General features: G+C 72.0%; 43 protein-coding genes, 2 tRNA genes and 1 pseudogene (1 of these 46 running past the window's edge). 16 read left to right on the forward strand and 30 right to left on the reverse strand.

Going from position 1 to position 49,503, the window contains the following annotated elements; all coding sequences use genetic code 11:
• Positions 1–334, forward strand: the 3' portion of a protein-coding gene (locus tag AB0H75_RS16695; RefSeq protein WP_367796845.1) for a helix-turn-helix transcriptional regulator. The gene continues 629 nt to the left of window position 1, outside the view; only the last 334 of its 963 coding nucleotides appear in the window; the start codon falls outside the window, past its left edge; the stop codon is at positions 332–334.
• 209 nt (positions 335–543) lie between these two features.
• Here AB0H75_RS16695 and AB0H75_RS16700 read toward each other — a convergent pair whose 3' ends face one another.
• Entirely contained in the window at positions 544–1,041 is a 498-nt protein-coding gene (locus AB0H75_RS16700) for a hypothetical protein (protein ID WP_367796847.1), read from the reverse strand.
• Positions 1,042–1,167: 126 nt separating this feature from the next.
• A tRNA-Thr gene (locus AB0H75_RS16705) sits at positions 1,168–1,241 on the reverse strand.
• A 213-nt stretch (positions 1,242–1,454) separates the two neighbouring features.
• On the opposite strand from AB0H75_RS16705, the gene AB0H75_RS16710 reads away from it, so the two are divergent.
• Positions 1,455–2,339: an alpha/beta fold hydrolase gene (locus AB0H75_RS16710; RefSeq protein ID WP_367796849.1), complete on the forward strand. Its 885-nt coding sequence runs from the start codon at positions 1,455–1,457 to the stop codon at positions 2,337–2,339.
• A gap of 71 nt (positions 2,340–2,410) precedes the next feature.
• Here AB0H75_RS16710 and fxsT read toward each other — a convergent pair whose 3' ends face one another.
• The 13 genes from fxsT to topA all read right to left on the reverse strand — a co-directional run bounded on the left by fxsT (position 2,411) and on the right by topA (position 22,148).
• Positions 2,411–6,301, reverse strand: coding sequence for an FxSxx-COOH system tetratricopeptide repeat protein (gene fxsT / locus AB0H75_RS16715; protein WP_367796851.1), 3,891 nt, complete (start codon positions 6,299–6,301; stop codon positions 2,411–2,413).
• Positions 6,282–7,511 (reverse strand): TIR-like protein FxsC, encoded by a 1,230-nt coding sequence (locus AB0H75_RS16720; protein ID WP_367796853.1) that lies wholly within the window; start codon positions 7,509–7,511, stop codon positions 6,282–6,284. The genes fxsT and AB0H75_RS16720 overlap by 20 nt, the downstream gene beginning before the upstream one ends.
• A gap of 160 nt (positions 7,512–7,671) precedes the next feature.
• Entirely contained in the window at positions 7,672–9,894 is a 2,223-nt protein-coding gene (locus AB0H75_RS16725; protein ID WP_367796855.1) for an FxsB family cyclophane-forming radical SAM/SPASM peptide maturase, read from the reverse strand.
• Between the two features lie 25 nt (positions 9,895–9,919).
• The gene (locus tag AB0H75_RS16730; RefSeq protein WP_367796857.1) at positions 9,920–10,096 is read right to left on the reverse strand and encodes a hypothetical protein; all 177 of its coding nucleotides are present in this window, start codon (positions 10,094–10,096) and stop codon (positions 9,920–9,922) included.
• A gap of 375 nt (positions 10,097–10,471) precedes the next feature.
• Positions 10,472–11,308 (reverse strand): stage 0 sporulation family protein, encoded by an 837-nt coding sequence (locus tag AB0H75_RS16735; RefSeq protein WP_367797145.1) that lies wholly within the window; start codon positions 11,306–11,308, stop codon positions 10,472–10,474.
• An 82-nt stretch (positions 11,309–11,390) separates the two neighbouring features.
• Entirely contained in the window at positions 11,391–12,497 is a 1,107-nt protein-coding gene (locus AB0H75_RS16740; RefSeq protein ID WP_367796859.1) for a permease-like cell division protein FtsX, read from the reverse strand.
• Positions 12,494–13,021, reverse strand: coding sequence for a SigE family RNA polymerase sigma factor (locus AB0H75_RS16745; RefSeq protein WP_367796861.1), 528 nt, complete (start codon positions 13,019–13,021; stop codon positions 12,494–12,496). Before AB0H75_RS16745 ends, AB0H75_RS16740 begins: the two co-directional genes overlap by 4 nt.
• 75 nt (positions 13,022–13,096) lie before the next feature.
• On the reverse strand, positions 13,097–13,984 hold the full coding sequence (locus AB0H75_RS16750; protein ID WP_367796863.1) for a permease-like cell division protein FtsX: 888 nt from the start codon (positions 13,982–13,984) through the stop codon (positions 13,097–13,099).
• A 29-nt stretch (positions 13,985–14,013) separates the two neighbouring features.
• Entirely contained in the window at positions 14,014–15,186 is a 1,173-nt protein-coding gene (locus tag AB0H75_RS16755) for a DNA polymerase III subunit delta' (RefSeq protein WP_367796865.1), read from the reverse strand.
• 92 nt (positions 15,187–15,278) lie between these two features.
• On the reverse strand, positions 15,279–17,315 hold the full coding sequence (gene tmk / locus AB0H75_RS16760) for a dTMP kinase (protein WP_367796867.1): 2,037 nt from the start codon (positions 17,313–17,315) through the stop codon (positions 15,279–15,281).
• Between the two features lie 154 nt (positions 17,316–17,469).
• Entirely contained in the window at positions 17,470–18,030 is a 561-nt protein-coding gene (locus AB0H75_RS16765) for a helix-turn-helix transcriptional regulator (RefSeq protein WP_367796869.1), read from the reverse strand.
• A gap of 84 nt (positions 18,031–18,114) precedes the next feature.
• On the reverse strand, positions 18,115–19,356 hold the full coding sequence (locus tag AB0H75_RS16770) for a metallophosphoesterase (RefSeq protein WP_367796871.1): 1,242 nt from the start codon (positions 19,354–19,356) through the stop codon (positions 18,115–18,117).
• 14 nt (positions 19,357–19,370) lie between these two features.
• Complete coding sequence (gene topA, locus AB0H75_RS16775; RefSeq protein WP_367796873.1) at positions 19,371–22,148, reverse strand: type I DNA topoisomerase; 2,778 nt, start codon at positions 22,146–22,148, stop codon at positions 19,371–19,373.
• A 189-nt stretch (positions 22,149–22,337) separates the two neighbouring features.
• On the opposite strand from topA, the gene AB0H75_RS16780 reads away from it, so the two are divergent.
• A complete protein-coding gene (locus AB0H75_RS16780; protein ID WP_020540893.1) occupies positions 22,338–22,523 on the forward strand; it encodes a DUF5703 family protein in 186 nt (61 codons plus the stop codon).
• Positions 22,524–22,677: 154 nt separating this feature from the next.
• Here the strand turns inward: AB0H75_RS16780 and AB0H75_RS16785 are convergent, their stop codons facing one another.
• Both AB0H75_RS16785 and AB0H75_RS16790 read right to left on the reverse strand, forming a co-directional pair.
• Positions 22,678–24,960, reverse strand: a complete 2,283-nt coding sequence (locus AB0H75_RS16785) for a chaplin family protein (RefSeq protein ID WP_367796875.1) — start codon at positions 24,958–24,960, stop codon at positions 22,678–22,680.
• A 264-nt stretch (positions 24,961–25,224) separates the two neighbouring features.
• Positions 25,225–25,860, reverse strand: a complete 636-nt coding sequence (locus AB0H75_RS16790; RefSeq protein ID WP_367796877.1) for a hypothetical protein — start codon at positions 25,858–25,860, stop codon at positions 25,225–25,227.
• Between the two features lie 448 nt (positions 25,861–26,308).
• On the opposite strand from AB0H75_RS16790, the gene AB0H75_RS16795 reads away from it, so the two are divergent.
• Positions 26,309–26,394, forward strand: a tRNA-Leu gene (locus AB0H75_RS16795).
• Positions 26,395–27,281: 887 nt separating this feature from the next.
• Here the strand turns inward: AB0H75_RS16795 and AB0H75_RS16800 are convergent.
• Positions 27,282–28,001 (reverse strand): helix-turn-helix domain-containing protein, encoded by a 720-nt coding sequence (locus AB0H75_RS16800; RefSeq protein ID WP_367796879.1) that lies wholly within the window; start codon positions 27,999–28,001, stop codon positions 27,282–27,284.
• A 174-nt stretch (positions 28,002–28,175) separates the two neighbouring features.
• Between AB0H75_RS16800 and AB0H75_RS16805 the strand changes: the two genes are divergently transcribed.
• A complete protein-coding gene (locus AB0H75_RS16805; RefSeq protein ID WP_367796881.1) occupies positions 28,176–28,451 on the forward strand; it encodes a hypothetical protein in 276 nt (91 codons plus the stop codon).
• A gap of 159 nt (positions 28,452–28,610) precedes the next feature.
• On the opposite strand, the gene AB0H75_RS16810 is transcribed toward AB0H75_RS16805, so the two are convergent.
• Complete coding sequence (locus AB0H75_RS16810) at positions 28,611–28,790, reverse strand: hypothetical protein (RefSeq protein WP_367796883.1); 180 nt, start codon at positions 28,788–28,790, stop codon at positions 28,611–28,613.
• A gap of 324 nt (positions 28,791–29,114) precedes the next feature.
• Here AB0H75_RS16810 and AB0H75_RS16815 point away from each other — a divergent pair, with 324 nt between their 5' ends.
• Entirely contained in the window at positions 29,115–29,570 is a 456-nt protein-coding gene (locus AB0H75_RS16815; RefSeq protein WP_367796885.1) for a hypothetical protein, read from the forward strand.
• Positions 29,571–29,578: 8 nt separating this feature from the next.
• On the opposite strand, the gene AB0H75_RS16820 is transcribed toward AB0H75_RS16815, so the two are convergent.
• Complete coding sequence (locus tag AB0H75_RS16820) at positions 29,579–29,917, reverse strand: dihydrofolate reductase family protein (RefSeq protein ID WP_367796887.1); 339 nt, start codon at positions 29,915–29,917, stop codon at positions 29,579–29,581.
• A 35-nt stretch (positions 29,918–29,952) separates the two neighbouring features.
• Entirely contained in the window at positions 29,953–31,086 is a 1,134-nt protein-coding gene (locus AB0H75_RS16825; RefSeq protein WP_367796889.1) for an MOSC domain-containing protein, read from the reverse strand.
• A gap of 54 nt (positions 31,087–31,140) precedes the next feature.
• Here AB0H75_RS16825 and AB0H75_RS16830 point away from each other — a divergent pair, with 54 nt between their 5' ends.
• The gene (locus AB0H75_RS16830; RefSeq protein WP_367796891.1) at positions 31,141–31,614 is read left to right on the forward strand and encodes a hypothetical protein; all 474 of its coding nucleotides are present in this window, start codon (positions 31,141–31,143) and stop codon (positions 31,612–31,614) included.
• 53 nt (positions 31,615–31,667) lie between these two features.
• On the opposite strand, the gene AB0H75_RS16835 is transcribed toward AB0H75_RS16830, so the two are convergent.
• From AB0H75_RS16835 to AB0H75_RS16845, 3 genes are all read right to left on the reverse strand, one after another.
• Entirely contained in the window at positions 31,668–32,345 is a 678-nt protein-coding gene (locus AB0H75_RS16835; protein WP_367796893.1) for a Crp/Fnr family transcriptional regulator, read from the reverse strand.
• A 95-nt stretch (positions 32,346–32,440) separates the two neighbouring features.
• A complete protein-coding gene (locus AB0H75_RS16840) occupies positions 32,441–33,127 on the reverse strand; it encodes a chemotaxis protein CheB (protein ID WP_367796895.1) in 687 nt (228 codons plus the stop codon).
• A 47-nt stretch (positions 33,128–33,174) separates the two neighbouring features.
• Positions 33,175–33,594, reverse strand: coding sequence for a DoxX family protein (locus AB0H75_RS16845; RefSeq protein ID WP_367796896.1), 420 nt, complete (start codon positions 33,592–33,594; stop codon positions 33,175–33,177).
• A 361-nt stretch (positions 33,595–33,955) separates the two neighbouring features.
• On the opposite strand from AB0H75_RS16845, the gene AB0H75_RS16850 reads away from it, so the two are divergent.
• Together AB0H75_RS16850 and AB0H75_RS16855 are read left to right on the forward strand one after the other, a co-directional pair.
• Complete coding sequence (locus AB0H75_RS16850) at positions 33,956–34,402, forward strand: SgcJ/EcaC family oxidoreductase (protein ID WP_367796898.1); 447 nt, start codon at positions 33,956–33,958, stop codon at positions 34,400–34,402.
• 72 nt (positions 34,403–34,474) lie between these two features.
• Complete coding sequence (locus tag AB0H75_RS16855; RefSeq protein ID WP_367796900.1) at positions 34,475–34,897, forward strand: nuclear transport factor 2 family protein; 423 nt, start codon at positions 34,475–34,477, stop codon at positions 34,895–34,897.
• 12 nt (positions 34,898–34,909) lie between these two features.
• On the opposite strand, the gene AB0H75_RS16860 is transcribed toward AB0H75_RS16855, so the two are convergent.
• The gene (locus AB0H75_RS16860) at positions 34,910–36,874 is read right to left on the reverse strand and encodes a sensor histidine kinase (protein ID WP_367796902.1); all 1,965 of its coding nucleotides are present in this window, start codon (positions 36,872–36,874) and stop codon (positions 34,910–34,912) included.
• A complete protein-coding gene (locus AB0H75_RS16865) occupies positions 36,871–38,121 on the reverse strand; it encodes a sensor histidine kinase (protein WP_367796904.1) in 1,251 nt (416 codons plus the stop codon). The genes AB0H75_RS16860 and AB0H75_RS16865 overlap by 4 nt, the downstream gene beginning before the upstream one ends.
• Before the next feature lie 353 nt (positions 38,122–38,474).
• Between AB0H75_RS16865 and AB0H75_RS16870 the strand changes: the two genes are divergently transcribed.
• Genes AB0H75_RS16870 through AB0H75_RS16880 form a run of 3 tightly spaced genes read left to right on the forward strand, consistent with a single transcriptional unit; the run spans position 38,475 to position 40,929 of the window.
• Positions 38,475–39,071 (forward strand): hypothetical protein, encoded by a 597-nt coding sequence (locus AB0H75_RS16870; protein ID WP_367796906.1) that lies wholly within the window; start codon positions 38,475–38,477, stop codon positions 39,069–39,071.
• Between the two features lie 23 nt (positions 39,072–39,094).
• Complete coding sequence (locus tag AB0H75_RS16875; protein WP_367796908.1) at positions 39,095–40,270, forward strand: sensor histidine kinase; 1,176 nt, start codon at positions 39,095–39,097, stop codon at positions 40,268–40,270.
• Complete coding sequence (locus tag AB0H75_RS16880) at positions 40,267–40,929, forward strand: response regulator (RefSeq protein WP_367796910.1); 663 nt, start codon at positions 40,267–40,269, stop codon at positions 40,927–40,929. Before AB0H75_RS16875 ends, AB0H75_RS16880 begins: the two co-directional genes overlap by 4 nt.
• 3 nt (positions 40,930–40,932) lie before the next feature.
• Here AB0H75_RS16880 and AB0H75_RS16885 read toward each other — a convergent pair whose 3' ends face one another.
• A complete protein-coding gene (locus AB0H75_RS16885; protein ID WP_367796912.1) occupies positions 40,933–42,276 on the reverse strand; it encodes an FAD-binding oxidoreductase in 1,344 nt (447 codons plus the stop codon).
• A 141-nt stretch (positions 42,277–42,417) separates the two neighbouring features.
• Between AB0H75_RS16885 and AB0H75_RS16890 the strand changes: the two are divergent.
• From AB0H75_RS16890 to eno, 3 genes and pseudogenes are all read left to right on the forward strand, one after another.
• A pseudogene (locus tag AB0H75_RS16890) lies at positions 42,418–42,654 on the forward strand (winged helix-turn-helix domain-containing protein); the annotation flags it as partial.
• A 154-nt stretch (positions 42,655–42,808) separates the two neighbouring features.
• The gene (locus tag AB0H75_RS16895; RefSeq protein WP_367797151.1) at positions 42,809–43,027 is read left to right on the forward strand and encodes a hypothetical protein; all 219 of its coding nucleotides are present in this window, start codon (positions 42,809–42,811) and stop codon (positions 43,025–43,027) included.
• 69 nt (positions 43,028–43,096) lie between these two features.
• On the forward strand, positions 43,097–44,371 hold the full coding sequence (eno, locus tag AB0H75_RS16900) for a phosphopyruvate hydratase (RefSeq protein ID WP_367796914.1): 1,275 nt from the start codon (positions 43,097–43,099) through the stop codon (positions 44,369–44,371).
• Positions 44,372–44,381: 10 nt separating this feature from the next.
• Here eno and AB0H75_RS16905 read toward each other — a convergent pair whose 3' ends face one another.
• The gene (locus AB0H75_RS16905) at positions 44,382–44,843 is read right to left on the reverse strand and encodes a VOC family protein (protein WP_367796916.1); all 462 of its coding nucleotides are present in this window, start codon (positions 44,841–44,843) and stop codon (positions 44,382–44,384) included.
• A 100-nt stretch (positions 44,844–44,943) separates the two neighbouring features.
• Between AB0H75_RS16905 and AB0H75_RS16910 the strand changes: the two genes are divergently transcribed.
• Positions 44,944–45,762: a patatin-like phospholipase family protein gene (locus AB0H75_RS16910; RefSeq protein ID WP_367796918.1), complete on the forward strand. Its 819-nt coding sequence runs from the start codon at positions 44,944–44,946 to the stop codon at positions 45,760–45,762.
• A 4-nt stretch (positions 45,763–45,766) separates the two neighbouring features.
• Here the strand turns inward: AB0H75_RS16910 and AB0H75_RS16915 are convergent, their stop codons facing one another.
• Both AB0H75_RS16915 and AB0H75_RS16920 read right to left on the reverse strand, forming a co-directional pair.
• Positions 45,767–46,810 (reverse strand): endo-1,4-beta-xylanase, encoded by a 1,044-nt coding sequence (locus AB0H75_RS16915; RefSeq protein ID WP_367796919.1) that lies wholly within the window; start codon positions 46,808–46,810, stop codon positions 45,767–45,769.
• Positions 46,811–46,941: 131 nt separating this feature from the next.
• On the reverse strand, positions 46,942–49,215 hold the full coding sequence (locus tag AB0H75_RS16920) for a polysaccharide lyase 8 family protein (RefSeq protein WP_367796921.1): 2,274 nt from the start codon (positions 49,213–49,215) through the stop codon (positions 46,942–46,944).
• Positions 49,216–49,503: the final 288 nt, after the last annotated feature.

A 49,503-nucleotide genomic window follows, 5' to 3' on the forward strand; every position in this document is an offset into this window, starting at 1 on the left:
GACGACCTGGCGCTTCCGCCCGCGCGAGCACCCCGACCCGGCCACCTACGTGCAGCACTCCGTCGCCGAGGCGCCGTACCGCCACCTCGCCAGGGTCCGCCTCCACGCCACGCCCGACCGCGTCCGCGCGCTGGTGCCGCCCCAGGTCGGCCGGGTCGAGGACGACCCCGACCCCGGCTGGTGCGTCCTGGTCGTCGGCGGGGTGGACCTGGCCTGGCTCGCGCTCCACGTGGTCCGTCTGGGCTTCGAGGCGGTGATCCTGGACCCCCCGGAGCTCCGCGCCACCGCTCTCCAGCTCGCCCGCGACCTCACCTCACTGGCGAACAACAGCTGAGCCCTCTCGGCCGAATGCCCGGTCAATGCCCTGGTCACGCCTCCCCTCGGCGAACAGAAAGGAGACCGTCGTACGCGGCTACCGAGCAACCTGGAGCCGCGGCGCGACCTCCAGCTCTACCCGCCCGGTTCCCCTGGACCGGCTGGGGCGAACAGGGCGGCGGCAGCGCCCGACAGGACGACCTCCGGCCTCCGTTCAAAGACGAATCATCAGAGTCGCCTCTCCGTCCTCGCCAACGCCGCCGCACGAGCCCGAACCCCACCCACCAACAACACGACCGCACCACCGAAACCGGCCACCAGGAGCGACTGCCACGCCAGCCACGGGAGCCCTCCCTCCCACCCCCCGCAGTTGAGCAACAGCAGGTACGAGAACGCCGTGAACGCCCAGTGCAGCGCGACCGCCGCCACGCTCAGGGCCGCGAGCAGCCCCACGACCGTCCCGAGCCACCGCCTCGACCAGGCGGCGACCAGCCCGGACAGCAGAACACTCACCATGGGCACCCCGTTCAGGACCAGATACTGCCAGTACGTGGACAGGTACTGCCGCCTGAGCTCCAGCCACCCCTCTTCCAGGACGGCCCACAGCTTCGCCAGGCCCGCCGGAAGAGGGGCGTAACCCGCACACCCCACCGCCCCGTCACCCTCGATGAGCCCCGGCAACCACAAAGCCAGGAAACTCAGCAAACTGACCACGAACGCGGCCATCCACCATCGAAGATGGCGCCACCGGGACATGACGTTCCTCCCACAAAGGAATGATCAGAGGCGCATATTGTCCCGAAACGAGTCGAGCCCGCCTCTCCGATCCGGAGAAACGGGCTCTGATCTGGGAGCCGCCTTGGGGATTCGAACCCCAGACCCCTTCATTACGAGTGAAGTGCTCTGGCCGACTGAGCTAAGGCGGCAGGTGCCGTGCAGCGTGAAAGAGTCTACAGGAGGCGGCCGGGTCCTCGCTCCACTCCTGCACCCCTGTGCCCGTTCAGGCGGCTATTCACCGACACGCCCGGCAGGAGTACCGTGAGAGAACCCGCCTGAGGTGGCCGGAGGTCCTCATCGTCGCGGTGGGGCCCGCTTCAAGGCCGTACGGTGAGCTTCTCGCACATCCATACGGAGGTCTCGTGACCCGTATCGTGGTCGCGCCGGACGGCAGAAGGATCGCGGTCGAGGATCGGGGCAAGCCTGACGGCACCTCCGTTTTCCTGCTGCACGGCACCCCCGGCAGCCGGATCGGGCCCTCCCCGCGGGCTCAGGTGCTGTATCGGCTGGGGGTCAGGCTCATCACGTTCGACCGGCCCGGCTACGGGTTGTCCGATCGGCTGCCGGGCAGGACGGTCGCGGACGTGGCCGTCGATGTGGCGGCGATCGCGGACGATCTGGGCGTGTCGCGGTTCGCGGTGGCCGGGCGCTCGGGTGGCGCTCCCCACGCGCTCGCGTGCGCGGCGTTGCTGCCGTCGCGGGTCACGCGGGTCGCGGCGCTGGTCAGCCTGGCGCCGCACAGCGCCGAAGGGCTGGACTGGTTCGCCGGCATGACCGCCTCGAACGTGCTGGAGCACCTGGCGGCGCGGGCCGGCGCGCACCTCAGCGCCTCGCGGTTGGCCACGCTGGCCGAGGAGATCCGGGCCGACCCGCTCGGCAAGGTGTTGTCCCTGGCGGAGGAGGGCGGCGCGTCGGACACCCGGACCATCTCCGACCACGGCCTGCGCTGGCTCATGGTGCGCAACCTCGCCGAGGCCCTGCGCCGCTCCGCCGACGGATGGGTGGACGACGTCCTCGCCTTCAACTCGGACTGGGGCTTCGACCCGGCCGTCATCAGCATGCCCACGCTCGTCTGGCACGGCGAGAACGACGTCTTCACCCCGGTCGACCACTCGCGCTGGCTGGGAAGACGCATCCCGCACGCCATTCTTCGCATCCAGCACGACGTGGCGCATCTGGATGCCATGAACATCTTTCCGAAGATCCTGCCCTGGCTCATGCGCGGGCTGCCGGACCGGGCGCACTGACGGCGGGGCGGCCCGGCACCCGCCGCCCGAAACCCACGCCCCCCGGCCCGCCGCCCGCCGCCCGCCGCCCGTCAGGCTGTCTGGGGCTCGACGTCGCGGCTGACCCGCTCCCACGCGCGCAGTGCCTTCGTACAGGGATGATCGTCGCCCAGCTTGGCGCTCACCGACATGAGCGTCTCCTCACGCGCCGCCTCCGCCTCCGATTCGTGACCCAACGCGCGCACGGTGATGGTCAGGTTCGCCTGGCAGGCGAGCGTGTCCGGATGGTGCGATCCCAGCGTCGCGGCCAGTCTGGGCAGCGCCTCCCTCTCGATCCGTTCAGCGCCGGCCAGGTCGCCCACGTCGGCGTGACAGTTGGCCAGGTTGATGGAGCACGAGAGCGTGAACGGATGGTCGCGGCCCAGCGCGTCGCACATGCCGATGAAGGCCCGCTCGCTCAGGTTCAGGGCTTCGTTCACGTCCCCGAGGGCGCGCAGGTAGATCGAGAGGTTGTTCGCCGCGGCCGACGCGTACGGATGCTTGCGGTCGAGCAGTTCCTCGTACCAGGCCAGCACGTCGAAGGTCATGTCCTTGGCGCCGATGAGGTCGTTCATCGCCCACTTGCAGCAGGCGAACTCCAGGCCCACCGCCTTGCCCTCCGGGTCCGACGGATACAGCCGCTCGTACCGCTCGAAGACGTTCCTGGCGAGCAGGAGGGCCTCCTCGTGCTTACCGGCCCGGCGTAAGGACACCGCCAGGCTCTTCATGGCGCGCAGCGCCTCCGGATAGTCCTCGAACTTCAGATCGACGTAGTGCTGGAGCGCCTGCCGCAGCAGGTCGATGGAGAATGCCAGGTCGCCCGCCTCGCGCATGCTGCGGCCGAGGTTCTGCGCGGAGAGCAGGGTCGAGGGATGGAGCGGGCCGAGCACGTGGATCATCCGCCGGTAGATGTCGTCGTCGAAGTCCTTGGCGTTGCGCCAGTCGCCGACGAGCCGGTAGGAGACGGCCAGGTTGTTCGCGGCGCGAAGGGTGCGGGGATGGTCGTCCCCGTACATCTCCTTCCAGCTCTCGTACACCCTCTTCTCGTGCGTCAGGCCCTCGTCGTACCTGCCCAGGGCGCGCAGGTCGGCGGCGAGTCCGCCCGCGGTCATCAGCGTGTGCGGGTGGTTCTCGCCGAGGAGCCCGCGTTGTTGCACCAGAACCCACTGGTCCAGCTCGTACGCCTCCTGGAGCTGGCCGAGCGAGCGCCGGACGTTGGCGATGTTCGTCAGCAGGTGCAGCCGCTGCCGCTCCATCTGGCCGAACTCGCGCTCCCAGAAGTCGGCCAGCCGCCGGCCCAGCTCCAGGGCGCTGTGGTACTCGCCGCGTTTGTACCAGTAACGCACCCGTTCGGTGAGGAGTTGCCGCACCTCCTCCTCGCCGCAGGTCTCCGCGCCCGACGGCAGCAGGTGCGGCCAGATGAGGTCGTACCGTTCCCAGTGCTCCGGATCGTCCACCTCGCCCTGCCGTGGCCGCGCGCCGACCAGGATGCGGTGCACCTCGTGCGAGACGGTGTCGCGCTCCTCCGGGGTCATGTGCGCCCGGATCACCTTCTGGACGAGCCGGTGCACCTGAAGGGTGTTGCTGCCCTGGTCGATCCTGGCCAGCGCGAACCGGCTGATCTCCCTGATCACCCTGCCGAGGACGAGTTTCTCCCCCCGCAGCGACTCGTCGAACGGCAGCAGCACCTCCATGGTCTCGTCGCTGTAGAGCAGCGACAGCGAGATGGGCTCGGGCGAGAAGAAGGCGCACAGCTGCAACAGGCGCTCGGCGGCCGGGGAGCGCTGCTTGAGCTGGTTCAGCGAGGCGTTCCAGGTGGCGGCGACGGTGCTGGGATAGCCGTCGGGCTGGTTGGCCGACAGCACCTGGGACGCCTGGCGGTGCAGCTCTTCCACGTAACTGGCCACCGACTGCCCGGTCTCGCTCAGCCACGCGGCCGCCTGCTCGATCGCGAGCGGGAGGTTGCCGAGCTCGTCGGCGACCTGCAGCGCGTCCATCGGGTTGAGCCGCGGCACGCGGCGCAGCAGGTGCTCCTGGCTCTCCTCGCGGCTGAACACGACGACTTCCATCTGGGTGGCGACGCTGGACCAGTTCGCGTTGCGGGAGGTGACGATGATGTGGCCGGGGCCGCTGGGCAGGTAGCTGCGCAGCGCCTCGGGCTTGTCGGCGTTGTCGAAGATCAACAGCCACCGGTTGTACGGGTCCCCGCGGCGCAGCGCCTCCAGCGCCGCCTCGGCCGCCTCCACCACGCTGTCGCCGATGGGCAGGTGCAGCCGTCTCGCCAGCTCGGCCAGCGCCGGATTGATCAGGTCCGCTCTGGCCGAGACCCACCAGATGAGGTTGTAGTCCGCCTGGAAGCGGTAGGCGTACTCCAGGGCGAGCTGCGTCTTGCCGACACCGCCCAGCCCGTACAGCGCCTGGGGCAGCACGGCCTGGCTGCTGCTGACGAGCTGGTCGCGCAGGTTCTCCAGCTCCTTGTTCCTGCCGGTGAACGAGGCGTTGCGCGGCGGGACGTTCCACACCTTCGGCGTGCCCCCGGGGAACCGGACGCCCTCCAGCACCATCGCGTCCATGACGTGCCCGGGCTTGCCGACCGACCGGAGTATGGCCTCCATCGCCTGCACGGGGCCGCCGAGCCGCATCAGGTCCACGGTCGGGAAATCGATGAACGGCGGCACGAGCTTCAGGTCACCGGACACGCGCAGCACCGTCAGGCCGGGAATGGCGCTCAGGTCCTCGGTCCATTGCTCGGGGTGGAAGTCCTGCAGGTACGCGGCCGACAACACGATCGCGATGTGCGGGGCCTCCACGGCACGCAGGCCGCCCTCGCCCAGCGCCGCGACCGGTTGCGGGTTGACGTGGAAGTTCGCGAGCCGGAGGATCGTCGTGATCCAGTCGGCCCACATGCGGTCCTCCGGCGCGTAGCTGAGCAGGATCTCCTGGCGCAGGACCATTTCCTTGCGGGTGAACGACTCCAGCCAGCGCAGCCGCACGGTCTCCTCCATCGTGGGCAGCGAGGTCACCGCGCCCTCGGTGATGGCACCGGTCAGCCGCTCGTACGCGGCCAGGATGGACCCCGGATGGCCCGGCGGGTCACCGAAGGTCGCCAGCGTCTCCTCGAACGCGTAGAACCGCTTGTACGGCACCTCCAGCGACGCCCAGTAATGGTCGCGCTCGTCCGGCGGCAGGCCCTTCGGTATGCCGTCGAAACGTGCGCGGGCGTAGCTCCGGCCGGCGTCCGCCTTCTTCTTCTCGCCGTCGTCCACCCGCATGGGCACCGGCAGGATCCTGATCTCGCGGGTGCTGTGGCGATCGCAGATCGACCGGGCGACCTTGGCCGCGCCGTCGATACCCTGGTCGCTCATGGTGAAGCAGTCGACGAGGACGTCCGGCATCTGGATGGTGCAGATGTCGGCGATGTCGCTCAGCCCGGTCCTGCTGTCGATCAGGCAGTAGTCGTAGGCGCTCTTGATGTTGTCCCGCAGGGCGTCCAGGAAGCGCCCGCCGTCGAAGCGGTCGTAGAAGTTGTCCCAGTCGAACGTGGAGATCAACGCCGCGTAGTCGCGGTTCTGCTGGCCCGCCGAGACGAAGTCGAGCCCGCCGTTCCTCGGGAAGGTCCACTCCAGGGGCACCGCGCGCGGCTCGACCCTGGCGTATTTCAGATGCCGGTCGGCCGGCGGCTCGCGGTCCGTCCGCACCGCCGCCCACCGGTACTCGTTGACGATGTCGATGATGCCGGTGGCCTCGGTCATCACGCTGTCGTCCAGGAAGGGGCGGAAGAAACGGTGCAACCCCGGTGATTCGAGGTCCCAGTCCATGGCGAGCACGCGCCGGCCGTTGCTCGCCAGGATCCAGGCGACGTTCGCCAGCGCCATCGTGCGGCCGGTGCCGCCCTTGTACGAGTAGAAGGTGATGATCTGGCCTTTACCCTGGTCGTTCACCATCACCTGGCTCCATCATTCGAGGTCGTTTGATGACAGGGCCCGGCGGCGAGAGCACCGGGGCCGTTTGCAGGTAGCGTTCGGCCGCCACGGCGACCAGCTTCGGCATGTGGTCGCGCAGGTCGTCGAGCGAGTCGACGTTGCGCACGCTCGTGGCGGTCTGCTCCAAGGAGCGCCGCAGGTCGGAGGCCGCTTCACTGGTCTGGACGTCCAGGTGGTTCCACGGCACCACGACCGGGAACCAGCGCGTGCCCGTGCGGAGGGCCCTGTGCAGCTCGTCCCGGGTGTCGTCGCGGGCCGTGGCCCACGGGTCCGCCACCACCATGTGCAACGATTCGGAGCCCTCCAGGGCGTCGAGGTCGCTCATCTCGGTCGTGAACCCCTGGCCCCGGACCATCTCGTTGACCCGCCAGACGACCGGCCGGTAGTCGTTCTCGCTGCGGTAGGGATCCCATTCCCTGGGCGTCTTCCCGTAGTAGTAGCCCGTGCGCTTCTCGGGAAGGTTGTCGCCGTGCAGGGCGACGACCGCGACCTTTATTCTCTTCGGCACCCGGGAGTCGGCGAAGGAATCGGCGAGCGCGGTGTAGTCAGGGTGATCCGACAGGACCTGCAGCGGCGTCGACTCGGCGATCTGCGCGATGCGCTGGGCGAGGGTGAAGACCACTCTCTTGTAGGTGGACTGATTGGCGAACTTGACCAGGCCCAGCATGCCGGTGCTGCGCTGTCTCGGCCACAGGCCCTCCTGGCGCAGCTGAATGTCCCTGACGCACTCCGGCAGCCGGTCCATCTCGACCGGATACCATTCGACCGGCACGATCACCGGCGGCGGCTCGGACATGTGGGCCGCCAGCCGCATCTGGATCGCCGTCCATTCCTTGCCGCAGTGCTCGCTCTCGAAGTAGCGGCGGCAGAAGAGCGGGACGAACACCCGGCAGCTCGCCAGGGCGCTGGAGACCTGGCGTGGCCAGCGGTCACCCGGCCGCAGCTCGCGGTCGATGAAACCGGCCTCCGCGTAATTGCGCAGGTTGGTTATCTCCACCAGATTGCGACACAGGTCGCCGAAGAATTTGTAGACGCTTTTGTTCGGATCATCGCGATCCCCGTTCAGCCCCCCTGCGGGATTATGCGCATAGCTCAGAAAGAAATACGGCGCCTGCCCGATCCCCCCGGAAGCCGACATTCCGGCATCGACCCCCTCCCCTCCGGATGCCACACTATACATCCGGACATGTCGGAGGAAGCGCCGAGTAAGCGAACCCGTCTGAACCGCCACAGCGGCACCGGTTTCGGCTCGCCGGATAAGTCGTATTGAGCGACGGCGGATCCGGCCGATTACCTCATTCGGCGATCAATAAGCGATCATTCGTCGATCATCAGTCGGCCATCCAAGAAGAGATCGTCTCTCTCATCCGGCCCACGAATCGCTCACCCAGGACCGTGAGCGCTTTCGAATCCAGGAGCGTGTGCGTGGCGTCCCACGTATGGTCGCGCCAGCGCGCGAACTCGGCCCGCGCCTTCTCCCGCGCGGCGGCGCTCCCGGCCGTGGAACGCCTCGTCCGCCAGAATTCCGTCACCGCGATGTGCGCGTACGTGCCCTGCAGCAGACCTTCGAGCGGCCGGGGGTCCCGCCGCCAGGGCGCGTGGTAGAGCCGCGTGTCCGAGCGGTCGTACAGGTCGAAGAGGTCGAACACCGCCCCCAGCTTGACGTGCTGGAACTCGTGCATGATGAGCAGGGCGAGCGTCTCGGGGCCGTCGGGCAGCGCCGCCGCGACCGCGCCGAACGCGTGCCTGGCGGTCGAGCTGACGTCCTGGCCCGCGGGTGCCCGCGCCAGCGGGGTGAGCGTGCTCAGGCCGGCGCGCAGGCCGTCGGCGTACTGGGGATACTCCCGTTCGATGAGCCGCCACGCCTGCTCGAAGGAGACCTGCCACGCCTTGGCGGCGGTGTCGTCCAGTGCCGGGGCCGCCCGCCACTGGTGGCTGTCGCGGTGCGGATCGGCGTCTTCGAGCACGACCGAGAAGTCTCCGGACGAGAGCCTCCGGACCGGCTCCAGGAGGCGCGTCCTGCCGTCCGCCGTGATCCGCCGCGCGCTCACCGTGAGGGTGGCGCTCTCGCCGTCGAGCCGGCGTACCGCGCCCATCGTCGGCAGATACGCCACGCCGTCGGTGACCGCCACCTCCAGCGTCACGTCCCGTCCGGCACGCATCATCGCGGCGACCGCGATGTTCGCCAGGTACCGTGCCGAGCTGGAGCCACCGCTTTGCAGGCAATCCACCGCCCAGGATCTGACATAGGGGTGGGCGAGCACGGTGTCCAGCGCGTCGCGGTGGCCGGCGTCCAGCCGCGTGAAGACGTTCCACGTCTCCGGCGTGGCCCGCGGGCGCAGCGCGGCGATCAGCGCGCGCCGCACGCTGCGCTGGCCGTCGGCCAGCTGCTGGATCTCCCGTGCCCCGCCGTACCCCTGGGCCAGGGAGTCCAGCCCGGCGGAGGACATCGCGTGGGTGGACGATCGCGTCGTGTCCCGGATGTGCGTGATCAGCTTGAAGAGGTCCGCGCAGTAGACGCTGGGGTTATCGAAATCACCGCGTCTGTACCGATGCGTGTAGAGCCCGCCCCCGCAGACCCGCACCACCGGGCAGGCCCGGCAGGTCGGGGAGAGGCCGCCCACGCCCCGCCGCTGGGCCAGCATCTTCGGGTGCTCGGCCACCTCGTCGAGAGCATGGCCGAAGACGGTGCAACCGGTCGCCGGAGCCCCGTCGTAGGTCACTTTGAGCGAGTCGACCATCTCGTACGAGCCGTCGGCGTCGATGACCACCATCGAGCTCGGCTCCAGCCCGATCGCCTCGGACAGGCTCGGCCCGCCCTTGATCGTGCTCGCGATGGACTCGAACAGCCGTATGGACATGGGCCGCCCGCCGGCGTCCCACCGCTCGTGAACCGCGAGCAGCCAGTCGGCGTAGGCCGTGGGCGACGGGCGGGGCGGAGGCGCGTCCCAGGTGGCGTAAGGGAGCAGGAAGTCGATGCGGGGTGGTTCGAGCTCGCGCAGCGCCTCGTAGACCCGCACCGGATCGTTGGCCACGTCGACCGTGCACAGCAGCCCGCCGTAGATCTCCGGCCGGTCGCGCAGCAGCCCCACGGCCCGGATCACCTGCTCGTAGCTGCTCCTGCCCGACGCGAACCGCCGGTGCCGGTCGTTGGCCGCCCGGTAGCCGTCCAGGGAGATCCCCACGGAGATCCTCTTCTCCGCGAAGACCTCGCAGAAGCGCTCGTCGAGCCGCACTCCGTTGGTCTGGACATGCAGGTGCAGGCGGCAGGCGGAGTCGAGCACCCGTCGCAGCTCGTCGGCCACGCCCGCCAGCCGGTCGGCACCGGCGAGCAACGGCTCACCGCCGTGCAGCACCACGTGGACGTCCTTCACCCCGTGGCGCTCGACGTGCTCGGCTATGCGCTCAGCCGTCCGGCCGACGGTCTGGAGGGATATGGCCAAGGGGCGGTCGCGCCAGCTCTGATCCGCGTGCTCATAGACGTAGCAATGGTCACAGGAGAGGTCGCACCGGCTCTGAACCTTGATGACGAACTGCTGGAACGGAGTGATCACCTCACTCAGCCATCCCTGTCCGCGGCTAGATGAAGTTACCGAAAGCCGCAACGGGAACGGGAGGAACTTCAGAGACATCCGGCACAAATCTCCGCAAAACCTCCGCCATCACCCTCCCCTCCTCCTGTTCCATATTCACAAAAGACACTTCGCGAAGATCCCTGACCTGGGAGATCAGCTCCTCGCCTTCAACCGTGAACATATGGCCTTTCCTCCGCAAAGCATGCTCGGGCAACCGCAAGACAGGTGGACGCGTGCACATGAGGGAGGCGAATCTCCGCAGCACGTGCGAGGACCAAGAGATCCATGGCAAGAAGCCGTGCCATGAAGCCCCTCATTATGTCAAGCGGGACCGCTTGCCGCCAGGAACTTTTATGCTACCGTAACGACTTCTGAGTCTCAGCTACATCAGGCATCTCCTGACCCGATGCTGACGTGGGAAAACACCGTTCTTTTCCAACGTTTTCCGCCGTGCGCTTTGCGGCATGGGCCTTTTCGCCCTCATGGCTCGATCGCAGCCGTTTGAGCGCGGAATGGTGGCGGCTGAGGGTTAACTCCCCCCGCGACAGGGGCCGCGCTAGGACGGCTTCCCGTCAGGCTCCCCGTACGCCGAGTCGTACGCCTTCCGCGGCGCGCACACGCTGGCCTTCGAGCAGGAGCACCGGCGGCCCCCGTCGTTGAGCCGGACCACCACCGAGTCGGAGGGCACGTTGTGGCCCACCACGGTGCCGGCGCCCTGCGGGGTCTCCACGCTCGTGCCGACGCGCGGGGCCGAGGCGCGGAACTCCTGGTAGAGCGGGTGCTCGTACTTCAGGCAGCACATCAGGCGGCCACAGGCGCCGGCGATGCGCAGCGGGTTGACCGGCAGGTCCTGGTCCTTGGCCATGCGGACCGAGACCGGCTCGAAGTCCTTCAGGAAGGTGGCGCAGCACAGGTCACGGCCACAGGGGCCGATGCCGCCCTGGAGGCGGGCCTCGTCGCGGGGGCCGATCTGGCGCAGCTCGACCCTGGCCCGCAGGTTGCGGGCCAGGTCGCGGACGAGCGCGCGGAAGTCCACCCGGTGCGGGGCCGAGAAGTAGACCGTGTAGACGTTGTCCTGGTCGAGGTAGTCGATGCCGACCACCTTCATCGGCAGGCCGTGCCGCTTGATCAGGCGCTTGGACACGCTTCTCGCCTCGGCCCTGCGGCGTTTGTTGGTCTCGTCGCGGGTGAGGTGCTCCTCACCCGCGATCCCGGCGCAGACCGGCAGGCCGTCGATGTCCTCGCTGGTGTATTGGGGGGCCCAGACGCACTCCGCCACCTCGGGGCCAGAATCGGTCGGTACGAGCACCTTGTCGCCCACTTTCGGGCTGTGCTCGCCGGGGTCGAGGTAGTAGAGCCTCCCGTAACGGGTGAAGCTCACGGCCATGATCATTCCCATGGGCTCGAGCTCGCCTCCTGACACCTGGGTCCTTGCGGCTTCCCCTGCCACACTACGTGGACCGGCGCGGTGGAGGTCAGGGGGTGGCGGGAAGGTTGTTCCCGCCCTGGCCGCACATCGTGCCGTCCGGCAGGTTCAGGCCGTAGCGGTACATGACGAGCAGGCCGGCGGTGGAGCAGGGGAGGTGGAAGACGCTGCTCACGCCGGGCTGGCCGCGCAGCGCGGCCACCACCCGGGTCCAGTCGGCCTCCGGCTTGAGCACGACCCTGAACGACTCCGGCATGTCCGTGACCTTGGTCGCGTCCAGCAGCCTCTTGTTCGAGGCGAACTGGCGGCGGAAGTTCTCGTACGCCGCCCGCTGGTCCTCGAACGTGAACGACTGGACCCCGGGCATGCCCTTGATCAGCTCCTCGATGGCCTTCTTCTGGGCAATCGTCACCGCCTTGCCCGGTTTGGTGATGGTGACACCGCCCGGCGCGTCCCCTCCCGGCTTGCTCTCGGCGCCGCAGGAAGCCGTGATCGCCTCCTTCCCGCACAGGAACACGTTGAGCCGCGTCTCCGGCTCCCGCGCAGCCGCCGCCTCGCGCTCGGAGGCGGTGTTGTCGACGACCGCCATGACCCCGGGCACCGAGCGGAACGCCTTCTCCACCTTCCTGCGGTCCCGCTCCTCGCGCACGGTCAGCCGGATCGCCACCGGCAGGTCGGTGACCTTGACCAGGTCGAGGATGGCCCGGTTGCCGACGTACTGGGCGCGGAAGCCGTCGTAGGCGAGCCGCCGGTCCACCGTGTACGACGCCTGGACCTCCGGCAGCCCCGCCACCACCCGCTCGGCCTCACGTACCTCCTCGGCAGTGGCCTCGCGCCCCTGGCACCGGGGTTCCGGGATCGCCATGGCACTCGCCGAGCACATGAAGACGGTCATGTCGGCCTTGCCGGGCTCGGCCAGCTCGGGAGCGATCGCCGCGACGTGGTCCTGGCCGGCGGTGCCGCCCAGCCCGGTTCCCAGCCCCACGACCGCCGTCGCGGCCGCGAGCACCGCGACCGCCCCCGCCGCCACCAGCCGGACGTTCATCCGTGCGCGCCCGCGAGCCGGTGCGCGCAGCGGCCGCAGCGTGTCGGGGTCGATCGTGGCGCCCGCCTCCGCCAGGGCCGCCCGCAGCCGTTCCTCCACCGGACTGTTCATGCGTCCTCCCCGAGTGCCCGGGCGAGGGCGGCCAGCCCCCGCGCGATCGTGGACCTCACCGTGCTCACGCCGATCCCCATGGTCGCGGCGATCTCGTCGTCGGCGAGGTCGAAGTAGTAGCGCAGGGTCAGCGCCTCGCGCTGCCTGCGGGGCAGCCCGCGCAGGGCGAGCAGGACCTCACGGCGTTCCTCGCCGACCAGCGCGGCGCTCTCCGCCGACCCGGCGGGCGGCTCGTACGGCACCGCCCGCCGGAACACCGCCGCCCGCCGCCGCAGCACCGACCGGCAGCCGTTGAGCACGGCCGAGCGCACGTACGCCAGCGCCTTGCCGGCGTCGCGCAGCCGTCCCCGGCCGGCATGGGTACGGGCGAACGCCTCCTGGACGACGTCCTCGGCGGTCGCCCGGTCGCCGACCATGATGAAGGCCAGCCGGACGAGGCCCACGTGGTGCTCGGCGAAGATCGACGCCATGTCGACCCGCTGTCGCGCCAGGGCCTCCTGTTGGGTGAGTAGTTCGACTTCCACGTATCAGAGACGCCCGGCGGGCTCTCCTGCTGCTCGCGTCACCCGGCTACAGGCGATCCCCCGGGGAGGCGATGCTCAGGCCCCGGCCGAGCCGCACGCCCCGTCGTCCAGGCCCTCGGCGTCCAGCCCGTACTCCATGCCCAGCGTGAAGGTCACCTGCAGGCATCTCAGGCTGTCGACCGTGCTGACGCCCGGCAGGCGCGTGAACCGGGTCATCAGCGTTCCCGAATCCGCCTCCGGCCGCACCCGCAGCCGGTACGACATCGGCATGTCCGACACCCTGGTGGCGCTGAGCAGCGCCTTGTTGTCGGCGAACGCCTCCTTGAAGGCACGCCAGGCCGTCTTCTGGTCCTCGAAAGCGTACGACAGGACCTCGGGGCTGCCGTCGATCGCCGCCACGATCGCCTTCTTCTCCCGGGCGGTCACCGCCTTCTTGTTCGCCCTGCCCCTACCGGACCTGCACTCGTGGGCCTGCGAGTCCTTGGTGCAGAGGTTGATGTTCATGTCCCACTCGCCGACCAGGATCGACGGATCGCGTCTGAGCTCGCTCACGTCGAAGGCGCGGCCCACCCCTGGCCGCCCCCAGAGGCTCTCGGTCAGGCGCTTCCGGTCCACGCCCGCCTCGACCCGCAACACGAACGCCTCGGGCAGGTCCTTCTCCCTGACCTGCTCCATCAAGGAGCCGACGGTGGCGAACTCGTTCCGGAAGTCCGCGTACATCCGGGCGCGGTCCACGAACCGCACCTCCTCCAGCTCCGGCAGCCCTTCCAGGAACGCCCGCAACGCCTTCTTCTGCCGGCCGGTCGCCGCCCGCTTGTGACAGCCCTCCATGGACGAGGTGCACAGGAAGACGCGGATCTCCCCCTCGTCATCGGCCGGTGCCCCGGCCACCGCCGGCGCGGCCGACGCCGCCACGACCGCGGCCAGGACGGCCGCCAGTCCGCCTCGTAACCATGAACGCACGAAATCCGCCCTCCGTCCCGGCCCTGTGGTCAGCCGCGCAGCGCCAGCATCATCGCCTCGACCGCGATCTGCGGGTTGACGTTCGCCGCGAGCCGTTCCCGGCACTGCATGATCGCATCGATCCGGCGCAGTGTCTCCTCGGGCGAGGATTTCTTCGCGAGCTGGTCCAGGTCGAAGCGGAGGTCGTCGTTGGCCAGCTCAACGCTCGCCCCGAACTGCATGGCCAGCACGTCCCGGTAGAACGACACCAGCTCCAGCAGCGCCGCGTCCAGGGAGTCGCGCTTGATCCTGGTGGCGCGGGACTTCTGCCGGTCCTCCAGCTCCTTCAGCGCTCCCGCGCCGCCGCGCACCAAGCCGCGGTTGAGTCCCTTGCCCGTGGAGCCCTCGCCGTAGATCTTGCGCAGCTCGGCGGTCTCGCTCTCGTTGAGCGCGGCCGTGGCGGCGGCGGCCTCCTCCTCGGCGGTCTTCACCAGGCGCTCGGCGGCGGACACGCACTCGCCCACCCCGGTGAGCGAGCGGGGGATGCCCAGCACGGCCTCGCGGCGCTGCCGGGCGGCGGCGTCCAGGGCCAGCGCCCGCGCCCGGCTGATGTGCCCCTGGGCGGCCCGCGCGGCGAACGTGGCCGTCTCCCACGGCACCCCGTCCCGCGAGGCCAGCATCCGGGCGACGGCCTCCGTGCCGGGGGTCGTCAAGGTCACCTGGCGGCACCGCGACCGAATGGTGATCATCAGGTCGTCGGGGGCGGGGGCGCAGAGCAGCCACACCGTCCGTGGCGGCGGCTCCTCGATGGCCTTGAGCAGGGCGTTCGCGGCGGACTCCGTGGCCCGGTCGGCGTCCTCGAACAGGATGACCCGCCACCGGCCCTGCGTCGGCGCACCGGCCGCGCGCAGGATCAGCTCGCGGGTCTGCTTGACGCTGTAGGACAGCCCCTCGGGGCGGACGGACTCCAGGTCGGGATGGGAGCCGATGAGCACCTGGTGGCAGTGGTCGCAGTGGCCGCAGCCGCCGTCGGGGCACATCAGCGCGGCGGCGAAGGCGCGGGCGGCCTGCTCGCGCCCCGCGCCGGGCGGGCCGGTGAACAGCCAGGCGTGCGTCATGCCCGCGCCGCGCCCGCCCGCGACGACCTCCCCGGCCGCGGCCGCGGCCCGCGACAGCACCGCGACGGCCTGGTCCTGCCCCACGAGGTCATCGAAGACGGTCACGGGTGTAAGGGTAGTCACGCTCCCGCGCACGAGGGACACCAACCGCCGGGACGGCGGGGGCGGGAGCGCGAGGCCGTCCCGCCGGCCACGGCTCAGTCGCGGATGGCCGGCATCGTGCCGGTGATGTCCTCGGACTCCCGGGGCACCGGGTCGGGCAGGAGGTCGTGGACGCGGTCCTGGACCTGGCGGGTGATCTCGTCCATCGGCAGCGTGCCGTCGACCACCAGGTAGCGCTCGGGCGCCGCGGCGGCCAGCGCGCGGAACTCCTGGCGCACCCGCTCGTGGAACTCCAGCGGCTCGGCCTCGATCCGGTCGGCCGCGCCGCCCAGCCGGGTCAGCCCCACCTCGGGCGGCGTGTCGATGAGCACGGTCAGGTGCGGCACCAGCCCGCCGGTGGCCCAGGCGTTGATCTTGGACACGTCCTCGGGGGCGAGCGCCCGCCCCGCGCCCTGGTAGGCCAGGGACGAGTCGACGTAGCGGTCGGTGATCACCAGCGAGCCGCGGTAGAGGGCCGGGCGGATCACCTTCTCCACATGCTCGGCCCGGTCGGCGGCGTACAGCAGCGCCTCGGCCCGCGCCGACAGCCCCTTCTCGGCCGCGTCGAGCAGGATGGCGCGCAGCCGCATGCCGACCTTGGTCGAGCCCGGCTCGCGGGTCTGCACCACGTCGTAGCCCTGGTCGCGCAGCCAGATCGCGAGGGTCCTGGCCTGGGTGGTCTTGCCCGACCCCTCCCCGCCCTCGAACGCCACGAACAGCCCGGGCACGTGCTCGGCCGCCCCGGACGCGAACCGCTCGCCGCGCACCGCCGCGATGAGGTCGGCCGCCAGCGAGACGCCCTTGCGGTCGTCCATGTGCCGCAGCGCGAGCAGGCCGACGGTCATGGCGAGCGCCCCGCCGACCACCAGCACGAGGTTGGTGCCGTCGAAGCGGTAGCCGAACGTGCCCAGCCGCGCCTCGTGCTCGCCGAACAGCGCCGCCAGCGGGCTGGCCACGGCCACCACGAGCAGCAGCGTCACCCGCGCCGTGGACTGCAGGAACGCGAACGTCCGGCCGCGCAGGCCGTCCTCGACCTCCAGCCCGATGAGGGTGTAGCCGATGATCCAGGCGATGCCCGCGCAGCCGCCGAGCAGCACGGTCAGCATGACCACGATGACGAGGTTGTGCACCAGCGCGATCGCCACCAGCACCAGCCCGGCGACCGTGATGGCCAGCCCGAACAGCCGGCGCCGCGACAGCTCGCGCAGCAGCCGCAGCCCGAAGAACATGCCCAGCGCCATGCCGACGAAGACCGCCGCGAACACCACGCCGTACGCGGCGTCGCCGCCGCCCAGCGTGCCCACGTAGATCTTGGCCACGCCCACCACGGCCCCGCCGGCGGCGAACGCCCCCAGCATGCCGATGATCAGCCCGCGCACCAGCCGGTTGCCGCCCACGAACCGCCAGCCCTCGACGACCTGCTTGAGCACCGAGGGCGTGGAGATCGTCCCGTCCCGCTCGGGGAGGCCGCGCAACGTGAGGATCAGGAACGCCGACACCAGGTAGGCGCAGGCGTTGACGACCAGCGCGAGCCCCGGCCCGGACAGGGACGGCACGAGCCCGGCCGCCACGTCGCCCACCACGGACAGCGCCGCGAACAGCATGGCCGCGACCGGCGCGCTGCCGTAGGTGACCAGCAGGTTGAGCCGGTTGGCGGCCTCCAGCTGGTCTTTGGGCACCAGGTTGGGGACGGTGGCGTCCTTGGCCGGCACCCAGAAGAGGTTGACGCACTCGACGAGGACGGTGGCGACGATGACCCACTGGTAGCTGCCGACCAGCGGGATCGACAGCACCACCGCGAAACGGGCCAGGTCGGCCACGAACATCGTCAGCCGCCGGTCGAACCGGTCGGCGAACACGCCCGCGAGCGGCCCGAGCAGCACGGCCGGCAACATCTTGGCGACGAAGACGCCGCCGACGGCCAGCGACTGAACGCGGTAGTCGTCGCCCTGGGTGAGGTTGGCGGCCAGGGCGGTCAGCGCGAGGATGTTGAGCCAGTCACCCAGACTGCACACCGACATGGCCGTCCAGAGCCGTCGGAACGGCGCGTTGGCCAGCACGTGAGCGGGGCGGCGTCGGCCGGGGGCAGTCATCTTTTCAGCGTATCCAGGTGTCGGCGTATCCGGCTGTCGGCCAGAAGCGATCGGACAAGAGACGAGCCGGATATTCCCGGCGGTCCGTGGCCGAGAGTATTACCTCCGTGGCCCGGCGCGCAGGTTACACACCCCGAATAGGCTCCCGAAAACATCAGCAATTGATAACTCCGGCCCCGTGTAGAGCTTCTTCTACCAATGGCGACCACTCCGCGCGGATATCGGGTGGCAGGTCCAGCTCGGGCCACAGCTCGGCCAGCAGGACGCCGTCCACGTGCTCACGCACCTCCTCGGGCGCGCCCTCGCACAACAACAGCGTGTACGCCGCCCGCCGCTCCCCCCGGTCGGCCAGGTCGTACGCCCGCCCGCGCAGCCGGGCCACGCCGAGCGCCGCGGCGACCGGCAGCCGGCTCAACCGGCTGGGGACGTGGAAGGAGCGCCCGTCGCCCGTCGCCCGGGTGACGAACTCCACCTTCGGCTCCAGCGCCAGCCGGAACCCGGCCGCGTCGAGGATGCGCCCCGCGGTCTCCAGCGTGGGCGACTTCCTGCCGTGCTCGTAGGCCGACAGCGTCGTCCTGGACGTGCCGCTCATGCCGGCCAGGGCCTTCTGGTTCATGCTCGCCGCGTGCCTGGCCTGCCGGAACAGCAGCCCGCCGCGCTCGGCCCAGGCCGCGACGCCGGCCGCCAGCGCGCCCTCCATCGGCGAAGACCCCATGCTCACCTCACCTTGAGTATCCATGCGGATACTACGGCATGATGGCGCCCCGTGACCACTCCATTACCTTACGTCAGGCCGGGATCAGGCGCGCAGCTCCAGCATCGTGATCTCCGGCGGCGCGCCCACCCGCACCGGCGGCCCCCAGAAGCCCGCGCCCCTGGTCGTGTAGACCCGCACCCCGTCCACCGTGGCCAGCCCCGACACCACCGGCTGCTGCAACCCCACCACCAGGTTGAACGGCACGATCTGCCCGCCGTGCGTGTGCCCGGACAGTTGCAGGTCCACGCCGTGGCGGGCGGCCTCGGACACCTGCACCGGCTGGTGCGCCAGCAGCACCGTGGACCGGCCGGGCGTCCGCCCGCCGAGGGCCTTGGCGAAGTCCGGGCCGTCGCCCTGCGGCGCGCCGTTGAGGTCGTTGACCCCCGCCAGGTCGAGCACGGCCCCCTGGTGCGCGATCTCCACCCGCTCGTTGCGCAGCGAGCGCACGCCCAGCTCGTCCAGCTCGTCGATCCACTCCGCGAAGCCGCCGGGCGCGAAGTACTCGTGGTTGCCGGTCACGAAGTAGGCCCCGTACCGGGACTCCAGGTCCTTCAGCGGCTGCGCCAGCGGGCCGAGCCGGGCCACCGACCCGTCCACCAGGTCGCCGACGATCGCGACCACGTCGGCCCGCAGCCCGTTGATCATGCGTACGATGCGCTCGGTGTGGGAACGGCCGGTGAGCGGGCCCAGGTGGATGTCGCTCACCACGGCGAACCGCAGCCCGCTCAGCCGCGGGTCCAGCTTCGGCAGCGTGATCCTGACCGGCTCGATCACCGGGTCGCCGAGGGCGCTCGACACGCCGTACCCGACCGTGGCCAGCGCGCCCACGCCCGCGACGGCCGCGGTGGTGCGCCCCAGGAACAACCGCCTGCTCATGGCGGCGGGCGGCGGCACCGGCTCCTGGGCGGCGTCCGGGGCACCCGCCAGGACGTCGTCCGGGGCCGGCGTGCCCGCCAGGACCGCGACCGGCTCCGGCGCGGGGCTCGCCCGCCGCCCGGCCCGGCGCAGGAGCACCGCGGCCACGGCACGCGGGATCTCCAGCACCGCGAGGAACACGAACAGGTAGAACAGCAGCGCCAGCCACAGGTAGCCGGGCCAGGCCAGCCAGGTCCCGACGTCCATCCGCGTGCTGACGAACGTGGCCACGACCAGCAGCATCAGCGCCACCACGCCCCAGGTCAGCGCCTTGCGCAGCCGTCCGGGGGACGTGGTCGAGCGCACCAGCCGGTGCCACAGGTAATAGTGCGCCAGCAGGATCAAGCCGACGAAGACCAGGACAATCACACGGATGATGCTACTTACGATTTGGCCGCCGGCTTCTTCGCCGTCGCGGCCGTAGCCTTCTTCGCCGCCGTGCTCTTCGTCACCGTCTTCGTCACCGTCTTCGTCGCCGTCGTCTTCGTCGCCGCCGCCGCCGTGGTCTTCTTCGCCGGCGCCTTGCGCGTCGTGGCCTTCTTCGGCGCGGGCGCCCGCTCCCGCCGCTCGGCCAGCAGCTCGGCCGCCCGCTCGATGGTGATGTCCTCGACCGTGTCGCCCTTGCGCAGGGACGCGTTGGTCTCGCCGTCGGTCACGTACGGCCCGAACCGCCCCTCCTTCACCACCACCGGCTTCTTGGAGTTGGGGTCGTTGCCCAGCTCGCGCAGCGGCGCCGCCGCCGCGGCCCGCCGCCCGCGCTGCTTCGGCTGCGCGAACAGCTCCTTGGCCTGCTCGATGGTGACGGTCAGCAGCTCCTCCTCGGAGGCCAGCGAACGCGAGTCGGCGCCCTTCTTCAGGTAGGGGCCGAACTTCCCGTTGTGCGCCACGACCTCCTCGCCCTCCAGCTCGCCCACGAGCCGGGGGATCGACAGGAGCTTGAGCGCGTCGTCCAGCGTGATCGTGTCAAGGGACATCGTCTTGAACAGCGAGCTCGTCCGCGGCTTGGCCGCGTCGGCCTTCCGCGTGCGCCGCTTCGGCGCCTCGGGGTCCTCGGCCGGCTCGGGCAGGATCTCGGTCACGTACGGCCCGTAACGCCCGTCCTTGGCCACGATGACGTGCCCGCTCACCGGGTCGCGCCCCAGCTCGCGGTCGCCGGTCGGCCGCGAGAACAGCTCCTCGGCCTTGTCGGCGGTCAGTTCGTCGGGCGTCATGTCCTCGGGCACGTTGACCCGGGCGCCGTTCCTGTCCAGGTAGGGCCCGTACCGCCCGACCCGCAGCACGATGTCCGTGCCCTTCACCGGGAACGAGCTGATCTCCTTGGCGTCGATGTCGCCGAGGTCGGTGACCATCTCCTTCAGGCCCTCGTCGCCGTCGCCGCCGTAGTAGAAGCGCTGCAGCTCCGGCACCCGCTCGGCCCGGTCGTTGGCGATGTCGTCGAGCACCTTCTCCATGTCGGCGGTGAAGTCGTAGTCGACGAGGTTGCCGAAGTGCTGCTCCAGCAGGTTGACCACGGCGAACGCCAGGAACGACGGCACCAGCGCCGTGCCCTTCTTGAACACGTAGCCCCGGTCGAGGATGGTCCCGATGATCGAGGCGTACGTCGAGGGGCGCCCGATCTCGCGATCCTCCAGCTCCTTGACCAGCGACGCCTCGGTGTAGCGGGCCGGCGGCTTGGTGGAGTGCGCGGCCACGTCGAGGCCGGCCAGGGTCAGGGCGTCGCCCTCGGCGAGGTTGGGCAGGCGCTTCTCGGAGTCGTCGCGGTCGCTCGACGGGTCGTCGTGGCCCTCGACGTACGCCTTGAGGAAGCCGTAGAAGGTGATCGTCCGGCCGGACGCGCTGAACTCGACGCTCTCGCCGGCCGCCGACCGCCCGGCCACCTTGACCGTGATCGACTCGCCGACGGCGTCCTTCATCTGCGAGGACACCGTGCGCTGCCAGATCAGCTCGTACAGGCGGAACCTGTCGCCGTTGAGGCCGGTCTCGCCGGGCGTGCGGAACTCCTCGCCCGACGGGCGGATGGCCTCGTGGGCCTCCTGCGCGTTCTTGACCTTGCTGCTGTAGACGCGCGGCTTGTCCGGGACGTACTCGGCGCCGTACAGGCGGATGGCCTGCGCCCGCGCCGCCGCGATCGCCGTCTCCGACAGCGTGATGCTGTCGGTACGCATGTAGGTGATGAAGCCCTCTTCGTAGAGCCGCTGCGCCACCTGCATCGTGTACTTGGCGGAGAAGCCCAGCTTCCTGCTGGCCTCCTGCTGCAGCGTGGTCGTCCGGAACGGCGCGTACGGCTTGCGCGTGTAGGGCTTGCGCTCGACGGACCTGACCGCGAACGACGACCCGCGCAGCCGCCCGGCCAGCTCGCCGGCCGCCTGCTCCGACAGGTGCAGCACGTCGGCGGTCTTGAGCTGCCCGGTGCTGGCGAAGTCGCGGCCCTGCGCCACCCGCCTGCCGTCCACGGTGGTCAGCGTGGCGGTGAAGTCGCGCGGCCGCTCCTCGGCCCTGCCGGTGTCGAACAGCGCCTGCAGGTCCCAGTAGTGGGCGGGCGTGAACGCCATGCGCTCGCGCTCGCGCTCGACCACCAGCCGCGTCGCCACCGACTGCACCCGGCCGGCGGACAGCCGCGGCTTGACCTTCTTCCACAGCACGGGGCTGACCTCGTAGCCGTAGAGCCGGTCGAGGATGCGGCGGGTCTCCTGGGCGTCGACGAGGCGCAGGTTGAGGGTGCGGGGGTTGGCGACCGCGTCGCGGATGGCCTGCGGGGTGATCTCGTGGAAGACCATGCGGTGCACCGGCACCTTGGGCTTCAGCACCTCGCGCAGGTGCCAGGCGATGGCCTCGCCTTCGCGGTCCTCGTCGGTGGCGAGGTAGAGTTCGTCGGCGTCCTTCAGGAGCTGGCGCAGCTTGTTGACCTGCGCCCTCTTGTCAGGATTGACGACATACAGAGGCTCGAAGTCGTGCTCGACGTTGACCCCCAGCCGCGCCCACGGCGCGCCCTTGAACTTCTCGGGGATGTCGTCGGCCTTCTCCGGCAGGTCGCGGATGTGTCCGATGCTGGACTCGACTGTGTAGCCAGCACCGAGGTATTTCTCGATCGTCTTCGCCTTGGCCGGCGACTCGACGATCACCAGGCGCGTTCCGCCGGTGCTGCCGTTCTGGGCTGGCACGCTGCTTCCTACCTCACTGTTCGCTTGCAAATCCCCCTGCCGGGAGTCGGCACAGACTGAAAGGTAACCCGACTCGCGGAAATTTCCTTCCCCCGGGCTACCCACTGCCTTCCGGGTCCACCCACAAGCACGCAGAATAAGGCCCATCGAGCGGCATGGCGCCCTGACTCACCCTGGAGACTAATCGTTGTGCTCGACTACTCCTACATGGATATCTTCATTCCGCGCGACCTCACTCGCGAAGCAGCACGTCAACTGCTGACCGAACACGCAGAGTACGGTCAGTGGGAGCTCGCGCGCGTCCGCGTCCATCCTGACGGCAGCCGCCACGTGCGGCTCCGCCGCAAGATCATCCGAGTACGCAGCACCCTCTGACCGCGGCGCGGCGGTCGCGGACATGGCTTCGCCCGCCCCGGGCCGCGCCCCCGGAACGGGCAAAGCGTCTCCTGCTGCCGCTCACGGAGCGTGAGCGGCAGCCGTCCTGTGGAAGATCCCTGCGATTGCTCTACTTACGGTCTGACCTGATGCCTTACTTGCGGCCGAGCCGGAACCGGCGGGCGGAGGCGAACAGCGTCGCCGAGGCGGCGAACACGGCGCCGAGCGCGAGGGCCAGCAGCGAGCCGGGGTTCATCCCGGTGACGCCGGTGGGCTGCGCGGCGCTCATCAGGCCGACGTCGCCGACGGGCAGGCCGTGGGCGGCCGAGCCCACCGCGCCGCCGACCGGGGTGGAGCCCACCAGGTCGGTCGCGGGGCTCAGCGGCGAGGACGGGCGGACGGGGCCGGCCACGGCGCGGCCGTTGCCGGGGACAGCGGCGTTGCCGCGGCCGTGGCGGTCGCCGTGACCGGCCATCGCCGACTTACCGGCCTTGCCGGACTTGCCGGACTTGCCGGCCGAGATCGCGGCGGGCGCCGCCGGGGCCTGCGGCTCGGTGGGCAGGCCGGACAGCTCGGGGAACTGCGGCAGGCCGAACATGTCGGCGGCGTCCTCGACCAGCGGGAGCGAGGCCGTGGCGCCGGAGCCCCTCTGCGGCTGCCCGGTGAGGCCGGAGACGTCCTGGCCCGCGACGGGAGCGCCCATGGCACCGGTCGCCCCCTGAACCCCCTGGAGAGCGCCGAGGGCCGGAACGCCCTGCAGGGCGCCCAGCGCGGGAGCACCGGCCAGCCCGTCCACCGGGGGCAGGCCGCCCTGCGCCCCGCCGGGAGCCGGAACCATCGGCAGCGCGGTCAGGCCGCCGTTGACCGCCTTGAACTTGTCGGCCGCGTGCGCGAACCGGCCGGACCCGCTGCTGGCCCCCTTCGGCCGCCCGGCGTGCATCCCGCCGAGGCAACCGGCCGCCGCGTCGCCCAGCACGGCGGCGGCGACGCCGCAGGCGTTGACCGGAGCCGCGACCGGCGCCACGACCTGGTTACCGCCCAGGACGGAGGCGTCGCCCGAGGTACGGTGCCCGCCCGAGGCCCGGTTGCCGCCCGCGCCCTGACCGTACTGCGTCACGGCGCCCGCCTTGCCCCCGCAGCGGGCCACGGCCGCGCCGAGCAGTGCCGCCGCGTTGCCGCAGGCGTTGACCGGAGCCGCGATCGGCGCCACGACCTGGTTACCACCGAGGACGGAGGCGTCGCCCGAGGTACGGTGCCCACCCGAGGCCCGGTTGCCGCCCGCGCTCTGACCCTTCCACGCGGCCGTGGCGCCGCCCGGGCAGCCGGCGAACGCGTGCCCGATCACCGCGACCGCGTTGCCGCACACGTTGGCCGGAGCCGCGACCGGCGCCACGACCTGGTTACCGCCCAGGACGGAGGCGTCGCCCGAGGTACGGTGCCCGCCCGCGCCGGGAGGGGCGGCGAACGTACGGCTGCCGCTGCCCGCGGAGTAGCCGGTCGACGCCCCGCCCGTGCAGCTCGCGGTGGCGTTGCCGACGGCGTTGCCGCAGACGTTGACCGGAGCCGCGATCGGTGCCACGACCTGGTTGCCGCTGCCCGCGCCGAACCGCCCGTCGGTTTCGTTGCCGGACGGCCCGGGCGTGGCGGTGTGGTGGCCGTTCTGGTAGTTGCCCATGCCGCCGCCTCCCCCGCCGTTGTGCGTGGACGAGCCGTTCTGGCAGCCGGAGAAGGCCCGGCCGATCACGGCGACCGTGTTCCCGCAGATGTTGACCGGCGCGGCGATCGGCGCCACCAGTTGGTTGCCGCCGAGGGCGGAGGCGTCACCCGAGGTGTGGTGGCCACCCGCACCGGTGGCGGCGCCGGCGCCACCGCCGGCGTTGAAGACGCCCGCGCCGCTCCTGCAGCCCGCGGCGGCCTCCCCGAAGATCGCGATCGCGTTGCCGCAGGCGTTCAGCGGTGCGGCGATGGGTGCGTTGGCCTGGTTGCCGCCGAGCACACTGGCGTCACCGGAGGTCTGGTGGCCGCCCGCGCCGCCCCCGCCCTGGTTGCGGACCGCCGCGCCGCCCTTGCAGCCGGCCTCGGACCTGCCGATCAGCGAGACGGCGTTGCCGCAGGCGCTGATCGGGATGCTGATGGGGGCGTCCAGCTGGTTGCCGCCGCCGACGGAGGCGTTGCCCGAGGTCGTGCCGGGGACACCGCCGCCGCGGCCGTTCACCGCCCTCGCGCCGCCCTGCGAGGTGGCGCCCGCCGAGCCGATCACCGCGACCGAGTTGCCGCTGATGTCGATCGGCAGGGAGACGGGCAGATCGGCCTGGTTGCCGCCGAACACCGAAGCGTCGCCGGAGGTGTCGGCGAGGGCGGTGCCGCTGCCGGCGAACGACATGACCGCCACCGCGAGAAGGGCGGCAGGAGTCGATGCCTTGGCCCACGTACGCATGAGAATGCTCCTAGTGGTTCTGGGGGGATACCTGAACGGGTCGCGGACGTCCCGAGGCCGGGTGACGAGGGTCACGCACAGCGGAGCCTCGGGTTCGCGAACCGGGTGAACTGACGTGTCATCCGTCGGCGGAGGGGCTCAGGCCACGCTCCGCCGCCGCGATGCACCGGTCATCGGCCATCGGTCGTCGCTCTGGAAAGACCGGCCGTGACGAGATCGCTCGAAAAGGACGGCCGGGAGATGAACCGGCCGATCCTGGGCGGATCAGTCAGGGGAGAAAGAGGGGTCGTCCGCCGCCGTGCGGACGACAGGGGGCAGCACGTACGCGAGAGGAGCGCGCCGTGCCTGCAGCCGCGGGTCGAGAGGCGACCTCGCGACGTCCCCCACAGCGGCCCCGAACGGGCCACTGCCACCGCCGTTGGGCACCAAGCCGTTGGTGCCGTCCAGGATCGTGCCGGCGGTGGAGGGTGAAGGCAGACCAGGATCCTGCTGGCTGTTGAGCCCGGCCACCGTGCGCCCGGCCATGGCCTCGGCGTTGTCGGACGCCGCGAGGCCACCGGAGCCCACGAGGGCGGAAAGGTGCTGGGAGCCCGGCTCCGTCGAACCCGGCTCGGCTGAACCCGGCTCGGCTGAACTCGGCTCGGCTGAACCCCAACCGGCTGAACCCCGGTCGGCTGAACCCAAGCCGGCTGAACCCTGCCCCGCTGCCGCGTCGCGGCCCGCGGAGGCTCCTGCCGCCGCCGCCTTCGATCCCGTCGCCGCCGCGGTGGTGTCCGCGGCCGCCGGAGCGGCGGTGAGCATGCCGAACAGCACAGCGAGCAGCCATCCGGCGGCCACCAGGGCACCGACCGAGACCGCGCGCACGACGAGCCGACGGGCACCGGCCGCGAACCATGCCATCCGGTCACCCCGGTCGCCGGTCGCGTTCCGTCCCGGGACGACGGCGACACGCGCACGGCGGGCAGCGAGGGACTTCTCCCTCATCCGCTGCGCCACCGTGCCTGTCACGTGTCCTCCCGAACTCCAGAACCGGCCTCACATGTCGTGAGGCCGGTTCGTGGACTCACCCCTCAACGGTCCGTAACCGTAGCAGCACTCAAGGTATCCGCAAGAGCTTTTCACCGGAGACCCATGAATTCCCCAAGCCCCCAAGGGACACACCCCACCCAACCCGCCCAACCCCTCAGCCCCCGCCCCACGGGACCTCCATCAGGAGTTCCAGCCCGCCCCATCCGGCCCTGCCGAAGAGTCTCAGAAGACTGGCCCGATTCTTGGTATGACGCACTCCGCAGAGTTTGCTAACCTTACTGAGCCGACGCGGGATGACGGTCCCGCGTGCAGGCACCAAGTCCGGGTGGCGGAATAGGCAGACGCGCTAGCTTGAGGTGCTAGTGCCCAGTGATGGGCATGGGGGTTCAAGTCCCCCCTCGGACACTTCACATCAAAGCGGGAGAAGTTACGGCTTCTCCCGCTTTGATGCGTTAGTCAAGGGGCCCGGATCCCAAAGGAACTCCGGCCTCTTGCAGGGCCTGTTCCAGTCAGTGGGTGCAGGGTCTTCCGTCGGGATGCCGAGGCCGAGCGGGCCGGTCGTGTCCGATGCCTCGCCTGCCTCGCCCCATGCGCCGCCGAGCCCGAACCGGCCATGGTCGCGCGCCTTCGTCAGGTTCCCGCAGGTCGCCCGGCCGGCGTCGCGGCCGGTACGGTCAACTGCGAGACCCCGCGATCTCGTACGCCCCCAGCCGGGGGGAGGTCGCATGAGCGCTCAGCAGCGTGCTGTACGCCAGCGGATGCCCCGCATGCTTTCCCCCGTCCTGCCAGGGCGACGGCGTGGCGTGGTTCGCCTCGTCGAGTTGGACACTGATGCGTTCCCAGTCGTCCTCGTGGTCAGCGGGAGCGCGGGTGCCGTGCCCGGAACGGAGGTTATTGGGCAGGTTCAGATCAAGCCCTCTCCTCGGGGATACCGTCCTTGCCGTCGCGCCGAGGACGGCTGAGCTTGTCGCTGGGGTGCTGGTCGCCGAGGGTCGATGCACAGTCTGTTGGTGACCTGGCGGCGGTAACCGCCGGCGCCCGGACGGGCCGGATCCACCTGGCCGTTGCTCGCGACCTTGTCGTCTCCGTCATCGTGGTCGTGCACCCACGACAACGAGGCCCGGGCGACGTACGAGCCGGCGCTCACCGGCGCGTACTTCTCCCTTGTTCGCTCGGCCCATGCGTGGCCGCTGGCCCGCTCGCCGCCCTGGGTGACACCGGAGGCGGTGAAGGACGCGGCCGGTCCCACCTTGCGGCCGGCACCAGGCAGGTGGCTGCCACGCACGCGGCAGTCAGGGGCGCTCCCCGAGTTCCACGCACTGCCGCGGGTCGGGTTCGAGGTCCTTGCCCGGCATCCAGCCGATGCCGGTCGGGCTGTCGTGCGGGTCTGGCAGCGCCACCGCCTGGTACACGGTCCCGTCGGAGCCGGTCCGGGGATCGGCCGCGACGAGCCGCACCCGATCGCCGGAGCTCTTGAACTTGACCGGCGTGGCGTTCCCGACCTCGGCATAGACCGGAGAGGACGGCGACTTCACCAGGCCGCATCGCAGGGTGGTGGTCACGTTCAGTACGGCCTGCGCCTGAGGCGACGGCGCCGACGACGACCTCGGCACATTGAGAGAGATCAGCGCCGAAGCCGCCGCGGCGGCGACGGCCGCGTATGTCCACGTCCAGGGCCTGTTCCATGAGGTAGGAGCGCTCCCTGAGGGCGGCTGGGAGGATGGAGAGGATTGACCGGTCTCGTCCGGCATCCCCGTGTTCCTGGTCCTCCGGTGCCCGGCCAAGGTCGCCAAGTATTTTGGGTGCTCCTCCTTTGGCACACCGACGTTCGTCAGCATATTCAGGAAGGTTTTCTCCCGGGGCACTTGAGCGCCTGAAAGATAATTCGACAAGGCGGTGTCCGATATGCCGAGATTTGTCGCTTGAGCTTCCTGAGTGGACTTTCCTGTCCGTTGTGCCAGCTCTCTGATCAGGCCGGCCAGCGGGGTGACCGAATGCGATTCCTTGCTCATCCCGTTCTTCCCGTTTCGGTCGGAAAGCGCAGGTCAGAGCCCATCGGGAATTCCCCCTTCCCGCCGGCTCTGCTGCGCGGATAGGTCAGATGTCATCCTTCCGAAGGTCTTCGCCCAACGCGGGTGAAATCAACAGGAAGGAAACTCCCCATGTCGCTCCGATGGATCAGGCAGATGGCGACCGCCTTCATTCTGGCAGCCCTTCTCGCATCGACGCCCACCGCCACGAACGCCGCCGAATTCCGCCGTACCGAGCAGGCGATCTCCTATCAGCAGGCCACGACGGCCTCCTCGGCCTGGCTCACCGTGGCGATCCGGGCCTGCCTGGCGGTGCGGTGTTACAAGTGGTGGCCCAAACGGGTCGCCCGCGAGCTCCAGCACGGCCACATCACCCCGGCTGTGAAGGCATTCCTGCGCGCGTGGTTCTGTGACAAGACGTTCCTCTGTTAGGCCGCCGGGTCCGGCCGATCAGCCCGCCTCGCTTGAAGATCGGTAGTGACCCGGCAGCGTGGCGAGCACGGTGAAAGGGGAAGCCGGGCGGAGAGCGCGGACGCCGGCCCTCGGCAGGCGGAACGGAACGGCTGTCGTCCGCCTCTCACGCCCCGCGGTTCACGTGGGCTCGGCGGGGATGCGGCGGTCGAGGCCGCGGTGCCTCAGGAGGGTCGCCAAGGTCTCCCGTGCGCGGCTCCCCGCCGTGGGCCAGGCGAGCTGAACGAGGCGGACCACCTCCTCCTCGCCCATCCGCGCGACGGCGCCGTACAACGCCGTGAGCCCCTGCGGCCTGTCCACGTGCGCCGGGTTCATCGCCCCCAGAGCCGTGCCGCTACACCAGCACCCGGTGATGGACAGGAGGCGCCGACACGGCTGAAGATTGCCGGGGGCCGTCCCCTCCGCGCGGGCGCGTGTTCAACGGAATCGTCCTCGCCTCAGCCGTCGCCGGCGTGGTCATGGTGATGGTGCCGGCGCGTCATCTGTGGGGGCTGTGGCTTGCCGGCGAACCGGTTGACGCGCTGCCGCTGTTTGGCGACATGCCGGTTCTCGTCTGGGGCTGGATCGGCAAGGTGCTGCAGTTCGCGGCGGGCCGGCCGGCGGCTGCGGGACCGGAGGGCGCAGGTGCGGCTCAAGCTCCGCTCCCACCGGCTGTCAGCTCTGCGGCGCAAGCTCTACGACAGTTTCGTCGAGGTCACACCTGTGGCGGGGGGCCGGGCCGGGGATGCCGTCACGTCCCTCGGCACCCGCCTGCCGGCCGGCTTCGGCCCGGTGGCGGCCTTCACACCCTCAGGGACTACCTCGGTTTCCGCGAGCGGGTACTGGCCGGGGTTGGACGTCCGCGCCGGTGGCCGGCTGTCCGGCGAAGAGATCGAGCAGATCGGCACGCAGGTCGACGCGTTCTTCACCGAGCACCCGTCGCCGGAGGACGGAGCCCTGTACGGGCGGAGCGAAAGAGCACGGTGGAGGTCGGGCGCGCTGGTCGGTGTGGCCCTGCTGGGCAGTGTCGTCCACCAGCTGATGGCCGAGCCCACGCCGGGTGGTTGCTCCCCCACGGGACGCTCGTGGCGATCTTCCTGACACTCATGTCACCGGCGGAGTCCTACCTTCGGGGTGGGGCGGTAGGTGAGCTCCTGGATGTCGCCGTCGAGGGTGCGGCTTTCGAGGAGTTCGAGGTCGAAGTCGGCCGCGCCGTGGAAGATCGGTTCCAGGCCGGTCCGTCCGGTGATCACGGGGACGAGGGTCACCTGGACGCGGTCGACCAGGCCGGCGGCCATCAGGGCCCGGTTCATCGACAGGCTGCCGTGCGAGCGCAGCGGTAGCCCGGACTCCTCCTTGAGCCGGGCGACGACGTCCACGGCGTCGCCGCGCGCGACGGTCGCGTCCGGCCAGTCGAGAGGTTCCTCCAGCGTGGACGACACCACCACGGCCGGAACTCGTCACGCCTGGGTTCCGTCCGGGTTCAGGACAGGACGGTGAGGGGGTCGCCGAGGTGGAGTTCGCCGCGGGACCGGGGGATCAGGCGGACGCCGAACCAGGTCCTGCCGTTCCAGCGGCGGTGGCGGGCGAGGGTGCGCAGGGGCTCCTTGCCCTTCTGGAAGGTGACCGGGTCGTAGGTGGTGACGGCGCAGCGGTCGCAGAGCTCCGAGACGCGGAAGGTGATCGGGCCGATGCGGATCTCGCGCCAGCCGTCCTCGGCGTACGGGGGCGCGCCGTCGATCACGAGGCTGGGACGGAACCTGGCCATGTCCAGCGGGGCGGGCGGGTCCTCCCGGCGTTCCGTGGCGCCGTCGAGGATCCATTGGTCCAGGCGGCGCAGCGAGGAGCGGGAGGTGAGCAGGACGGGGGCGTCCCCGGCGAGGCTGACGACGTCGCCGGGCAGGCCGCCGTGGGAGGCCGGGACGGCGCAGCGGTTGGGGTCGTCGAGCCAGACCAGGCGGGCCGGTTTGCCGAGCAGGCGGGTGAACCAGGCGTGCGCTTCGGGGTTCGCGAGCACCACGTCGTCCACTTCGGCGAAAGTGATCGGAACGCGCTCTCCCGTCGCCGGCTGGACCTTCAGCGGGGGCATTCCCGGGGCGTTGATCAGCAGGCCGCCCTCGTCCGTGACGGTGGCGACGACGGACAGCAGGCGGGGGTTCTCCCCGAGCCAGTGGACGTCTCCCTGGTCGTTCACGACGGCCCAGCGGCGGTCCTCCGCCAGCCCCCAGGGCTCCATGACCGCCGAGTCCACTGCGTGTCCCGAGACCGACTTAACCGGATATTTCCTTATCTCGGCTAGCTCCACCCCTAGACCGTACGCCCGAGAGAGCCCTCTCCGGAGTGGGCCGGTGACCGTCCCGTTCCGGTGCCCGGAGGCCGCCCGCCGGGCTGTCGTCCGTCGTGGGCGGGATGAGCTGGGGTTTCCCGTGATGGTGCCGCCGGAGGTGGAGGGGTGCGGCGGGGGGTGTCCGGGCGGCGGGCTGAAAGGTTCATGGAGCCGCCGGATGTTCGTGAGCTGTCCGGGTGGTCGGTCGCGGCCGACCGCTCTCCGGGGGCTGGGGGTTGCCCATTCCGACGAACCATCAATAACAGCCTCATTGCATTGCATTTCCGGCATTGCTTTGAGGGGATTCGTACCGCTACAACCCTTTCAGGTCATGGGAGGGGTTATATGGCGAGGATCACGGGCCGGCGTGCGGTCCGGTTGCTGGTGGCGGCGGCCGGAGGAGCCGTCGTGGCGGGGATCGTGGGCGGCGGGGCGGCGCGGCTGCTGATGAGCCTGGCCACGGTCGCGGCGGCCGAGGAGAGCACCTTCACGCTCGGCGGCACCCTGGGGGTCCTGCTGGTGTTCACCGTGCTGGCCGTGCCGGCGGCGCTGACCGGGGCCGCCCCGGTGGCGGCGCGGGCGGCGGGGCGGTGGGTGACCGCGGCCGTCACCGGGTTCGGCGTGGCGTCCACCGGCCTGGCGGAGGGCGCGGCCATCGTCCTCGCGCCCGACTCGCGCATGACGCTCGTCACGATCCTGGTCGTCGGGTTCGGTGCCGTCGTGGTCGCGCACGGCCGGCTGGCGCAGTACGCCGCGCGCCGCCTGGCCGGGACCGCCGCCGGCCGGCCCGCCGCCGCCCACGCGCCCGCCCTGGCCTGACCCGGACCGGGCCGGCGGGATCACCGGGCCGGCGGGATCAGCGGCCGGAACGGTCAGGGAAGTGCGGACTGGTAGGCGCGGGTGAAGGCGTCGCGGACGACCTCGTAGCACTCGCACGCCTGGGACCGCAGCCTGGCCCGGTCGGTGATGGTGATGGTGCCGCGCCGGTAGGCGATGCAGCCGTCGGCGGCCAGGGCGGCGGCGACCTCGCTGACGGTGGCACGGCGCACGCCGAGCATCTGGGCCATGAACTCCTGGGTGAGCTCGAAGAAGTCGGAGTGCATGCGGTCGGCCGTCATGAGCAGCCAGCGGGCGCAGCGCTGGCGGATGGCGTGGCCGCGGTTGCAGGCGGCGTTGCGGGCGAGCTGGGTGAAGGTGGCCTGGGTGTAGCGCTGCATCGCGCCCTGCAAGCTGCCGTCGAGCACCGCCACGTCGTGCCGGAACTGCTCGGCGGTCATCGTCAGGGCGGCGCCGGAGATCTGCACGGCGGCGCGCTCGGTGGGTGGGCCGGCACCGAGGAAGATCGGCAGGCCGACCATGCCCTCGTCGCCGACGGTGGCCACCTCCACCTGCTGGCCGGACGCGAGCTCGGCCAGCAGCGAGACCACCCCGATCGTCGGGAAGTAGACATGCTCGATCGTGCCGCCCGGCTTGTACAGCACCTGCCCCACCGGCAGCTCGCACGGCCGCAGGTGCCTGCTCAGCCGCTCCTGGTCGGGTGGCGGGAGCATGGCCAGAATGCGGTTTCCGCTCATGGCCGCCCGCGGGTCAACTCCTATGCCTGCCACCGCCCTTCTCGCCGGCCATGCTCTCAGGGACGCGGCCGCTAGAGAAGGACGACCGGGTCCGGCGTGGCGGCCGGGTTGACCGCCCGGGCCCACGGCGGCAGCGCCACCCTCATCATGCCCGCTGCCCCCGGGTTCATGACCAGCGCGACGATCGCGTCAGCCAGGACGTCCAGGGGCAGCACGAAGTCCACGCAGCCGGTGGCGATCGCCGCGGCGGGCATCTGGAAGCCCAGCGGGGCGCAACTGGCTTCGTCCTGGGCCAGCACGCGGCCGCCCGCGCCCTTGACGTGGCGCACTCCGGCCGCGCCGTCGTCGAGCCGCCCGGTCAGGACCGCGGCGATCAGCCGCGGCCCGTAGACGCGCGCGGCCGAGGTGAACACGCCGTCACCGGCCCGGTAGCCGTCGGCCGGGCGCAGCTCGACCGGCCCTTCCGAGGTGAAGACGGCCCGCCGCTCGGCCGGGACCACGTGGACCGTCCCGGCCTCCAGGGGGCGCCCGGCGGCCAGCGTGACCACCGGCAGCGCGCAGTGCCGCTGCAGCACCGCGGTCAGCTGGTCCGTCCGGCCGGCCGAGCGGTGCTGGACCAGCACCACTGGGGCGGGGAACTCCTGCGGCAGCCGCGCCAGCAACTCGGCGTAGGCGCGCACCCCGCCGAGCGAAGCGGTCAGGCACACCAGGTCGAACGCGGACCCGCCAGCCCCCGGATTCTGTACGGTAGCGGACACAGTTCCACTCTAAGGTACGCCACCGTACAGACGAACACCGTCGGCCGTCAGCTGCCGTCGTGGGCGAGGGACGCCGGGGACGTCCGCAGCGCGGGCAGCGTCCAGCGGCCGGGCCCGAGGACGGCGATGAGCAGGAAACCCCAGCAGAAGAGCGCGGCCTTCTCGCCGCCGTTCTCGATCGGGAACAGCGCCTGGGGCTGGTGGACGACGAAATAGGCGTAGGCCATCGTGCCCGAGCAGATGACGGCGGCGGCGCGGGTGGCCACGCCGAGGACGACGAGGCCGCCGGCGACCAGCTCGATGACCGCCGCCCACCAGCCGGGCCACTGCCCGAAGCTCGGCGCCTGGCCCTGGGGGCCGCCCAGCACGTTGAAGAGGGTCGCCGCGCCGTGGCAGGCGAACAGCAGCCCTATCACGAGCCGGTACAAGGCCAGGAAATGTCCCTGATATTTGTCCAACGCCTCCACGACGGCATCCTTTCTGTCGGGTTCCCTGGCCGGAAAGCTGGCATTGATGGTCATGTTGGGACTCTTGTCCAGAATGGCGAAGAAAAAGACTTGGGAGCGCTCCCACAGAGATTCAAGAATTCCACACCCACCTGTCAACTCCGGGTCAGCGGAGGAACCGGGCCCCGGATGCCGGAGAGGCGCGGCCACGTGGCCGGACGTCCCGGCCGCAAGCTTTCGGGTCATTGAAAATTTCACCATCCCGCCCGCACGCCCGGGCGCGGTTGACACCCGACCCCGTGCTGCCTAGTCTCTTCCTTTGAGAAGATAAATCTCCCAGGAACCGTCTTCCTGTGAGAAGTAACCTTGGGAAGGGCGCACCATGACCACCAGCACCACCGACCTCACCGCCATCCACGCCGTCCTCCGGAGCAGCCAGGACGCCTGGGACCGCGGTGACGGCGCCGCCTACGGCGCCTGCTTCACCGACGACGCCACCGACGTCACCTTCGCCGGCACCGTCTACCGCGGCGGCGCCGAGATCGGCCGGGCCCACCAGGCCCTGTTCGACAGCTTCCTCAAGGGCACCCGGCTGGTCATGGAGATCCTCGACGTCCGCCGCTACGGCACCGACACGGCCGTCGTGCTCACGCGCGGCGAGGTCGCCAAGGGCACGCCCAAGAAGCTCGGCAAGCTCGCCACCTACACCCTCGTCCGCGACGCCGACGGCCGGTGGCGCATCGCCGCCGTCCAGAAGACCAAGCACCGGGCGCTCATGGAGGCCGTCTCCTTCAGGTTCCAGCCCGCCACCAGGCCCGCCGCCGGCTGACGGCCACCGACGGCTCCCGCTTACCTCAGGAGTAATCGACGGGCGGCACCGGCAGGCGGCAGAGTCGGCGGCATGAGCGAGAGCACCCGTGACGTCGTCGAGGAACTGCTGCGCAGGATGGCGAAGGGCGACCATCGCCACACCGCGGAGCTGTTCGCCGAGCCGGTGGACTGGCGGCTGAGCTGGCCCGCCGAAGGGCATCCCGCGGTGCCGTGGATCCGGCCGCGCTCCAGCCGCGACGACGTGGCGGACCACTTCCGGTCGCTGGAGGCCCACCACGTGCCCGAGCTGAACGGCACCTCGGTGACGCGCGTCCTCGTCGACGGGGCGGACGCCGTCGTGCTCGGCGAGATCGCGCAGACCGTGCGGGCGGGCGGCACCGCCTACACCTCGCCGTTCGCGCTGCACCTCACCGTCGAGAACGGGCTCGTCACCCGCTACCACATCTACGAGGACAGCCTCACGGTCGCCCGCGCCCTCGGCGCCCGCCCGTGACCGGCCCGCGGGTCAGAGCGGCAGGACCGCCGTGACCTCGGTGCCGCCACCGGGGCGGGGAGCGATCACGCAGGTGCCGCCGATCTCGGCCGCGCGCTCGCGCATCGAGGTCAGGCCCACGCCCGGGGACGGCTCCTCCGGCAGGCCCACGCCGTCGTCGGCGACCGTCACCCGCAGCGCCCCGTCCGCGCGCGACAGCGTGACCCGCACGCGGGTCGCGTGGGCGTGGCGGCGGGCGTTGGTGAGGGCCTCCTGGACGATGCGGTAGGCGGCGGTCTCCACGCCGGCGGGCAGGCCGCCGAGCGGATCGTCCGCGCGGATGTCCACGCGGGGGCCGGGGGTGGCGCGGGCGAAGTCGCGCAGCGCGCCGGGCAGGCCCAGCTCCTCCAGGGCCGGCGGGCGCAGGCCGTCCACCAGCTCGCGGACGGACTCCAGCGTGGCGGTCATCTCCTCGCGGACCCGTACCAGCAGCTCCTCCACCGAGCCCGGGTCGCGTTCCAGGCGGCGGCGGGCCTCGTCCAGGGTCATGGTGACGCTGGTCAGGGTGGGTCCGAGGCCGTCGTGGAGCTCGCGGCCGAGGCGGCGGCGCTCCTCGTCGCGGGTGGCGGTGATGCGCTCGCGCGAGTCGCGCAGGTCGGTGCTGAGACGTACGGCGTGCGCCAGCTCGGCCAGGTGCTTGGCCATGACGGCGAGCTGCTGCCGGCTCTGGCGGGCGCCGGTCAGCAGCAGGCGGCCGGTACGCTCACCGAGCCAGACGAGCTCGACCGCGCGCGGCCGGGCGCCCGGCTCGCCGTCCGCGAACGACACCGCGGGCTCGCCGGCCACCTCCACCACCGCGCCCCTGGCGCCCAGCGAGGAGCGCACGATGGACAGCGCCTCGGCCAGCGCGGCGGCGGGGTCGTCGGCCCGCTGCACGGCGCGGCTGAGCAGGTCGGCCGCCCGGTACGGATCGCGCTCGACGTTGAAGAGCCGGTCCACCGACCGTTGCAGGCGCAGCCGGACGGGATGGAAGACCGCGCCCGTGGCGAGGGCGGCGGCCAGGCCGGCGACGGCTCCGTAGTCGCCGGCGACGCTGTTGGCCGCCCAGATGAGCGCCGAGTAGGTGAGCCCCGCGACGACGGCGAGCGTGCCGTAGACGAGCGTGCGGTCGAGGATGAGGCGGATGCCGTAGAGCTGGTGGCGCAGCACCGAGGCCACGACGGCGAGGGGGATCCCGGCCGTCAGGAAGATGCGCACGCCGATCACCACCGGGTCGTGCGAGCCCTGACTGCCCGCCCAGTAACCCGTGAAGATCACCATCGCCCAGAGGTACCAGGCGATCTGCCGGCGCACCTCGGGCGTGGCGGCCCGGTACCGGAAGCCCAGGGACGCCACGCTCAGCAGGCTGAGCACGACGATGGGGATGCCGATCCACTCCTCGGCGATCTCGGGGATCCTCCCGAGCGCCGGCACGCCGAACGGGTTCTCGATCGGCAGCCCCAGCTCGAACTCGGGGTCGGGGGTGAGGCCGAGCAGCAGCGAGTGGCCGGTCATGAGGACGAGGTGGCCGTACAGCACCGGCCGCCACCGCTTCGACGGCAGCCGGCCGTCGGGGAAGAGCAGCGGCATGATGCCGGAGAACGTCGGCACCACCCACAACCACACCCACAGGGACGGCCAGGCGAGGTACGGCGTCAGCGGGCTCGGGTCGTAGGTGTAGGTCCAGGCCGTCACGGCGAACATCAGCAGGTAGCACGACCAGAGCACGCCCGTCCCCCAGAGCAGCCAGGGGAACAACAACCGCGGCCGGTGCGTGATCAGGAAGGCGCCGGCGGCCGGGAACAGCAGCCCCACCGGGTCGGGGCTGCTCTCGATCTCGTTCCAGGAGTCGAGCCGGCTCCCCAGCCAGCCGGTGACGAGCGAGGCCACGGGCGCGGCCACCGCCAGCGTCCACACGACGGCCAGCAGGATCCGGCGCCGGCGCGTGCCCTCGCTCATGCGCCCTCCCTCAACGGCAGGTTCACGAGGACCTCGGTGCCGCCGCCGGGACGGGCGGCGTGCTCGCAGGAGCCGCCCAGCTCCTCGGCGCGCCGGCGCATCCGGGCGGCGCCCTGGCGGCGCTGCTCGGGCAGGCCGATGCCGTCGTCGGCCACGGACAGGCGGAGCCCGCCGGGCCGCCGCTCCACGCGGATGAGCGCGGTGGTGGCGCGGGCGTGCCGGCGCACGTTGACCACCGCCTCGTGGGCGATCCGGTACGCGGCCACCTCCACGGCCGCGGGCAGGTCGGCGAGCGAGCCGGACACGGCGACGGCCACGCGCGGCCCGGGGACGTCGGCCAGCGTGCGCAGGGCGCCCTCCAGGCCCAGCTCGCCCAGGTCCGTGCCGTCGAGGGCGGGCGGGCGCAGCCCGTACACCAGCTCGCGCACGTTCACCACAGCCTCGGTGGTCTGCCGGCGGATCCGGGTCAGCAGCGGCCCGACCTCCTCGGGGGCGCCGGCCAGGCTGAGCCGCGCCTCGTCCACGCTCAGCGCCAGCTCGGCCAGGGTGGGGCCGAGGCCGTCGTACAGGTCGCGGCGCAGCTTGTGCCGCTCCTCCTCGCGGGTGAGCAGCATGCGTTCGCGGGAGCGCCGCAGGTCGGCGCTGAGGCGTACGGCGTGGGCGACCTCGGCGAGCTGGCGGGCCAGCATGTCCAGCAGCGCCGGGTCGCGCGGCTCGCCCGCCACCATGAGCCAGCCCATCGACCTGCCCTGCCACTCCAGCCGCACGACCGCCGGGCTGTCGCCCAGCTCGCCGTCGGCGACCGTGCGCGAGCGGCCGCCGGGCAGCACCACCTCGACCGCGACGCCCGGCGCCCGCAGCGCCCGGCGGACCGCGGCGGCGGCGGAGGCCAGCGCCTCGGCGGGCCCGGGGGCCTCCTGGACGCGCCGGTTGACCCGGTCGGCCAGCCGGTACGGATCGTGCTCCATGCCGAACAGCCGGTCGGCCGCGCCCTGGAGGCGTACCCGTACCGGGTGGAACAGCACGCCCGCCACCAGCGCCGCCACCAGGTCGGACGAGGAGGTGAGGGGCCGGCCGAGGGCGATGATGCCGAAGTAGGCGGCGCCGACGACGGCGGTGAGCGCCAGGTGGACCAGGGCGCGGTTGGCCAGGACGAGCGCGAGGCGGCGGCGGCGCACGCCGGACAGGACCGCCACCCGGACGAGCAGCGGTCCCGCCACTCTGAGCAGCACGAGCTTGACGTTCATATGTCGCGCACATCATAAGTGGCGCATTTCACCACGTCGTCGGCCTGCATGGCGGCATGCTCGCGGTAGCCCCTTGCGTGCCGGTTGCGGACGGCCGTAATCGGCGCTCACCGCGGGAAAATCTCCCCTGCTTCAGCTCGCCGAAGAAGGCGCGCAGCTCGGCCCAGGCGCGCGGGGGCGCCGGATCTCCACGGGATGCTCCTTGCCGGGGAGGGATTCCGCGCCTCACGGGAGGAGCCATCGCGGCAAGGTTCTTTCCGTGATGGAAAGGCCGATTCGCCCGTACGAGGGAGGCCACGGATCGCTCTCACCGGCGATGCCCGCCGGCCGGTCCGCGCAGCACGATGTCCGTCATGAACCTGCGTACCGCCTTACTCGCCGCTCCCCTGCTCGTCCTCTCCTACGGTGTGATCCGCATCCTCGACGGGCTGGACGGCAGCCGGGGCCCGGGCCTCGCCTGGACCACCGGCCATCTCGCCTTCATGGCGGCGCTCATCCTGTTCGTCCCGATCTTCTGGCGGATGCGGCGGATGGCCGGGGGCGGCGCGCTCGCGACCGTCAGCGCCACGGCCGGCACGGTGGGGGTCGCCGCGCTGCTGGGCCAGTTCGGGATCGACCTCGTGGCCGGGTTCCTGTCGGCCGACCACGCGGCCATGGGCGTGCTGTTCGACCAGGTGCGGGCCGTGCCGGGCGTGTCGCTCGCGGTCTACGACGGCCTGCCGTTCCTGTTCTACGCCGGGCAGCTCGCCCTGGTCGGGGAGCTGGCCGCGCGCCGCGTCGTCAAGGCGTGGACGCCCGCGCTGGTGCTGACGGACCTGGCGCTGCCGTTCGTGGACAAGGACCTCATCCCGCTCGGCGCGCTCTGCCTGCTGGTGTCGTTCGTGCCGCTGGCCCGCGCCGCCTCCGCCGCCGCCGAGCCCGTGCGGCGGCCCGCCCACGCGCTCGCATGACGCGGGCGGCAGGATGGGATGCCGTGTCCGAGATACGGTTCGTCGTCCCGCTCCGCCGATGGGTGAACGCGCTGCCCCCGATCTGGGTGGACGCGGGGCTGGCGGCGCTGGTCTGGATCGTGCAGCTCTGGCCGCTGCTCAGCCGGCCCAGCCCCTACGGCGGCCCCTGGCACTGGTGGGGCTACGCGGTCGTCACGCTCGCCGTGCTGCCGCTGGTGTGGCGGCGGCGCGCCCCCGCCGCGGTCCTGGTGGCCACGCTGCTGGCCACCTCGCTCTACGACCTCGTGGACGAGGTGGCCTCCCAGCCCATCTGGTACGCCGGCCTGGTGGCCACCTACACCGTGGCCGTCTCCTGCACCCGATGGCTACGGGTGACGCTGCTCCTCCTGGCGGTCGGCGGCGGCCTGTTGCTCGTCGGCTCGTCCGAGACCGCGCTGCGCGGCGTGGTGCTCTTCGTCACCGCCTACGCCGTCGGCCGGGCCGCCGCCACCGCCCGCGCCCACGCGGCCACGCTGGAGGAACGCGCCGCCCAGCTCGACCGCGAGCGGCAGGCCGCCGCCGAGCGGGCCGCCGAGCGCGAGCGCGCCAGGATCGCCCGCGACATGCACGACATCCTGGCCCACGCCGTCAGCCTCATGGTGGTGCAGGCCGAGGCCGGGCCGGTCGCGGTCGCCGCGAACCCGGCCCGCGCGGTGGCGGCCTTCGACGCGATCGCCTCCGCCGGCCGGGACGCCATGGACCAGCTCCGCCGCCTGCTCGACGTGCTGAAGGAGGAGGAGGGGCCGCGCGCGCCGCAGCCCACCATCGCCGCGCTGCCCGCCCTGGCCGGCCGGCTGGAGGCCGCCGGGGTCGAGGTCGCCACGACGGTGACCGGCCGGCCGCGCCGCCTGCCGCCCGACGTGGAGGTGGCGGCGTACCGGATCGTGCAGGAAGCCTTCACCAACATCCTCAAGCACGCCGGCGCGAGGCGCGCCGGCCTCACCCTCACCTGGCAGGACGACACCTTGATGATCGACGTCACCGACGACGGCCGCGGCCGGGGAGCGGCGCTCCCCTCCGGCGGCAACGGCCTGATCGGCATCCGCGAGCGGGCCGCCGCGTGCGGCGGCAGCGCCGACGCCGGGCCGCTGCCGGGCGGGGCGGGGTTCCGGGTCCTGGTCCGGCTGCCGCTGCGCGCGCGGGAGGCGGTGCACCAGTGAGCGTGCGCGTGGTGGTCGCCGACGACCAGGAGCTGGTGCGGGCCGGGTTCGCCATGATCCTGGACGCCCAGCCCGACATCGAGGTCGTCGCCGAGGCGGGCGACGGGGCGCAGGCGGTCGCCGCCGTGCGCGAGCACCGCCCGGACGTGCTGCTGCTCGACATCCGCATGCCGGTCATGGACGGCATCGAGGCGGCCCGGCTGGTGTGCGCGGACAGCGCGTGCCGGGTGATCATGCTGACCACGTTCGACCTGGACGACTACGTCTACGACGCGCTGCGGGCGGGCGCGAGCGGCTTCCTGCTGAAGGACGTGCGCCGCGACGACCTCGTCCACGCCGTGCGGGTGGTCGCCGCCGGGCAGTCGCTGCTCGCGCCCGCGATCACCACGAAGCTGATCGCGCGGTTCACCGCGCCGGCCGCCGCCGCGCCGGTGTCGTCCGGGCGGCTGGAGGGGCTGACCGCGCGCGAGCGGGAGACGCTGCGGATGATCGCGCGCGGCCTGTCCAACGCGGAGATCGCGCAGGTCATGGTGGTCAGCGAGCACACGGTGAAGACGCACGTCAGCAACGTGCTGACCAAGCTGGGCCTGCGCGACCGGGTGCAGGCGGTGATCGCCGCCTACGAGAGCGGCCTGACCGTCCCCGGCGACCCGCGCTGAGCCTCAGCCCAGCACCGGGTAGTTGGAGCGGAGGATCCCGCGCGGGTCGCGGCGGCGCTTGATCTCGCGCAGCCGGGCCAGCGTGTCCGCGGGGAACGCCGCCGCCGCGCTCTCCCCGTCCGCCAGGAACGTGAACGGCTTGAGCCCGCTGGTGTGCGCCGCCAACGCCGCGGCGATCGTGTCCTGCCGGGCCGTCACCGCCGTCGCCACCTCCGGCGCCGGAGCGGCGCCGATCATGCTCAGCAGGTACGGCTCCGCGAGGTGGCCGCAGGCGCCGGCGTCCTGGCGGGGCCGGGCCAGCGCGCCGCCCAGGTGCCGCACCTGGACCGTGGCCAGCGGGGCGATGCCCTCGGCCGCCGCCTCCAGCAGGGCCGACACGGCGTCGTCGCCGAGGTCGGTCAGCAGCTCGCCGCGCAGCAGGGCGGGCATGGGCTCGGTCGGCTCGGCGCAGATGCCGCCCACCTCGGCGACCGGCAGCTCGTCCCGGGTGTCCAGGAGCGCGCCGGGCACGGACTCCAGCGGGCGCAGCAGGACCCGGCCCGCGTCGGCCGCGCCGAGGAAGGTGGCGTCCACCACGACGGCCGCCAGCCCGCGCAGCGGCTCGGGCACCTCGGGGAACGGCGGGAACTGCACGAGCGTGAACCACACCGTCAGCTCCTCGGGCGCGGTCGCCGTGATCTCGCGGAAGGCGGCCATGACCTCGGCGGCGCGGGCGGCGGGCCACATCACGCGGCCGCCGTACAGGCGGGGGGCGGGGAACAGCTCCAGCTCCAGCGCGGTCACCACGGCGAAGTCGCCGCCGCCGCCGCGCAGCGCCCAGAACAGCTCCGGGTCGGAGTCCGCGGTGACCCGGGACGCGACGCCCTCGGCGTCCACCACCTCCAGCGCGCGCACGGCGTTGCCCCCCAGCCCCCATGCCCGGCCGAACCAGCTCAGCCCGCCGCCCAGGCTGTAGCCGGTCACGCTGACGATCGGCGAGCTGCCCGCCAGGCCGGTGAGGCCGTGCTTGGCGGCCGCCGCCAGCAGCTCGCCCCAGGAGGCGCCGGCCTCCACCCTGGCCACCCGCTCCGCCGGGCGGACCTCCACGGCGCGCATCCGGGACGTACGCAGCAGGACCTCACCGTCGAGGCCGGTGGCGGCGCCGTGGCCGCTCGGCTGCGTGGTCACCCGGAGCCCGGCCGCGGCGGCCCGGCGTACCACGGCCGCCACGTCGGCGGCGTCCTCGGCCTCCACCACGGCGGCGACCCGCTGCCGGACGGCCCGGTTCCAGGGCAGCGCGGCCTGCTCGAAGCCGTCGTCGCCGGGCGACAGCACCCGGCCCTTCAGCGCCTTCTTGTCGATGGTCATGTGAACCCCCCTGCGGGAACGTTGTCTCTCGGCCGCCAAGCATGGGTGACGGCTCTAAACATCGAGCTGGATGTGGCTTGTGCCGGACTTGGTGCGGAGGCCGTACGTTACCGCCGGACGTTCTTCTGCTCTGAGGCGCCCATGGATGTGCGGTTGCTCGGCCCGTTGGAAGTCATCGACGCGCACGGGCGTCCCGTCGAGATCCGGACCCGCAAGCAACGAGTGGTGCTGGCCCTGCTCGCCGTCGAGGCCGGGCGGGTGGTCCCGCTGGACCGGCTGATCGACAAGGTGTGGTCAGGCGAGCCGCAGGCCAGCGCGACCGCCTCGCGCCAGGTGTACATCGCCCGGCTCCGCAAGACCCTGGAGCCCGACCGGCCGCCGCGCACGCCGCCCGCGGTGCTGCTCACCCGCGAGCCCGGCGCGCTGGCCCGCGAGCGCGGCTCCGAGCGCATGGACCTGCCGCCCTTCACCCCGCAGGACGTCTCCGCCTACCTCGACGGCCCGCGCGCCCACCGACCCGTCGCTAGCCGAGGTGCTGCACGAGCGGACCGGCGGCAACCCGTTCTACCTGGGCGAGCTGGTCCGGCTGCCGGGCAGCGAGCACCGGCTGGACGCCGCCGCCCTGGGCGTGCCGCAGAGCGTGCGCGAGATGATCGCCCGCCGGGCGCTGGACGTCCACCGGCGGCTCGGCCTGGGCCATTGGGCGCGGCAGTCGGAGAAGTTGCTCGAGGAGACTCAGGGGTCACCTTGATCTGCCCTATGTGCGGGCCGACGGTCATGACACCGTGAGGAGGAGGTGACCCACCCACCTGGAGGAGTCGTGTGCGCGTTCCACATCATCGACCTGGGCGCCATGCAGATCCTGGACTCCCGCGGCCGCCCCACCCTGTCGGTCACCCTCACCCTGGCAGGCGGCGCGACCGGCTGGGCCGGGGTGCCGTCCGGCGCCTCGACCGGCGCCAGGGAGGCGGTGGAGCTGCGTGACGGCGACGCCGGCAAGTACGGCGGTGCCGGCGTGACACGGGCGGTGGCCCTCATCACCGGGTCGATCTTCCACCGGCTGAAAGGCCGGCCCTGGTACTCCCTGGCCGACGTCGACCAGGCGCTGATCGAGCTGGACGGCACCCCCGACAAGAGCAGGCTCGGCGGCAACGTCACCGCGGGCCTGTCGATGGCCGTCGCGCGGGCCGTCGCCGCCGCCCACGGCCAGCAGCTGTGGGAGTTCCTGAGCCCGTCCACGGTGCGGCCCCGGCTGCCGGTGCCGCACTTCAACATGGTCAGCGGCGGCCTGCACGCCGCCAACCAGCTCGACTTCCAGGAGTTCATGATCGCTCCGATCGGAGCGCCGTCCGTCGCGGAGGCCGTGCGCGCGGGGGTGGAGATCTACGCCGTGCTGCGCGGGCACCTGGCCGCGGCCGGACGGCCGACCGGGCAGGGCGACGACGGCGGCTTCTCGCCCGACTTCACCCGCCCCCGCGAGGTGCTGTCGGCGCTGATGGACGCCATCGACGGCGCCGGCTACACCGCCGCCCGCGACCAGGTGGCCATCGCGCTGGACCCGGCCGCCACCCGGTTCCGCCGTGCCGACGGCGCTTACCAGGTGGCCGGCGAGCGGTTGTCCAGCCTGGAGCTGATCGAGCTGTACGCGCAGCTCGCCGCCGACTTCCCGATCTGGAGCGTCGAGGACGGCCTGGCCGAGGACGACGAGGACGGCTGGCGGCAGCTCACGGACCGGCTCGGCGAGCGGATGCAGCTCGTCGGCGACGACGTGTTCGTCACCAACCCGGCCGTCATCGAGCGCGGCATCGCCGGCAACATCGCCAACGCCGCCCTCATCAAGGTCAACCAGGTCGGCACCGTCAGCGAGACGTTGCAGGCGATGGACCTGTGCCGCAAGCACGGGTACGCCCGGATGGTCTCGCACCGCTCCGGCGAGACCGTGGACGACTTCATCGCCGAGCTGGCGGTGGCCTCCGGCTGCGGGCAGTTCAAGTCCGGCGCCCCGGCGCGCGGCGAGCGCGTGATCAAGTACAACCGGCTGCTGCACATCGCCTCGCAGCGGCCCGACCTGCCGTACGGGCTGGCCGGTCCGTGAGGGCGGCCGCTCATCCCCCGGCGGCGGCCTTCTCCATCGCGGCGAGGTCGATCTTCTGCATGCCCATCATCGCCTCCGTCGCGCGCCGCGCCCGGTCCGGGTCGGGGTCGTTCAGCAGCTCGGGCAGGCGGCGCGGGACGATCTGCCAGGACAGGCCCCACCGGTCCTTGAGCCAGCCGCACCGCGACTCCTCGCCGCCGTCCGCGGTGAGCTTGCCCCACAGCTCGTCCACCTCCTCCTGCGACTCGCAGTCCACGTACAGCGAGACCGCCTCGTTGAAGGTGAAGTGGGGGCCGCCGTTCAGCGCGAGGAAGCGCTGCCCGGCCAGCTCGAACTCGACCGTCATCACCGCGCCCTCCCCGCCCTGGCGCTGGACGCGCACGATGCGCGAGCCGGCGAACAGCGAGGTGTAGAAGGCGGCGGCCTGCTCGGCCTCGTGGTCGAACCACAGGAACGTGGTGATCTTCTGCATTTCCGGCCCTTTCACTAGCCTGGATGCTTTCGTCGTCAACGCGTCGAACGGGCTCCGGCCGGATCGACACGGCGGCCGGATTTTTTTCTGGGGGTTCGTGATGGGCAGGAAAGCACTGGTGCTGGGCGGCGGCGGGGTCGCCGGGATCGCGTGGACGACCGGCGTGCTGGCCGCGCTGGCCGACTCCGGCGTGGACGTGACGGACGCCGACCGCGTTGTGGGCACCTCGGCGGGCTCGGCGGTGGCCGCCCAGGTCACCAGCGGCCTGCCGCTCGCCGACCTGCTGGCCCGGCAGACCGACCCGGCGCGGCAGACGCCGGAGCTGGCGAGCGGCGTGGACATGGCGGAGCTGTGGGCCCGGTTGCAGGCCGCCTACGAGAGCTCGCCCGACCCGGCCGAGCAGCGGCGCAGGGTCGGCGAGCTGGCGCTGGCGGCCGCCACGGTCACCGAGGCCGAGCGGCGGGCGGTCATCGAGGCCCGGCTGCCGGTCCACGAGTGGCCGGAGCGCGACCTGGTGATCACGGCGGTGGACGCGCGCACCGGCGAGCCTCGGCTGTTCACGCCGGGGTCGGGCGTCGGGCTGGTGGACGCGGTGGCGGCGAGCTGCGCGGTGCCGGGCGTGTGGCCGTGCGTGCGCATCGGCGGGGTGCCGTACATGGACGGCGGGGTGCGGTCGAGCACCAACGCCGACCTCGCGGAGGGGTTCGACCCGGTGCTGGTGATCGCGCCGATGCCCGACCTGGGCCGGCCGTCCTGGAGCGCGCTCGGCGGGACGGTCGAGGTCATCGGCCCCGACGAGGCCTCGCTGGCCGCGTTCGGGGCCGACCCCCTCTCCCCCGAGTCCCGTACGCCGAGCGCGCGGGCCGGCTACGCCCAGGGCCGGGCGGTGGCGGACAAGGTGGCCGCGCTCTGGAAGTGAGCCGCTAGCTCCTCCTCACCGCCAGCAGGGCCTGGTAGGCGGGCTTGGGCGCCAGGTTCTCGTCGAGGAGGCAGGCCGCGCCCTCGCCGTCGAACCAGCCCGGCACCCACGAGTGCCGGTCGGTGAAGCCCCACACGGTGAACTCGCGGCAGGCGCTCACGCTGAGGCAGTCGGTGAGTGCCCGCCGGTAGTAGTCGGCCTGGGTGGCCAGCTTCTCGGGGGTCACCGGCAGCACCATGCGCACGTCCAGCTCCGTGACGGCGACCTCCAGGCCGAGGTCGGCGAAGCGGCGCATGACGTTCGCCCAGTCGGCCGGGTAGTCGTACTGGATGCCGAGGTGGCCCTGGAAGCCGATGCCGTGGATCGGCACGCCCTGCGCCTTGAGGTCCTTGATCAGGTTGTACGTGGTCTCGATCTTGGCGGAGTTCCACTCCAGGTTGTAGTCGTTGAGGTAGAGCTTGGCGTGCGGGTCGGCGCGGTGGGCCCAGCGGAAGGCGTCGGCGACGTAGCCCGGGCCCAGGTGGGTGAGCCAGATGCTCTGCCGCATGGCGCCGTCGTCGTCCACGATCTCGTTGACGACGTCCCAGGCGCGGATCTTCCCGCGGTAGCGGCGTACCTCGGTGGTGATGTGGTCGCGCAGGATGTCCCTGAGCTGGGCGTCGTCGATGGTGCCCTGCTCGACGCCGGTGGTGAGCCAGGCCGGGAGCTGGTTGTGCCAGACCAGGGTGTGGCCGCGTACCTTCTGGTCGTGGCGGCGGGCGTTGGCGACCAGCGCGTCCGCGTCCTCCCAGGTGTACGTGCCGCGCTCGGGCTCGACGGACTCCCACTTCATCGCGTTCTCGCCCGTGACGTGGGAGAACTCGCGGTTCAGCACCTTGCGGTAGTCGGCCTCCTCGCGCAGGGCGGTCAGGTCCACGGCGCTACCGATCCTGATGCCGTTCTGCTGGGCGAGCTGGCGCAGGTCGCGCGGGGTGCGCGGGTGGGTCTGGGCGTTGGCGGGCAGCGGGGCGGCGAGGACGAGCGCCATCGCGATGATCAGGGGCTTCACCGGTGACCTCCGAGTCTCCCGAAACTTTCGGCGATGTGACGATATGTTTCGTCGCCGTGGCCCGGAACCTATGGGCTGCGGACGGAGCCGTCAAGGGCCCTCCCGAGGATCAGCCGAACCTCAGGCGAACCTCAGGCGAGCCTCAGGGCGACCGCGACCGAGGCCCCCTCCGCGCCGGACAGCCCGCGGAAGGTCACGGTGGAGCCGGTCACGAGGACGTCCCGGCCTGGCGGCCCGCCGGCCGGACCGGCGATCGGGCGGTCCCAGGTGACGGCCAGCTCGTCCAGGTCGCACCGGGGGTCGGACACCGTCAGCGTGGCCGTGCCGTCACCGTGCTCGCGGGCCAGGACCGCGCACGGCGCGGAGGCGGTCAGCCCGCCCGCGGCCCCGGCGGTCCAGAAGCTCGCCGCCGTGACGCCCAGGGCGGGCACGTGGACGGCCTGCCCGTCGGCGGTGTTGGCGAGCACCCGCAGCCAGGCGGGGTCGGCGGCGCGGGCCAGGGTCGCCTCCCGCGTCGCGCCGGGGAGCAGCACGTAGAGGTAACCGGCCGCGGTGGGGTCGGGGCCGTGGTCCAGCCAGAGCGTCACGTAGTCACGGGCCACACCGCGGGTCGCGTCATGGGTCGCGTCGCGGGCCACGTCACCGCCCGCGCCGCCGCCCGCGCGGTGTTCGCGCAGCGTGCGCAGGGCCTGGCCCGGCACCAGGTAGCCGCCGTGGCCCTCCAGGTGCGCCCAGCCCTCGCCGGTGGCGAGCGGGGCGGCCGTCCTGCGGTTGTCGACGATCGTCTCGACCCGCGCGCCGTCCCGGCCGGTGATGCCCGCGCCCAGGCAGACCACGGCGTCGTCGAGGAAGAACCACGACTTGAACGCCTCCATCGTGCTCTCCAGCCCGCTGAGGTGCTGGCCGACGGCCGCGTACGTGCCGTCCGTCGCCCCGCCCACCCACCGCCACGGCGGGCACGCCTCGCCCCACGCCCCGCCCGCGCCGTCCGACAGCCGCCGGGCCGAGACGGTGGTGCCGGGCAGGCGGTAGGGGTCCACGGTGGGCCAGAAGGAGTCGGAGTACTGGTCGCCGTGGCCGTCGGCCCACCAGTAGAGCATCCCGGAGCCGGTGTGCCAGCCGCGCGGGTTCTCGCCGTTGCCGTGCTCGTAGTGCGCGATCCGGTACGAGGCCATGCTGAGCGCGACGCACCAGCCCGGCCGCCGGTGCACGGCCCGCGCGCTCATCGGCAGCAGCCGGTGCCCGACCGGCTCGGGCGCGGCGGGCACCGACGGGTCGGTCATGACCGCCGCCAGCCGGGCGCGGGTGGCCGGCTCGGCGTGCTCCAGCAGCGGCCGGTGCTCGTTGCGGGTCTCCCAGCCCTTGACCAGCGCGTGCCAGCGGGCCCGGTCGGCCGCCGGCGCCACCTCGCCGAGCAGCAGGATCGCGGCGGCGATCTCGTGGCCCCGCTCGTGGTCGCCGAAGGGGCGGCGGCCCACTCCGCGCCCGCGTACCAGGTCCATGCAGGCCCCGTCGCGGACGAACGGCGCGAACGACCGCTCCACCGCCTCGAACACCAGCGGATGCGTGACCTCCCACGGCGAGCCGCGCAGCAGCGCGAAGAGCGTGGCCAGGCCCGACAGCAGCGTCACGCCGTAGCCGCCCTGGTAGGGGACGTGCGCGTGCTGGATGAACGAGCCGTCCCGGTAGAAGCCGTCGCCCTCGCCGACGTGGCGGAAGACCGGCGAGAGCGCGGCGACCGCGAGGTCCGCCCTGCCGTGGTCGGCGTCGAGCATGGCCCGCAGCAGCGTCACCAGGCACAGGTCCACGCGGTTGGCGGCGGTGCTGGTGCCGCTGTAGGAGCCGAGGCGGCGCTCGGGGACGAAGTGGTCCACGGCCCCGGCCAGACGCCGGGCGCGGCCGTCGCCGAGGTGCGGCCCGACGAGCACGGCGGCGTCGAGCAGCGCCTTCGGCACGCCGATCTGCCAGGGCCACCAGTTGCCCGCCGGGTCGGCGCCGACCGCGTACACGTGCCGGCGGTAGTGGTCGATCCCGGCGGCCACCGCCTCCCCCAGGGCGGGGTCGCCGGTCAGGCCGGTGCCGGGGAGCGCGTACGCGGTGGCCATCGCCCGCAGGCGGCGCGGCGTCCCGGAGAGGGACGGGAAGGGCTGGTCGGGCCAGAGGCGGGCCGGGGTGGGGGCCATCGCGGCCCGGTGGCGGGCGGCGGCGCGGCCCAGGGCGGCCAGGGCGGTCCGGTACGGCTCGGCCGCCGGGTCGTAGCCGGAGCCGGCGGCCAGCTCCCGCCAGCGGCGGCGTAAGCGGACGAAGGAGTCGTCGGGCGTGCGCGCCACCCCGGCCGGCGCCAGCGCCCCGGCCAGCCCGGCCACCGCCACCCCGCCGGCCCGTAAGAACCCCCGCCGCCGCACCCTCCGATTATCGACATCCCCCACCCCACCGAAGAAACCCCCCGATCCCGCACACCTCTCCACCCCAAAAACCCCGCGGGCCGGAGGCGGCGCGGGTCGTGCGGCCACGGGCCCTCCGGGACACAGAAACCCCCGACCCCGCAAACCCCCAGACCGAAGACAGCGGAGGGCGTGCGGCCACAGACCCTCCAGGACACAGAAACCCCCGACCCCGCAAACCCCCAGACCGAAGACAGCGGAGGGCGTGCGGCCACAGACCCTCCAGGACACAGAAACCCCCGACCCCCC

The sequence above is a fragment of the Nonomuraea sp. NPDC050783 genome, assembly GCF_040802095.1.
Lineage (GTDB): Bacteria > Actinomycetota > Actinomycetes > Streptosporangiales > Streptosporangiaceae > Nonomuraea.

Excerpts from the sequence above, each read along its gene's own strand:
- AB0H75_RS16700 (WP_367796847.1), bottom strand. The coding sequence starts at position 1,041 with ATGGCCGCGTTCGTGGTCAGTTTGCTGAGTTTCCTGGCTTTGTGGTTG.
- fxsT (WP_367796851.1), bottom strand. The coding sequence starts at position 6,301 with ATGGTGAACGACCAGGGTAAAGGCCAGATCATCACCTTCTACTCGTAC.
- AB0H75_RS16730 (WP_367796857.1), bottom strand. The coding sequence starts at position 10,096 with ATGTTCACGGTTGAAGGCGAGGAGCTGATCTCCCAGGTCAGGGATCTT.
- AB0H75_RS16735 (WP_367797145.1), bottom strand. The coding sequence starts at position 11,308 with ATGATCATGGCCGTGAGCTTCACCCGTTACGGGAGGCTCTACTACCTC.
- AB0H75_RS16740 (WP_367796859.1), bottom strand. The coding sequence starts at position 12,497 with ATGAACAGTCCGGTGGAGGAACGGCTGCGGGCGGCCCTGGCGGAGGCG.
- tmk (WP_367796867.1), bottom strand. The coding sequence starts at position 17,315 with ATGACTGCCCCCGGCCGACGCCGCCCCGCTCACGTGCTGGCCAACGCG.
- AB0H75_RS16765 (WP_367796869.1), bottom strand. The coding sequence starts at position 18,030 with ATGGGGTCTTCGCCGATGGAGGGCGCGCTGGCGGCCGGCGTCGCGGCC.
- AB0H75_RS16785 (WP_367796875.1), bottom strand. The coding sequence starts at position 24,960 with ATGCGTACGTGGGCCAAGGCATCGACTCCTGCCGCCCTTCTCGCGGTG.
- AB0H75_RS16790 (WP_367796877.1), bottom strand. The coding sequence starts at position 25,860 with ATGGCATGGTTCGCGGCCGGTGCCCGTCGGCTCGTCGTGCGCGCGGTC.
- AB0H75_RS16800 (WP_367796879.1), bottom strand. The coding sequence starts at position 28,001 with ATGAGCAAGGAATCGCATTCGGTCACCCCGCTGGCCGGCCTGATCAGA.
- AB0H75_RS16805 (WP_367796881.1), top strand. The coding sequence starts at position 28,176 with ATGGCGACCGCCTTCATTCTGGCAGCCCTTCTCGCATCGACGCCCACC.
- AB0H75_RS16825 (WP_367796889.1), bottom strand. The coding sequence starts at position 31,086 with ATGCCGGAAATGCAATGCAATGAGGCTGTTATTGATGGTTCGTCGGAA.
- AB0H75_RS16830 (WP_367796891.1), top strand. The coding sequence starts at position 31,141 with ATGGCGAGGATCACGGGCCGGCGTGCGGTCCGGTTGCTGGTGGCGGCG.
- AB0H75_RS16835 (WP_367796893.1), bottom strand. The coding sequence starts at position 32,345 with ATGCTCCCGCCACCCGACCAGGAGCGGCTGAGCAGGCACCTGCGGCCG.
- AB0H75_RS16850 (WP_367796898.1), top strand. The coding sequence starts at position 33,956 with ATGACCACCAGCACCACCGACCTCACCGCCATCCACGCCGTCCTCCGG.
- AB0H75_RS16855 (WP_367796900.1), top strand. The coding sequence starts at position 34,475 with ATGAGCGAGAGCACCCGTGACGTCGTCGAGGAACTGCTGCGCAGGATG.
- AB0H75_RS16860 (WP_367796902.1), bottom strand. The coding sequence starts at position 36,874 with ATGAGCGAGGGCACGCGCCGGCGCCGGATCCTGCTGGCCGTCGTGTGG.
- AB0H75_RS16865 (WP_367796904.1), bottom strand. The coding sequence starts at position 38,121 with ATGAACGTCAAGCTCGTGCTGCTCAGAGTGGCGGGACCGCTGCTCGTC.
- AB0H75_RS16870 (WP_367796906.1), top strand. The coding sequence starts at position 38,475 with ATGAACCTGCGTACCGCCTTACTCGCCGCTCCCCTGCTCGTCCTCTCC.
- AB0H75_RS16885 (WP_367796912.1), bottom strand. The coding sequence starts at position 42,276 with ATGACCATCGACAAGAAGGCGCTGAAGGGCCGGGTGCTGTCGCCCGGC.
- AB0H75_RS16905 (WP_367796916.1), bottom strand. The coding sequence starts at position 44,843 with ATGCAGAAGATCACCACGTTCCTGTGGTTCGACCACGAGGCCGAGCAG.
- AB0H75_RS16910 (WP_367796918.1), top strand. The coding sequence starts at position 44,944 with ATGGGCAGGAAAGCACTGGTGCTGGGCGGCGGCGGGGTCGCCGGGATC.